At 54.1% G+C, this 44,064-nt stretch carries 34 protein-coding genes; 23 read left to right on the forward strand and 11 right to left on the reverse strand.

What is annotated here, in order from left to right; all coding sequences use genetic code 11:
• Nucleotides 1–377, reverse strand: a 377-nt coding sequence (locus ON072_RS18290; RefSeq protein ID WP_274626133.1) for a hypothetical protein, incomplete at its 3' end; no start/stop codon positions are given.
• A 1,082-nt stretch (nt 378–1,459) separates the two neighbouring features.
• On the opposite strand from ON072_RS18290, the gene ON072_RS18295 reads away from it, so the two are divergent.
• The 4 genes from ON072_RS18295 (at nt 1,460) to ON072_RS18310 (ending at nt 4,909) form a co-directional block, all read left to right on the forward strand.
• Nucleotides 1,460–2,146 (forward strand): cold-shock protein, encoded by a 687-nt coding sequence (locus ON072_RS18295; RefSeq protein WP_208191012.1) that lies wholly within the window; start codon nt 1,460–1,462, stop codon nt 2,144–2,146.
• Between the two features lie 208 nt (nt 2,147–2,354).
• On the forward strand, nt 2,355–2,591 hold the full coding sequence (locus ON072_RS18300; protein ID WP_093982108.1) for a helix-turn-helix domain-containing protein: 237 nt from the start codon (nt 2,355–2,357) through the stop codon (nt 2,589–2,591).
• Nucleotides 2,592–2,593: 2 nt separating this feature from the next.
• Nucleotides 2,594–3,895 (forward strand): HipA domain-containing protein, encoded by a 1,302-nt coding sequence (locus tag ON072_RS18305; RefSeq protein WP_144380005.1) that lies wholly within the window; start codon nt 2,594–2,596, stop codon nt 3,893–3,895.
• 60 nt (nt 3,896–3,955) lie between these two features.
• Nucleotides 3,956–4,909 (forward strand): tetratricopeptide repeat protein, encoded by a 954-nt coding sequence (locus tag ON072_RS18310; RefSeq protein ID WP_261753290.1) that lies wholly within the window; start codon nt 3,956–3,958, stop codon nt 4,907–4,909.
• A gap of 105 nt (nt 4,910–5,014) precedes the next feature.
• Here ON072_RS18310 and prfH read toward each other — a convergent pair whose 3' ends face one another.
• The 6 genes from prfH to ON072_RS18340 form a co-directional block, all read right to left on the reverse strand.
• Nucleotides 5,015–5,650 (reverse strand): peptide chain release factor H, encoded by a 636-nt coding sequence (gene prfH, locus ON072_RS18315; RefSeq protein ID WP_261753289.1) that lies wholly within the window; start codon nt 5,648–5,650, stop codon nt 5,015–5,017.
• Nucleotides 5,650–6,813 carry an RNA ligase RtcB family protein gene (locus ON072_RS18320; protein ID WP_167716864.1) on the reverse strand — a complete coding sequence of 388 codons (1,164 nt, stop codon included), beginning with the start codon at nt 6,811–6,813 and terminating at the stop codon, nt 5,650–5,652. The genes prfH and ON072_RS18320 overlap by 1 nt, the downstream gene beginning before the upstream one ends.
• Nucleotides 6,814–7,214: 401 nt before the next feature.
• Nucleotides 7,215–7,562: a hypothetical protein gene (locus ON072_RS18325; protein WP_025011793.1), complete on the reverse strand. Its 348-nt coding sequence runs from the start codon at nt 7,560–7,562 to the stop codon at nt 7,215–7,217.
• Nucleotides 7,563–7,900: 338 nt separating this feature from the next.
• Nucleotides 7,901–8,335 carry an HNH endonuclease gene (locus ON072_RS18330; RefSeq protein WP_020442396.1) on the reverse strand — a complete coding sequence of 145 codons (435 nt, stop codon included), beginning with the start codon at nt 8,333–8,335 and terminating at the stop codon, nt 7,901–7,903.
• Nucleotides 8,336–8,384: 49 nt separating this feature from the next.
• Nucleotides 8,385–8,660, reverse strand: coding sequence for a hypothetical protein (locus ON072_RS18335; RefSeq protein WP_045283442.1), 276 nt, complete (start codon nt 8,658–8,660; stop codon nt 8,385–8,387).
• Nucleotides 8,661–8,811: 151 nt separating this feature from the next.
• Nucleotides 8,812–9,468, reverse strand: coding sequence for a quinolone resistance pentapeptide repeat protein QnrA3 (locus ON072_RS18340; RefSeq protein ID WP_024266192.1), 657 nt, complete (start codon nt 9,466–9,468; stop codon nt 8,812–8,814).
• Between the two features lie 422 nt (nt 9,469–9,890).
• Between ON072_RS18340 and ON072_RS18345 the strand changes: the two genes are divergently transcribed.
• From ON072_RS18345 to ON072_RS18395, 11 genes are all read left to right on the forward strand, one after another.
• Nucleotides 9,891–10,649 carry a substrate-binding periplasmic protein gene (locus tag ON072_RS18345; RefSeq protein WP_274626134.1) on the forward strand — a complete coding sequence of 253 codons (759 nt, stop codon included), beginning with the start codon at nt 9,891–9,893 and terminating at the stop codon, nt 10,647–10,649.
• 181 nt (nt 10,650–10,830) lie between these two features.
• Nucleotides 10,831–11,310, forward strand: a complete 480-nt coding sequence (tsaA, locus tag ON072_RS18350; RefSeq protein WP_093982668.1) for a tRNA (N6-threonylcarbamoyladenosine(37)-N6)-methyltransferase TrmO — start codon at nt 10,831–10,833, stop codon at nt 11,308–11,310.
• A 190-nt stretch (nt 11,311–11,500) separates the two neighbouring features.
• Complete coding sequence (locus ON072_RS18355; RefSeq protein WP_144380009.1) at nt 11,501–14,428, forward strand: hypothetical protein; 2,928 nt, start codon at nt 11,501–11,503, stop codon at nt 14,426–14,428.
• 652 nt (nt 14,429–15,080) lie between these two features.
• Nucleotides 15,081–16,826: a hypothetical protein gene (locus tag ON072_RS18360; protein ID WP_261753288.1), complete on the forward strand. Its 1,746-nt coding sequence runs from the start codon at nt 15,081–15,083 to the stop codon at nt 16,824–16,826.
• Nucleotides 16,827–16,849: 23 nt separating this feature from the next.
• Complete coding sequence (locus ON072_RS18365) at nt 16,850–18,790, forward strand: hypothetical protein (protein WP_261753287.1); 1,941 nt, start codon at nt 16,850–16,852, stop codon at nt 18,788–18,790.
• Between the two features lie 30 nt (nt 18,791–18,820).
• Nucleotides 18,821–20,668, forward strand: coding sequence for a hypothetical protein (locus ON072_RS18370; protein WP_144380011.1), 1,848 nt, complete (start codon nt 18,821–18,823; stop codon nt 20,666–20,668).
• Between the two features lie 92 nt (nt 20,669–20,760).
• A complete protein-coding gene (locus ON072_RS18375; RefSeq protein ID WP_261753286.1) occupies nt 20,761–22,638 on the forward strand; it encodes a hypothetical protein in 1,878 nt (625 codons plus the stop codon).
• 49 nt (nt 22,639–22,687) lie between these two features.
• Nucleotides 22,688–24,352 carry a hypothetical protein gene (locus ON072_RS18380; protein WP_261753285.1) on the forward strand — a complete coding sequence of 555 codons (1,665 nt, stop codon included), beginning with the start codon at nt 22,688–22,690 and terminating at the stop codon, nt 24,350–24,352.
• Nucleotides 24,343–25,374: a hypothetical protein gene (locus ON072_RS18385; RefSeq protein ID WP_025888040.1), complete on the forward strand. Its 1,032-nt coding sequence runs from the start codon at nt 24,343–24,345 to the stop codon at nt 25,372–25,374. The genes ON072_RS18380 and ON072_RS18385 overlap by 10 nt, the downstream gene beginning before the upstream one ends.
• A 361-nt stretch (nt 25,375–25,735) precedes the next feature.
• Nucleotides 25,736–27,691 (forward strand): BCCT family transporter, encoded by a 1,956-nt coding sequence (locus ON072_RS18390; protein WP_261753282.1) that lies wholly within the window; start codon nt 25,736–25,738, stop codon nt 27,689–27,691.
• An 81-nt stretch (nt 27,692–27,772) separates the two neighbouring features.
• The gene (locus ON072_RS18395) at nt 27,773–28,174 is read left to right on the forward strand and encodes a hypothetical protein (RefSeq protein ID WP_044735226.1); all 402 of its coding nucleotides are present in this window, start codon (nt 27,773–27,775) and stop codon (nt 28,172–28,174) included.
• 51 nt (nt 28,175–28,225) lie between these two features.
• On the opposite strand, the gene ON072_RS18400 is transcribed toward ON072_RS18395, so the two are convergent.
• On the reverse strand, nt 28,226–30,937 hold the full coding sequence (locus tag ON072_RS18400) for a hypothetical protein (protein ID WP_261753281.1): 2,712 nt from the start codon (nt 30,935–30,937) through the stop codon (nt 28,226–28,228).
• A 187-nt stretch (nt 30,938–31,124) separates the two neighbouring features.
• Nucleotides 31,125–33,836: a hypothetical protein gene (locus tag ON072_RS18405; RefSeq protein ID WP_221051746.1), complete on the reverse strand. Its 2,712-nt coding sequence runs from the start codon at nt 33,834–33,836 to the stop codon at nt 31,125–31,127.
• Nucleotides 33,837–34,114: 278 nt separating this feature from the next.
• Here ON072_RS18405 and ON072_RS18410 point away from each other — a divergent pair, with 278 nt between their 5' ends.
• The 7 genes from ON072_RS18410 (at nt 34,115) to ON072_RS18440 (ending at nt 42,336) form a co-directional block, all read left to right on the forward strand.
• Nucleotides 34,115–35,401, forward strand: coding sequence for an acetyl-CoA hydrolase/transferase family protein (locus ON072_RS18410; protein WP_274626135.1), 1,287 nt, complete (start codon nt 34,115–34,117; stop codon nt 35,399–35,401).
• Between the two features lie 95 nt (nt 35,402–35,496).
• Nucleotides 35,497–38,751 carry an nSTAND1 domain-containing NTPase gene (locus ON072_RS18415; protein WP_261753280.1) on the forward strand — a complete coding sequence of 1,085 codons (3,255 nt, stop codon included), beginning with the start codon at nt 35,497–35,499 and terminating at the stop codon, nt 38,749–38,751.
• 20 nt (nt 38,752–38,771) lie between these two features.
• The gene (locus tag ON072_RS18420) at nt 38,772–39,125 is read left to right on the forward strand and encodes a DP-EP family protein (RefSeq protein ID WP_261753279.1); all 354 of its coding nucleotides are present in this window, start codon (nt 38,772–38,774) and stop codon (nt 39,123–39,125) included.
• 129 nt (nt 39,126–39,254) lie between these two features.
• On the forward strand, nt 39,255–39,995 hold the full coding sequence (locus ON072_RS18425) for a DP-EP family protein (protein WP_261753278.1): 741 nt from the start codon (nt 39,255–39,257) through the stop codon (nt 39,993–39,995).
• 134 nt (nt 39,996–40,129) lie between these two features.
• Nucleotides 40,130–40,870, forward strand: a complete 741-nt coding sequence (locus ON072_RS18430; RefSeq protein ID WP_261753277.1) for a DP-EP family protein — start codon at nt 40,130–40,132, stop codon at nt 40,868–40,870.
• Between the two features lie 238 nt (nt 40,871–41,108).
• Nucleotides 41,109–42,041, forward strand: coding sequence for a sensor domain-containing diguanylate cyclase (locus ON072_RS18435; protein WP_025011740.1), 933 nt, complete (start codon nt 41,109–41,111; stop codon nt 42,039–42,041).
• Nucleotides 42,042–42,051: 10 nt separating this feature from the next.
• A complete protein-coding gene (locus tag ON072_RS18440) occupies nt 42,052–42,336 on the forward strand; it encodes a hypothetical protein (protein WP_045283464.1) in 285 nt (94 codons plus the stop codon).
• On the opposite strand, the gene ON072_RS18445 is transcribed toward ON072_RS18440, so the two are convergent.
• On the reverse strand, nt 42,306–42,914 hold the full coding sequence (locus tag ON072_RS18445; protein ID WP_261753276.1) for a histidine phosphatase family protein: 609 nt from the start codon (nt 42,912–42,914) through the stop codon (nt 42,306–42,308). The genes ON072_RS18440 and ON072_RS18445 overlap by 31 nt on opposite strands.
• A gap of 73 nt (nt 42,915–42,987) precedes the next feature.
• On the opposite strand from ON072_RS18445, the gene ON072_RS18450 reads away from it, so the two are divergent.
• Nucleotides 42,988–43,113, forward strand: coding sequence for a hypothetical protein (locus tag ON072_RS18450; RefSeq protein WP_260847678.1), 126 nt, complete (start codon nt 42,988–42,990; stop codon nt 43,111–43,113).
• 264 nt (nt 43,114–43,377) lie between these two features.
• On the opposite strand, the gene ON072_RS18455 is transcribed toward ON072_RS18450, so the two are convergent.
• The gene (locus ON072_RS18455) at nt 43,378–43,551 is read right to left on the reverse strand and encodes a hypothetical protein (protein ID WP_181317273.1); all 174 of its coding nucleotides are present in this window, start codon (nt 43,549–43,551) and stop codon (nt 43,378–43,380) included.
• Nucleotides 43,552–44,064 lie beyond the last annotated feature (513 nt).

The following is a 44,064-nucleotide window of genomic DNA, read 5'->3' on the forward strand; positions in this document are numbered from 1 at the left end:
TATGAAGAAGCCTGCTTTATTGTATCAGTAAGTAAATGCTTAAATGCTTGTTTGAAATACGAAACGGTATATTCATGATGAGTTGGCTTTCTACTAGAAGGTGTGCAAAATGTTAAACCTATTTTTTTTGCTTCTACTACTAACTTTGGGGTGCTATTGTGTTTGAGTAAGTAATCTATATATCCGTTAGTGGATGTGTGTGTCTCAGGATTAAATTCTTCAGAATTCCAGCCTAATATTCTTAATATTTCATCAATGATAATTAGCCTGGTTGTTGCCTCATTTGCTGAATGAATTATGTTTTCTTTGTTGCCAAACTTATTGGCCGCTTCCTTTAATTTTTGAAGAGCAATTTCTTTTTGAGATAAATTTATCAAATTAGCTCCTTTGTCAAAATACTATTCTTAATTAAAAATAAAAAATAATTAATGGTTGTACCATTTTCTTTAAGAGTTTTTAGTTTTTCATGATTCTTATTAGGAGAGTTTGAGAACGTAGGCAAAATAGTGTCACGCGACATGGGGGCCGAAGTAGCACCAGTTGAATCAGGGACGAGCGTCTGGCGCGTTGGCTAATTTTCATCATAAGCGCGATGGGGCTTTCCGCTTCGAGGGGGATCGATAAGGGCTATTGCTCGTAGAGCGATAATGAGCGCGAACCATGGATGGTGAGCTGGCTCTTTTGCATGGACGCAATTGTTTGTCGAAAAGCCCCTTTCCCGGTGTGGTGTGGAACACCACGATTCTAGCCAAGCGCAGCTTGGCGCATGGTTGCAATTGGATGGGGATGGCTACCGCAGTGAATTCTAGCTATCCCAGAGCGTACTAAACCGAGTTAAATTTCAATAAAAACAACACTAAAGCTATCAATTTGTTGCCGGTGAAACCTTAGTCTGGGTCACAAATTGCACAGCGGTTAAAGTGGCTTGAGTCAGGGAGATAGAATGAGGTGAGGTGTTGAAAGCTTATCCTTGCCTTTTGCTTGCTCGGGTGAGAGCGGCAGCCATCCCTGATTATTGTTCGCACTTTAGCTGGCGCTTAAGTATTGCTTTTCGTTGGTTTTTTGTTAAAAGCCTAGCCAATCCTACAATATTGCTGCGGTGAAAAACAAGCTTTACCGCATGGGGTTTTGTTGTGCGGTTTGGCTGAAGTAACTTGTTTGAGTGACTTGTTTGAGTTGCCCGTTTAAGTTGCTTGCTTGAGTTGCCTGCTTGAGCTAGCGGCTTCAGTGGATGGTTTTGCTGGCCTGTTAACGGGCAAAAGTGGCTGGCGGGGGAGTAGCAATAATTTTTATGGAAAAGTGAACGGTTTTAACCGGATTTTGAGGATGTTGCAGCAGTTGCTGCTGGGTTGAGATGTTAGTATCGGTTGCTTGAATCTGTTCTGTTGCTGCAGCGGTTTTTGTGGCTGTTGTTGTATAGGGCTTTGGAAGTCGTAGAGAAAGTTATCGGGATTGTGTAGTGAAAGGAAAAGTCGTTTCGTATGTCTCATCTAAAAAATTTGGCTTTATCAATGGGGATGATGGTGAAAGCTATTTTCTGCATGTTTCGGCACTGGTGAACAGGAGTGATGAGGCTAAGCTGGTTAAGAATGTGTTGGTCGAGTTTGACCCTACGCCAACTCCCAAGGGATTGTCTGCCAAGCAGATCCGTATTCCTGAGGTCTATATAAGAGAACGACTGCTGAATTTCTTCACCTCCAAGGGTAGCAATCCCAAGCATGGTGACGCCGCGTTGCGCTTGCCTATTTCGACCCGTTTTTTCAAGGACCCGGCCAAGGGGCGCCAATATATAGAGCAACTGGCTAAGCAGTGTGGCTGTAATGCCGTGCTCGGGCTCGAGTTTGAAAAGAAGACCTTCTCCGAAGGCAACTATCGCTTTACCGGGCATGCTTTCAAGGGGGAGTTGGCCCTGGTCACTGAAAAGCAGCCCTGTGACACCAAAGAGATGGCCCTTGCTGCCGAGCGGCAGTTGCAGCAAAGAATACAGGCGGCTGAGCAGGCCTTTGGGCCGATACAAGAGGCTGAGCTTAAGGCTAGACAGAGCCAGCTTTCCGGCTGCCTCGGCAGCGCCGTCGCCGTGCTGGCTGTGGTGGCAATCCTGCCAGCGGCGATTATCGCCGGTATAGCCGGTCTGTTCCCACAGTAGCTAACAAGGCTATTTCAGCGCCTTAAAAGTGTAACAAACTACACTTTTAAGGCATTTTCGGCTTGAATGGATAAAAAAGTGTATTTAAGTACACTTTTTTATTGTGTCGAGTCTCCAAGAGTATAAAAGTGTATGTTGATACACTTTTATATTGAGTCAGCCCTAAAACACGGCTAAAGTGTAGCAAAGTACACTTTGAGTCTATCTTATGGCCTCCCCATTAACTCCACATTCATTGGGCGCTTTAATTAAGGCCCGTAGAAAAGAAGCTGCACTCACTCTGGATGTGGCGGCAATGCTTTGTGGTGTCACCAAGAAAACCTTCATCCGGGTCGAGAAGGGTGAAGATGTCTACATCTCTACTGTCTTCAAGATACTCGATGGTTTGGGGATCCGTCTGCTGGCGCAGCCCAAGCCTGATGTTGATTCGACCGGGTGGTACTAGATATGAGTGGAGCAGCAAACCTTGTCTTGGATATGCATCTTGGTGATCGAATCATAGGTGATTTGTCATTCGATCCCGCTACTGAGAGTTTTGCCGTCAGTTACAGCCAAGATTGGCGGCAAAACGGCTTTCCCATATCACCCATGATCCCTTTGGATGGCACAGGAAGCAGCACACAGATCGCCATGTTTCTCGGCAACCTGTTGCCCGAAAACAGGGGCTTGGATTATCTCATCGAATCTCTTGGTGTATCCAGGGGCAATACCTTTGCTCTTATCCGAGCCATAGGCTTGGATACTGCCGGTGCCGTTGCCTTTTCTCCCAAGGGGACTGAACTGCCACAGACGGCATTTCGAGAAATCAGTGATGATGAAATCATTTTGCGCCTGGAAGATCCTGAGCTCTGGCCAATGGAGGTGTGGGATGGCAAGCCCAGGCTGTCGGTAGCCGGGGTACAGTCGAAACTGAATCTATTCTACAACGGTAAGCAATTTGGTTTCGGTGAAGGCGCCTTATCATCGACCCATATCCTGAAGTTCGAAAAGCAGCGGCATTTAGTCATCAACGAGTTTCTCACTATGCGTTTGGCGAAGGCGATAGCCATGAATGTCGCGAATGTTGAGGTCCGCCATTTTGGTCGGCACAAATCATTGTGTGTCGAACGCTTTGATCGTCGTTATTTGCCCGCTGAACAGCGGGTGCTGAGAAGGCATATTATCGATAGCTGCCAAGCCCTTGGCTTTAGTGTGAATAAGAAATACGAACGAAATTTTGGTAATGGCCGTGATGTCAGAGATATTCGCGAAGGTGTTAGCCTGCCCAGGCTGTTTGCTCTTGCGGAGCAATGCACTAATCCGGCGGCGGCCAAACAGGATATGCTGCAGTGGACGCTGTTTAATCTACTGAGTGGCAACGCCGATGCTCATGGTAAAAACTACTCCTTCTTCATGACACCGACAGGTATGGTGCCTACGCCTTGGTATGACTTGGTTTGCGTGGCCCTGTATGAAGAATTTGAGCAAGAGCTGGCGATGGCGATTGATGATGAATTCGACCCAGACAAGATCTACGCCTATCAATTGGCCGCGTTCAGCGAGGATATAGGGTTACCCAGAGCCTTGGTGAGCAACAGCCTAACCAGAATGGCGACCAGAATAAGCCAAGAAATAGACGGTGTTATCGCAATGCTCAATGGATTGGATAACGATGAGCAGGCGTTTGTGGCGAGCTACAAAGCACAGTTATTGACAAGGTGTGAGCGCTATTTGGATATTGCGCCCCAAATCAATGAGATGGAACTTTAGAAATAGCTTCTAAATGGTTTCATCGAAACTGTTTGGCTGATGAAAGTAGGGATACAAAACATGGATCAAGAGCTTGGCCCGATTTTGTTTATGGTGGTGCTGCTGGCGCTGACCCTAGGAGTTATGTGGCTGGTTGAGACGCGGCGTAAGCCGACCATGATGCAGGGCTGGTTGGATAAGCAGGGCAGCGAGCGCTTGTTTACCTACTGGGATGCGCCCAGCGCGGCAATTTATGCAGAAGGCGAACCACGGCACTATCGGCGTTTGCTTGGGGCTTGGCAAGGGTTGACGCCACTCGAGGCCTGGTTTCAACATAACCTCAGCCGTATCGGGGTAACACCTGTGGGATTGACTGTGGGCAGTGCCAAGCGTTGGTGTCTTAGGGCCTGGCAGAAACAGCAGGACCCGGCGGCGGCCTATTATCTGGGGATGATGCAGCTGATGGGGCTGGGAGGTAAACCCGAATACCGCTCGGCGCTTGAGTTGTTTACCGCGGCGGAGCAGGGCGGCATTGCCAACGCCATTACCGCCCGCGGGCTGATGTTGCTGCGAGAACCCGCCAATGGCGAAGATTGGCCGATTGACCTTCCCGAGCAGCAGCGCTTTGCCGAGGCTGTCGCCTGCTTTCGGCAGGGGCTTGAACATGGGGATAAGCTGGCGGCCTTGAATCTGGGCTACTGCTTGGAGCATGGCATAGGCATAGCGGCCGATACCGAGGCCGCCATCGACAGTTATCTGATGGCGGCAAGACAAGGTGAGCCCGCTGCCCAGTATCGTTTGTCCATGCTGTTTGCAGCCAGAGGCGATTTGGCCGAGGCCTATGTCTGGGCCCGTGTTGCCAGCCAGTGCTCCGAATCTGATATTGCCGTGGCGCGCAGCCGCAATATTGAGGCCATGCTGGATCAGAGCCAGCGCCATCCGGCCCGTCAGAAGGCGGCGCTGTTTACCCTTGAAATTGTGGCGCCGCGAATGCAGGCATTGGCCAAGAATATGGATTTGCTCAAGGTGGCGTAACTGATAGATCCAGCTGAGCGGACTCAGCTGAGTGAGCCGCAGTGACAGATAGGAAGCAGGCCCGAGCGCCAATCCCGGCTCCCGGCCTGTTCCTTTACCTAAGCTTTAGTCGAGCGGAATAAACTTTTCGCCTTTAAAGCTTCTTCGCGGATTGCCCCGCTGCAGTTCCCAGTGTTGTTGCCAACGCTGTTGCTCTTCCCGGTTCATCTGCTCTTGCTTCAGCGCCTCCAGCTTTTGAAACAGCAAGGCCGTTGCCAGGCGTTTGTTGGCATGTTGGCTGCGCTCGGTTTCAACCCGCACCGACAGGCCGCTGGCGATATGGGTCGCGCGGATGGCCGAGTCTGTGGTGTTCACGTGCTGCCCTCCGGCGCCCGAGGCTCGGCAGGCCTGAAAGTGGATTTGCTTATCCAGAGCCTTGTCATTGACCTCAAACATCTGGCCGCTGAAGAACCAGTTTTTGCGTTTGTGCCCGGGCCTAAAGCGGCTTTGGCAGCTCCAGAGCATGGCTCCCTGCCAAGCCAGCGCCAAGTGCTTGGCCCGGGCTTCATCATTGGCACTGAGTTGCAGCAAGACCGACTTGAAACAGGCGACGCCGGTTTTAGCGTTTGCCTGAGTCACCTCCAACAACTCGTAGCCTATGCCTTGCGCCTGACACTCCCGCTCTATGGTTTGCACCGCCAGGGCCACAGCGCGGCAGCATTCAATCGGACCGGTTCCGGCCGACAGTTGCAGCAGTATCATCAGCAGCACTCCCCGTTGGTTTTGAAGGTCAGCACAGGGCGCAGCCTGGCAACAACCTCAATCAAACCGGCATCGACCATATCGCCAACCACAGTCGCACATTTTTTGTAGGCCTGGGGCGCTTCGTCATACAGCAGTGTCTTGTTACCGCAGATCACCCGGCTTCCCAGGGCGGTGAGGTAGAGATCTTCACGGCTGAACTTGTGCGCCAGGCGGCCCTGACACTCGCCGCGCTGCCATTTTCTCCCGGCACCATGAGCCAGGGAAAACAGGCTGATGTCGGCGGCATCGCCCGCAGCGGCGCAGGGTTTCACCAGATAGCTGTAGTCGCCGCGGGATCCCGGGATCACCACATAACCCTTATCGCTCGGGGTGGCGCCTTTTCGGTGCAGCCAGCCTTGGGTTCCGTTTATGCACTTGGGGGATACCATATTGTGGTTCACATCCAACACCGAGCTGCCAGAGCTGTTGATCGCTTCCAGGAAGCGACACGCTATCAGCTCGCGGTTCAACTCAGCCCAGCGTAGCGCCTCATCGTGTTTGGCCAGATAGTCGCTGAACTCGCTATCTTCCGGACTCAGGCCTTGGTGGCTGTGGCGGCGGATATGTTCCTGCAAAATTGCCTGCCCCAGGCCTCTGGAGCCTGAATGCACCAGCAGTTGCAGATAGCGGCTGTCCAGCCCCAGCTCTTGCAGCGCCGCCTGGTCATAGACAGTTTCTATCGCCTGAAACTCGGCAAAATGGTTACCGGCGCCTATGGTGCCCAGCGCCTGGTCAAAGCCTGTGATGGCTATGCCTTTTTCCCGCTTGCGCTCGACAATTGTTTGCGCCCAGGTTTCATCCAGAGGCTGTTCTATCAGTTTGAACTTGTTCGCCATCTTATCCAGCTTGACCTTGGATAGCTTCAGCGAGCTCTGCCACAGTGACATGCCGCAGCCAATGTCGTTGCCGACCAAGGCAGGATAGATTCTGTTGACGGCAAAAAACGCCGCACCAATGGGATAGCCTCTGCCGGGGTGCAGATCCGGCATTCCTGCCACGTGCTGCATACAGGCCAATTCAGAGGTTTTTATCAGTTGTTGTATTGCCAGCCCTTCTACCCAGGTTTCTTTGGATGCAATCAGGCTGACGCTTTCAGTAAGTTTTTGGACGGATCTGCCCATAGACCAATTCCTTTAAACAGGATTTAAACGATAAACGTATTGGCAGGCCAGTTGACCGAAGCGATAGCTTTACTTGAAAGCTATGAAATCAGTGGATAGCTTTCTGCTATTTAGCGGACAAGACCTGCAAAGGAGGTTGATGTGTTTTGCATGATGTTTTCTCCTCTACAGTGAATGAATGGTGAGCGATGCGGACGCATGGTAATCAGTTTGCCACCATAAGGCAAATATAAATTCAATCACTTAGCTTTATTTGCCGCCGAGCCCTATGGCAAGTGCGCCAGCTTGGGATTGCGGCCGGGGCAGCCGACCGCAGAAAGAGGTTATTGTTTCAGGCCATGATTTAACGCCATGATTTGAAACCACACCAAGAAGCCGAGATAGAACTTTCACTTGCCGGGTTAAGGCAGCGGTTGGCGGGGCTTGGCTTTATCGCTTTTGCTGTGTGCCAGTTCAAGCACTTGTTCAAAGTCCAGACCATTAATCTTTTGCCCTATCAGGCCGAAGTCCATCTGGCCGTTGCGATCCGAGTGGTTCAGTGCTGCCAATGGGGTGTCGAACTCGGCCAGTTGGATTGCCAACAAGGCCATGACAAATTCCTGTTTGTCATGGGAGTTCAGCTGCGCCATGAGTCTGATGACATCCTGTTGGGTCGACTCTGCACTGCTGCCGTCGAAGACTATGGTGTTGGGGGTAGTACTGCAGGCCATCAGGCCGGTCAAAACGATAGCGATTATTATATTCTTCATGAGCTAACTTCCGTTTTTTCGGTGTTCTACTTCCGTGCTGGCTTGTGATCGCCCTGTGGCATTCTCTCGAAGCGCCGCTGGTCTGGGGTACAGTTCCGGCCAACAGCAGTGTCAAGGGCACAGGCTCGGCAGAAGCGAATAATAAATTAAACCGCGACTCTAACAGTTTGAGATCAAAATTTTTTGAGTCGAGTCAAACAATTGACATATAAAGGAAAGGTTTGATTTTTGTGAGGTGTCCCTGTTGCAACAGCCCTGGCTGCCCCTCTTCCTTGAGTCAATCTTTACAAACAGGTTACAGAATACCTCACCCTAAATAGGGCGACAAGTCATAGTGATCATTTATCCAACTTACCCAGATTGCAATCTTCACAAAGTATTTGCATGTTATTAATGTCCAGTGCTTTGTGCGGGTACTTGCTGCGGGGCAAAATATGGTCAACATGCAGCACTATATTGTGTTCGGCTTTAGTGCGATTGCACTCTACACATTTGTGCTCGTGAGTTTGCAGCACCTGATATCTGAGTGCCAGCCAGGCTCTGGATTGATAAAAGTTATCTATGGTTTTGGGCTCGAACTCGCTGAGCTGCTCCGGATGCTCAAAGGCGCGGTGGCCGAGTTCGGGGGAAAAGAAGCTGGCCTGAATATCGGCCTTGTCCTGATGCTTGCTGAGCCATTTCCAAATGCCGCGCAGGGCACCTTGCTCACTCTTGTAACGCCGGGTTCTTATGCTGTCTCCAGTGCGAAAAGTGACTTGGATTTCCAGTTCCATGGGCTTTTCTCCTGAGGGCAGGCTCTTGGTGGCCTGCCGGTATTGAGGCTTAGTTGAGTTCGTCCAACTGTTTGAGGATCTGCGTTTGTTTTTTGGAGAGCTTGATGACCTTCAACGCCTCCCAGAGGGCGATGGCCGAGCCTATGGCGATCAGCAGATAGCAGTTGATGGGGTTATTGAGCGCCGGGGCGAAGGCATCACCTTCGGCGACAACCAGGCCATAGAGTGCCAGGCCTATAAGCAACATACCGGGGGCCCCAAGCAGTTGAGTGATTACCAAAGAGCGCTTGACCTGAGCCAGTTCAGCTTGCAGTTGAGTCTTCATAATGCCTCCTTTGAAGGGAAGGTATAACGCCGGCTGCGACAGCAGAGAAACGGCATTTCGGCGGTTATGCTCTGCTATAGCTGAATCTGCCCTGTTGCAAGCGGGAACTCAAGTGATATTTGCCCGCTTGTCGCTTGAGTCTGCCTTTGAACTAATCCGGCAGCACTATGACTCCCAAGGGTTCCAGCAGTTGCTCCTGCTGCCAGGCACAGATCTTGACGCCTTCGAGGTTGACCCGTCTGGGATCGAGCCCATCCAGATCGGCAAAGGTCAGGTCACAGCCTCGCAGGTTTACCTGTTGCCAGCAGTCGCGGGAGAAGGTGCCGCGACTGAGGTCGGAGCCCATCAAGGAAGCGCCGCTGAGGTTGGCATTGCTCCAGTTGTTTTCAAACAGCTCGCACTTTTCCAGGCATTGGCCGCTCAAATTGGCATAGGCCAGGTTACAGCCTGAGATATAAGCCGAGCAGAAGTACATCTTATGGCTGATTTGATTGTAAAAACGGGCCCGGGAAAAATTGGCGCCCTTGAGATCGCACTCCCTGAACTCTATGCCAAAGCAGTTGGCACCGCTGAAATTGGCCAAAGACAGGCGGCAGGCCTTGAAACTGGCATCGCGCAGATCGGCATAGCTGAAGTGGCACCCTTCGACGGCGCCGCTTTCAATGAAACTGCAATCCTCGAAACTGGCATCCCTTAGCTGGCAATGGCTGAAGTCACACTGATAAAAGCGGCAGCGGCGAAAACGGCTGTCGCTCAAATCCTGGCGTGAGAAATCCTCTTGCTGAAAAACTTTATCAATAATATCCATACGGCTTCCTTTAACCAGGGAGGGCGCTAACTCTCTTTGCTAGCGCTGCCTATGCAGACAAGCATGGGTTTTGTTGGCGCCTTCCCAAAAACCTTTGCAGGCTAACATCGGCACTCTGGAATATCACTAAAAATAAAACCTTTAAAATCATGGTCTTGAGAATTGTTTAAATCGCGATTTTAAGGGGGTAAATCGACATTTTGAGAGCCTTTAAGTGTGTTCCATGCTCAAGGCGTCGTGAAAAATAATTCAAGCCCTTTACGGGCTGCTGACGTGGCTTGCTGAATGCCAGGACTCTCCTTTCGAACGGTTTTGTTAAAAAACATATGAATACAACAACTTACTAAACATTAAAACCCGGGTTTGTATATTGAGCCGCCTTTGACAACACTTAATAGATACTGTTGTCTCGGGGGATAGTTATGCGCTTGCTGCTTCCGCTATTGCTCTATTGTTGCAGCGTTCAGGCTGCCGTGGGGCTTGGTCAACTCAGATATCTCACGGAAGAGTATCCACCCTATAACTTCAGCCTGGATAATGGGGAAGTATCCGGATTTGCCACCGATGTGCTGCGGGCCGTTTGGCGGCGGACAGGTACAGAGCCCCAGACCATAGAACTTCTGCCCTGGGCCCGTGGTTACTATATGTTGGGGAGTCGCGATAACGTGGTGCTGTTTTCCACAACCCGTACTCAGGTGAGGGAACCGCTGTTTCAATGGGCCTGCAGCCTTGGCACCCTGGAGCTGAATCTCTATGCGCTCAAACGCTCAGCGCCTGCGCTGACCAAGTTGGAGGATGCCAAGCATTTGCTGGTGGCAACCGTCAGGGAAGATGTCGGCGAGCAGTTGCTGCTGAGCCAGGGTTTCGATCCGGCTTTTTTGGTACGTACCAGTAGCCTGGAGCAGGCAGTCAAGGTGCTCAACAGCGGCCAGGCCAGCTTGTTGTCCAGCAATAGGTTAACCTTACTCAGCACTCTGAGACGCGGGGGCTACGACCCCGAGATAATGCAGCCCTTGGTTAAGGTGAGTCACAGGCCCTTGTGCTTTGCCTTCAGTGCCAAGGTGCCGCCTGAACTGGTAATGCGCTTTCAAGCTAATTTGGATCAGGTGTTGAACTCTGAAGAGGGCAAAAGTCTCAGAAAACAGTACTTTCACGGCGAGACCTTACTGAGCTTGCCCTAAGGAAGGTGCAAACAAATACCATGTGTGCTCTGCGTCGGTTTATAAGTCTGGATGCAAGGCTGTAAGCCGCAAATGGCCTTAGTCCTTTGCAAGAAGCACTTCCCTAAGAATGTGAGTTGCTTTGAAGACCCCTTTGCCAAGCTGAGGTAGACTGCAATTCTGTATTTGCAACGGAGTTGTTATGCAAGTTGTCAGCTTTACCGCCATAGGCCATGCCGAAACCCAGTACACAGAACTGGCCAATATGCCGATTCAGGGCAGCAAGGTCGCCGATAATCAAGGAGTTTTGGTGATCCATCCCGACTATGTCGAAGGGCTGGCGGACCTCGATGGTTTTTCTCATGTTTATGTGCTGTTTCATCTGCATCAATGCAAGCAGGGCGCGCTCAAGGTTAAACCTTTTCTCGATAACCAACTGCGCGGTGTATTTGCTACCCGTTCGCCCAAGCGCCCCAACCCCATAGGCCTGTCGATACTGGAAATCGACCGGCTGGAGGGCAACCGCATTCATGTTAAGGGAATCGATATGCTCAACGGCACCCCTATCATAGATATCAAGCCTTATATTCAGGCATTTGATTGCGTGCAAAATACCCGTGATGGTTGGTACGAGCAGGGCAAAGATCCGCTGCAAACCCTCTCTGACGACAGATTTGCCTGAAGTTATTAGAGCGCACGCTTTTATCGTTCGGCATACTTAATAATGGCTGTGGTTAACATAAAAAACACTTAATCGTCTCGCCTTTATTTCATTTGTAACCAAATGATCTCGGTTGTGGCAAAAATTGTTGTTTTTTATTGAAGTGGTAGTTTGTTGACTATATATTGCCCCCGCTTTTTATGGGGGTTATATGAAACAAACAGTGGTAATTTTGCTGCTTACGGCAGCTTTGTCCGCCTGTGGTGGCGGTGGCGGCGATGATTTGCCTGCTCAGAAGACCAACGACAAGACAATTCACCAAGGGCTCAAGGTGCAGAATCTGCAGCTGAGCTACAGTGCCAATCAAAGGTTGCAAGTCAGTGTGCAGGGTAAGGTGGGGCAGCTCAGCTATCAGTTGAACGAGCCGAATACTGATATCCTGCTGTTGCAGGACAACCAACTCTATATTCAAAATGCCGGTGAAACCGGTGTCACAGTCAAAGACAGTGGCAACGCCACCACGCTGGGTACCGAAAGCCAATTTATGGTGAAAGTACTGCCGGCTGCCCGCGGCCCTTTGCTGGTCAACGATCTGCTGCTGAAACCCGGAGAGGCAGGCAAGCTGAGCATCAGTGGCGTCAAAGGAACCTTGAACTACCAACTGCCTGAATCCCAGTCCAATGTTTCCTTGAATGCCGGTAACGGTGAAGTGAAAGCCTTTGTGCCGGGTGAAGTGACTCTGCAGGTCAGTGATGATGGTGGTCGTAATTATCAGGCCGCCGAGGCGCAACTGAAGATTATTGTTTCCCAGCCCGATGGCGAATTTGCCAAGGTATTACCGCTGGCGCCCAAGCCCTTCGTTGAGGGAGCGCAGCTACAACCTATGCTGCAAGGCGAGCCCTTACCCGAAAGCTGGTTCCGCGTTGCCGATGGTGCGGCGCAGGATGTGGTGCAGTTGAACCCCCGCACCGGGGCCATGGCTGTTATGCATGCCGGCAAGACACGTATCGAACTGATACAGCCGGGTCGTTATAGCGGAGAGGCCGCCAATGTGCAGGGCTTTGATGTGACCATCAACCAGGCACAAAATACGGAATTGGCGCTGGAGCAGCAAGAGTGGGCTTATGCGCCTTATGCCGAAGTGTCTTTGCTGGCGCGCGGTAACAAGGGCCAGGTCAGTTACCAGCTGTTGGCCGGTGATGATGTTGTTACACTGGAGTCGGCCAATGGTGATTTGAAACTCTTGGGTGCCGGTAGCGCCAGTATCCGCGTGCAAGACAGTGGCGATCGTGACTATGGTGCAGCAGAGATCACTTTGCCTTTGACCATACTCAAGGGGACTAGTCAGCAATTGTCTGTGGCCGATATCTATCACAGCTTTTCCAATGACAGACTGTGCCTGCAAGTTCAGCAGGCCAGAGGTAAGCTCGAATATGCCCTGTCTCCTGGGGCTGCCACCGATGTCATCAGTCTGCAGCAAGATGGTTGCTTCGATATGCTCAAGGCCGGTGAGGTGAGTGTAACCGTGACTGACTCGGGCGATGATAATTATCATCCTGCCAAAACGCAGGCCAATATTCAGATAAGCAAGGCATTGAATACCGAGTTGAAGGCGCAGGCGCTGAATTTTGCCAAGGCTGAGGATCAGTTGTTGGCTCCATTGGTTACAGGTGCCAAAGGCCCGTTGAGCTACAGTTTTGACGCTGGGGTTACTGCATTGAAGCAGGAGGCCGATGGCAGTATCCGCGTGGTGGGTTCCGGTTATGCCGTGGTTAAGGTACACGATGCCGGGAATGACCAATACCAGGCTGCAGAAACCAGTTTCACCGTCAATGTCGGTGCTATGGATGGCACTCTCAGAGTTGAGCCGGTCACGACTGTGTTTGCGCCAGGTAAGTTGGTACCAGTCAATTTCAGTGGCGTGCTGGGGCAGCTTAGCGGTGGTTTGAGCGCTGGTTCCGCCAATGATGTGGCCGAGTTGAATCTCGCCACCGGGCAGATAAAGGTGCTCAATGCGGGGATTACCTATTTCACTGTGACCGACAGCGGCGATACAACACATAGAGATCGCAGTGTCAGTCTGCGGGTCACTGTCACTAAGGCTCCGGCGAAAATGCTCAGCTTCAGCCAGTCGCAGTTGTTGACCGAATATGGTCAGGCGCAGCTCTTGCCTCCGACTCTTGATGGTGTAGTGTCCGGCAGTAGCATCAAGTATTTGCCGGAGCCCTACGGCCAGGATGTGGTTGACCTGAATTCGGTATCGGGCAGTATGCAGGTGAAAAACGCCGGTTCACTCAAGGTCACGGCCACCGCTTCACATCGCAACTATGAAGATGCCATCGCCAGTTTTGATGTGAAGGTGAGTCCTGCCCCCTATCCCGGTGATTATCCCCAAGTGGAGAAGGATGAACAACCGGCCTTCTTCCCGGGTATTAGTGTTGAAAGTGGTCGGGTTAAAGCGCCGTATGGCAAGGTGACCCATGAGATCACTCAGGTCTACAATCCCAAAGAGATGGCGATAACGGCAGATGATAAGTTGCTCTTGGTGGCCCTGCCTGAGTCACATCCTATCTCTATGTCGGTGACAGATGATGGTGGCCGTAACTATCTGCCGGGCACCCTGACTTACAGTGTATTTTTGCAAAATCCACAACCGGGTTCAGGTGAGGAGCAGCAACTGAGTTTCAATGGCGCCGAATTGAGTGTCAGCTCTCCGGCAACAGTTGCCAATGGTGATGAAGACAAGAGTTATTTCCTGCTGCAGGAATTCAATAAACGCGCCAAAGCCGTGGAAGGCAAAGACTATAGCCTGTTGTCAGTTCGGGTGAAAAACGACAAAGGTCAGGTAGGTTTGGCTACTCTGAGAGCCAGTCGCAGTGGCAAGTGTGCCGATGGTTCGTTGGCTGGCGGCGCTATCGAAAAACCTTTGCTGAAGTTTGCCAGTTGTCCGGCTCAGGTGACTTTGAGTCTGCACCCGGAAGATGGCTATAACGGCAGTCTGCCGGCGGGCCATTATAGCGCGGCTGAACCTTTGATTTTGGTTCACTATGCACCGGCCTATGAGCCAGGTGCCGTGGTAGCCGCAAACAACAACAGTCCTCGCGCCTGGTGGTTAATCCAAGTGGATCTGACACTCTGATAGTGCCTCATCTGAAGTAAAGAGCAGCGCCCCGGCGCTGCTCTTTGTTTTTATTGAGATAAGTTCCGAAGGGAAAACCTCAAAGCCGTAGGTTACAAACTTGTATCAGTGCTGAGAACCAAGGTCGCTCTACCCAGAGAAACCTGTCATTGTCGGCTTCGCTTTGCCTGTTGGTTTTTTGGCGAATCATCCATCTTTTGTATTGATTGATAATTGTATAAATTTTGTTTCTTCCCTATTGACTCGCATCACTTTATTGGCATTCAAGCTTGTCATGGGGTGGCATAATCGTCAGAATTCATCTCTCCACCAAGGAAGCCATATGTTCGGCGCCGGTTGTATCCGGTGTGCCAATAGTCACTATGTTTCCTGCCGAATTTATATCAGCGAGCCCTGGATGGGCCCAGGCCTTAAGGCCATCGAAAAGGATTGTTTTGAAAACTGCTATTGTCGTTCAGTTTCCCACTAGGCTCCTGGTTAATCTAGGCCAAGCGTTACCTTCCCCTTTATTTGCTCTGCATACGCACCTGGCAAGCCCCATTAGCCATGCCAAGTTGGTTTTATGTTTGATGGCTGCCTTTGGGCTATCTCATTATGCCGTTTCGATTTACGGGCTCGGCTATCTCTTTACTGTTAACAACAGGAGTCTCAAATGACAGCTGCCAAATTGATTTTACATTCCCCGAAGCAAGTCGGTGCCCCGCAGTTGCAGCTGTTGACGCCGCTGGCTGACGGCCGTCAGCAATTGCTTTGGCAGTATGAGTTGCCCCAGGCCGAGAATAAAGTGGTGCTGAGCGCCTTCTACAGCGACAGTGAATTTGTGGTCGCCACCCGCTCCGGGCAGATCTATGCCGGTGATATCGAAACCGGGCCTCGGCTGATGGTCAATCTGCCAAATGTTGGCATCTATGGTCATGGTTGGCTGGATAAAGACAGAGGCGAGTTCTGGTATGTGGCCGAGCAGCCAAGAGGGGATGATGAATATCCCTGTCTTCTGGGCTGGTCGCTGGCCGACTGGCGGCCTATTAAGGATATCTGGTTGCCTGAATATCTGGATGATCGCCGCCTTGGCAGCACCATGGTGCTGCGCCGAGACGGTTGTTTTTTATTCTATGAGCGTGAATGCGACTCTCTGGCGCAGCGAGAGCATGGCTTCTGGTGCACCAATGTGGTCGATGGCCAGAGCCAATTTCACCGGATTGAGGGCAAACCGCTGCTTAAAGCTCGCCGTTACCCGAGCATACACCTTTGCCCTGAGCGGCAGTTGGCGTTATTGCCGGTTTCTGAGTGTCTGTTGGATGAGAGCGGTGACAGTCCACGCATTGGGTTGCAGTTGCAACTGGTGGCACTCGAATCCCTTGACGTGCTTTGGCAACAGCCGGTGTTTTGGTTTGACAGCCATGATGGCTTGTTGGATCCGGATGATTTTTCCACTTTGCTTGAATCACTCAGGAGCGGTGAAGATGCCTGTGATGAAGAAGAGCTGACTGACGCGCTCGAAAGCCTGTCTGACGGGCTGAGCGGTATCCGCCTTTGCCGGGATGAAGCCGCTTTTTGGCTGAGGTTGCGTAGTGGCGAGCTGATTAAGGGCTATCTGGCGCCAGAGGAACACTTCCGCCTCAAGGCGTTGTCGCCTCGCTATCGCGCCAACGAATGCCCACTCCCCGGCGACGAAGCCAATCCCTTTGCCCTGGTTGCCTTTGACCACTATGACTATCAATTGACCTCACCCACGGCTAATCGTTTGTTGCTGGTGGGGTTCGAGATATATGCACTGGATACCAGTACTGTCACGCCCATGCTGCCAGGGGACGCCGATTGCCAGAGTTTGCCCTGTTACTTCTGGCCTAAACCTGAGTTGGTGATGAGTGAGCAGCAGAGCCTGGCCCATGGTGAGGCGGGGCTCAATATTGTTGAGGCCGATTATCTGGAACTGGGGGAGTGTTTGCTGGCCAGCGCCAAAGAGATGGTCAGCCGTCTGGCCGACTTACCAAACAGCGCCAAGGGTGAGCGCCTGGAGTGGCGCTTTAATGACAGAAATGGCAGTGAATGGACCGAGGCGCAGTTTGTGGCCGCGCTGATAGTTGTGCCGGGCGGCGCCGAGCTGTTGGCCGAAGCCGTTGAGAAGCTGCTGGCCTATCCCGATGCGGCAAGTCTGCGCAGCGGCGCCGATAAGCCGGCCTTGTCGGACACAGTGCTGGCGCTGGCCGGTGATGACATAGCTTATCTGCCTTTGTTGGCCCGTTACTTCAATATGCTAGCTGATGGTCCAGGCGCCGCTTTCCATCAACAGCACTCAGTGCCGCTTATTCAACGGCGTCACGGCCAGGGGCTGCTCAAGAGCCGCCAATATCGCCGTTTTGTCCAGGATTTGCCCTGGCCGATTTCCCCCGCCTGATTGCAAATCACAGGAATAACTCAATGAATGCCAATGTAAGAACCAATATCCGCCTGCAACAGGCCAAGCTGTTTTTTATCGGCCCTGAGCTTATTCAGGTTATCCAGAGCGCTGATGAGGCCGACACCCTGTTGTGGCAATGTGAGTTGCCGGGAACCGAGGATGGCGAGCTGGCCTTGTTGCAATGGCTGGATGACACTCGCTTCCTGGCCTTGGGCCAAAATGGACTGCTTTTTGTCTGCGATTATCAGGCGCGCAGTTGTGAGCGGGTGCTGGATTTACAAATCACCGGAAGCCCAGGGGCTTGGCTCGATAGCCACAAACAGACCCTGTGGGTGGTCGGGCGGGTGGGCATCGCTGCGCGCCGCGGCCACAGCTTGCTCAAGGTCGATCTCGCGGCCATGGAGCCGGTGCAGCATTGGCCTGTGAGTGCCGAAATCGAGCCTGAGTCACTGATTCTGACCCGGGATGGACGCGTGGCCTTTTATGGTCGCAATGAGCATGGCGGTTATCGCTTCCGCTTTCAGCAACTGGTGTATTTTGACCCGTCAAACGAAACCTGGTCCGAACAGCCTCTGCCGGGGAAACCGGCTCCAGTGCAGGTTTCAACGCAGGATTATTGGTTCCAGAACCGTGCCAACGGCCTTATCACTACCCTGGCCGCCGATGGCGTGAGCCGTCATCAGACCGAGGGCGAGCCTGTGCGTTACGAAGCCAGGTTGCAGCTGATAGATATGAATCTCGGCCGTCAAATCGATGCCGGGGTGCGTTTGCCGGCCATGGCCGATATTTGTGATGAATATGATGCCGAAGCGGTTCAGGAAGCGCTGGAGCGGATTGCCGCCGGTGAGATATCCCACCAGGATAACGACGAGTGGCAGCAACTGATCAACAGCCTGACTTGCAGCTATTTTTGCGAGCAGGAGCTCGTCTTCTGGCTGGGCTGGAAAGGGGGTGTGATGCAAAAGGTGTCGCCGAAGGGCGAGAGGCTTTCCCCTCTGTACCAACTGGGCAGCCAAGATGCGGCGGGGCATTGGCGCCCCTTGAGCCACTATGGTGGTGATCTGGTCATGATTAAGGGGGTTAACCAAGGGCGGCTCTGGTTGGCATTCGGTGATCTCGATGAGCCCAGTCACTACTCGGTCGACATCGGCTCCCAAGCTGCTGTGCCCCAGAGCCTGCTGGCCGCCGAACAGCAAAAGTGCCCGCTCAATTGCTGCAGCTATCAACCCAAGCCGCTGCAAATTCCCAGCCAACTACAGGCCGAGCCTTGCCCCAGTGGCAGGGTGACTCTCTATTGTGACGATCTGACATCAAATCAAGGCAGGCTGCAACTCTTGCAGCAGCTACTGGCGGTGCTCCCCAAATTGGAGCAGAGCCTGGGGGAGGCGTGCGGAGCGCCCTTAGCCTCAGTAACAGCCAGAGCCCCAGTAGCAACTAGAGTCCCAGTAGCAACCAGAGCCGGCTGGCTTGGCCGCTTGAAGCAGAAAATAACTCATAGTGCAGTTACTGAGCCTGGCAGGCTTTGGTTTGCTTTTGTCGATGGTTTGGGGAACCGGCACAGCGAGTACGACTTCTTCCACTATGCCGTGCGTCTGGAGCAGGGGCCTGAGTTGATTGTGGCCATCTTGGCGGCATACTGCCGTCTGCCCCAGGCCAGGTGTTTGCTGGGAGCCGAGGGGCAGCCAGTGCTGGCCGAGGCTGCCTTGGCGCTCAGCCAGCACAGGCAGGCACTGCCGCAACTCGCGGACTATTTCAATGTTCTCAGCGCCTTGCCCGTGCATCCATTTCATATCAATCGCACCTTGAAAGTGATCTTTGCCGAACATCAGGGCTCGCAAGAGCTGGCGGCTTTCCTGGCGGCGGTCCCAAGCCCCTATAACGACCCGGAGTTTAAGCTGGCCGAGAAAGGCGACTATGACGACGATGACGAATTTGACGACGATGATGATGACTATAAGTAACTGTCATTTATGAGAAAAGGATAAGGAAGTATGTCATTCACAAGTTCGCCGGTTGGCGACGGTAAACTCATCTATATTGACCCGGACAATGGCTGCCCCTGCCTGTATCTCTATGAAGCGACAGATACGGGCTCGGGTTATCGGCTCGTCTGGAGCACAGACTTTCCCAAGGCCGAGGGCACTATGCAGGTCAGCGGCTGTTTTCATGGAGTACCCGGGCGTGAGCAGAGCTGCGTTATCTGGGATCAGCAAGGCTGCCTCTATTTGGTGGACCTGGCGCAACGGCAGCAGCAACTACTCGCCGAAACTGGGATAGCAAACCTCAAAGTCGTGGTATTGAGTGATGGCCGAACCCTGGCATTATTGGGTGAAAATAAGTCTAGTTATTGCTACGAAGTCTGTCTCTGGCATTGGCGGGATGGCAATGCTCCCGTGCCCTCGGCCGTTCAGTGTATCAACCATGAGGTGGATAATCAGGGCGGCCCTTGGGCCGAGGTCGACGAGACCGGACTGCCGGACAGAGTGGGGCTGAGTTTTACCGATCGCCTCTTTGCCGGGCCGGATAACAGTTTGATCTTGCACTGTCACCGCAGTGAGCGCGATGAGGCGGAGGCTTGGCAATTCCTGCTGCGGCTGGATCCCATGGCTGTTGTGGGCAGTGATCTTAGCCAAGTTCAATGGCAGGGAAGTTATCCCGAACTCTTGCAATTATCGGCCATGCCACTGCCCAATCCGCCAGGAAACGAGGCACTCTGGGAGTGTGCCCTGGCGCTGGACAGTGAGCGCGGCGAGCTTATCCTGCCGGCAATGACGTTAAGCCGGGCGCAGGATACTGAAACCGAGGCGCTGGCGTATCAGTTGCAGCGTATCGACTTGCGCTTTGGCCGCGAGATAGGGCGTTTTTGTGTGCGTCATTATACCCACGAGCAACTGGCCGGCGATGCCGACATGCTGTTGGGCCCGGCCGATTTAGACAATTTGGCCTGGCAAAAGGCGCAGGGGCGTTTCTGGCTACAGCTGGATGATATTGCCTACTGCAATGACGAAGCAGCGCTTTGGCTTTGCTGGCATGGCGGCGCGACCCGTAAGGTTTCTCTGGACGGGCAGTGGCGCTCGCCCCTTTATCTCCCCGATGGCAAGCGTGATTTATACCATGCCGATGAAATGAATCTGCTCGGCAGTGGCGCTTTGCTGACCGACTGGGAGTATCTGTGGAGTTTCAACCCCAATCCAGCCTTGGATGCGGCCAGCCAGCTAGATACTGAACCGGCTGCCATGGAAGCGAGCTGCGACATTGCTACAAGCAGCGAATACTGGCGCAGCTTAAATAGTGCAACTGCAGAACCGCAGGAGATCCCCCCTCTACTTGGATATAAACGGATTGAGGTCAACAATCTGCAATCCGAGAGTGCCAGACTCGAGGCTCTGACGACCTTGATGAGCGAGGCCTTGCGTGGTTATGAATCTCTCAAATCAGGCCAAGACCTGCGCTTTGGATTTTATGATGCCGATGAGAGCTGGGATGAAGCGCAATTCTTTAAAGCCGTCGTGACTCAGGAGCCGGCCTGGAATCTGATGTTGCAGTTGCTGCTCTCATTCATACGCGACAAATCATGCCACAACTGCTTTAGTGACCCGGCACTGGGTAAGCCGGCGCTGGCAGATTGTGCGTTGCAACTGGGTTTGAGTCACAGTCGATTTTTGCCTATGGTGGCGCGCTACCTTAAGTGTATCGATCTGGATCATGAGTTGTTTTTCCAGCAGGACGGCCATTTGCAGGACTTGCTGGAGAAGTATGCCGATACCCTGGAGGGTAAGCAGTTTTACGACCTCTTACCTGCCGAGCTTCGCCTCGAGGATGGGGCTTATCTGGACTGAGGTCAATGCAACAACACGCTTTGTGTGGCTCTGCCTCAAGTGTGTTGCCCCAGCTTAAAGCCAGAGCCCTATGATCTGAAGAACGAGGAAATATGTCATTCACATGCTCGCCGGTTGGCGACGGGAAACTCATCTATATCGATGCGGACAATGGCTGCCCTTGCCTGTATCTCTATGAAGCGGCAGATACAGGCTCGGGTTATCGGCTCGTCTGGAGCACAGACTTTCCTATGGCCGAGGGCACTATGCAGGTCAGTGGCTGTTTCCATGGAGTGCCGGGGCGTGAGCAGAGCTGCGTTATCTGGGATCAGCAGGGCTGTATCTACTTGGTGGATCTGGCGCGTCGGCAGCAGGAGTTTTTGGCTCATACCGGGATGGAATATCTCAAAGTCGCGGTATTGAGTGATGGCCGAACCCTGGCATCACTGGGCGAAAATGACCGGCGCTGCTGTTACGATTTAATGCTCTGGCACTGGCTGGAGGACAGGGATCTCTCGCCCTCGGCTGCCATGCAGCTGAATGATGAGGTGGATAATCAGGGCAGCCCTTGGGCCGAGGTCGATGAGACCGGACTGCCGGATAGCATGGGGCTGAGTTTTACCGATCGCCTCTATGCAGGACCGGATAACAGCTTGATCCTGCATTGCCACCGCAGTAGGCGTCGTCGGTCCCAGGCCTGGCAGTTTTTGCTGCGGCTGGACCCTATGGCTGTCGTCGGCAGTGACACCGTAGGTAGTGACCCAGTAGGTAGTAGCATTAACCAAGTTCAATGGCAGGGCCGTTATTCCGAGCCCTTGCAGGTGGTGGCCATGCCTCTGCCCAATCCGCCGGGGAATGAAGCGCTCTGGGAGTGTGCCCTGGCGCTGGACAGTGAGCGTGGTGAGCTTATCCTGCCGGCCATGGAGTTGAGCCGGGTAGCTGATGCTGAAACCGAGGCACTGGCGTATCAGTTGCAGCGCATCGACTTGCGCCTTGGCCGCGAGATAGGCCGTTTTTGCGTGCGTCAATTTACCCGTGAGCAACTGGCCGATGACGCCGACATGCTGTTGGCTCCGGCCGATGTCGACAATCTCGACTGGCAAGAGGCCCTGGGGCGTTTCTGGCTACAGCTGGATGATATTGCCTACTGCAATGACGAAGCGGCGCTTTGGCTTGGCTGGCATGGCGGTGCGACCCGCAAGGTTTCTCTGGACGGGCAGTGGCGCTCACCCCTGTATCTTCCGGATGGCGAAGATGACTTATACGACGAGGAGGGCATGAAGCTCCTCGGCAAGGGAGCTTTGCTGACCGACTGGCATTATCTGTGGCGCGTCAATCCCAACCCCACTTTGGATCTGGCCAGCCAGATGAACCAAGCGCCCGCCGCCATGGACGCGAGCTTTGCTGTGCAATTACAGCAGACAGAATGGAGCAGCTTCCATGCCCTGGCCCAGGTACAGGATACAGTTCCCCCTTTGCTCGGTTTTTCGCGAATCGAAGTCAGGGATCTGCAGTCAGCGAGTGCGAGGCTTGAGGCCTTGGACAAGCTGGTGCTGCGGGCATTGACAGATTTTGAATCGCTCAAGTCGGGTAAAGACTTGCGCCTCGGTTTTTATGATGCCGACGAAAGCTGGGATGAGGCGCGCTTCTTTGAGGCTGTGGCCCTCCAATTGGAAGGCCGGAACTATATGGCGCGTCTGCTGGGGCTATTCATTGCCAATGAGCGGCTCCATTACTGTTACAGCGATCCACACATCAGCAAGCCGGCGCTGGCCGACTGTGCGTTGCAATTGGGATTGGCCGGCAGCCAATATCTGTCGCTGGTGGCCCAATACCTCAACTGTATCGATGTCGATCATGAGCTGTTTTTCCAACAGGATGGCAATCTGGATACCTTGCTCGGCAAGTATGCCGATACCCCTGATGGCGAGGACTTTAACCGCCGCTTGCCATATGAAATGAGCCGTCAGGATGAAGACGATTATCAATGAAATGATGATTAAACAAAGGTAATTATCATAAATAACAAAGGGTTGTTTTGTGATTGAGATTTTGGATTTTGCCCCGTATCCAGAGAGATACGCCCGGGCCAGCGAATTGGGCCCCAGGTTGCTGAAAGTAAAGTCTGATATAGGTGGCCCGGTTCTCCATCTATTGCAGATGCGTCCGTTTGATGAAGGTGGCACCGAACTGCTTTGGGCTGCCGAGTTGAGTTCATCCAAGGGATTGGTGACCCTGAAAGGGCAAACCCGGGATGGCGCCTGTGTTTTTGGCAACCAATTTGGCGCTTTCTATCTGTACGATCCCGCGCAGCAGCAATGCCGTTTACTGCATGATTATCAAAGCAAATTTGGTAGTGTCCAGGGTGTTGTCAACAGTGATGGTGATGCCTTGCTGGTGTTGTTTTATGAGATGGACAAGGATACGGACTTAACTTTGCAACGCCTGCCTCTTATTCCTGAAGTTGGCACTGTCAGCGAGATTTCAGCCCAGCTGTATGATGAAGATTGTTTTGGCGGTGGTTATGACTATCTGGATGAGGATGGGCCTTACTTTTGTTTGAATAACACTAATCTCAATCAACGTCTTTATGCCGGGCCGGACAACAGCCTGCTTATGCATGTCATAGATGAAGACGAAGAACTGCACTACATGGTTCGCATTGATATCCAGGGAGAAGGGGTGAAGTTCAAGGTATTTCCCCTGGACGATTCAGTGCTTGAATGGGACCCTGAACCTGGGGCGATTGCTGTTTGTCCGCAACGAGCCCTGGCGGCCATCCCCGTGATTCGAGAGACAGATGCGGGTGTTGTCATTGGAGTTGAATGGCTCAATCTCGACAATGGTGAGCGCTCGGAGGCCGGAGTTGTGCGGCTTTGTGAAGACGAAGAGGATGCGCTTTTCCATCTCGAACAGTTGGATACTTCTATCTGGCAGGCCGATGGGCTGTGGCTGAGTTGGTCTGATGGTTTGGTGGTCAGGTTGGCATTGGATCCGCAAACGCCGCCTTTGACCCTCTTGGCAAAGGGGCAACTGCTGCATGTAGGTACAGAGTTGATCTTCTCGGATCGTGAAGAACTGCTGCGCTGCCCTTTCCCTGAGCCTGCACAGTGGCAAGGCAGCCCTATCCCGTTATCCCTGGAGTCCTGTCACTGGCAGCATAACTGGAGGCTGAGTGAGGCGCAGCGCCAGGCGCTGCAATGCTTTGGACATACGTTGATAAAGGTTGCCGATCTCGAAAGTACCGAAGGCCAACTCGACGCGCTGCGCCAACTGCAGTCACTGACTCAGGATTGCAGCAAGCTGTTGCACGGCAAGACCTTGGCCTTTAGGTTTACCGATGGTAAACAGCAATGGGATGAGGCCCGTTTTTTCCAACGTTCAGCCTGTCATGCCGAAGCCTTGCCGCTGATGGCGCAAATTCTGCAGCAGTTTTGCCGCGGTTTTGACGGCAGTGATCAATGTGATGGCGCCAACTGGGGGACGCCGCTGGCCAGTTGTGCCTTGCAGTTGGGATTACAGGATGTGCAGTACCTGCCTCTTATTACCGAATACGGCAATGCACTGGATGTTGACCATGAAAACTTCTTTGGTGGTGAAGGCGATGCCTTGTATCAATTGAGTCTGCGCCATGGCGACCGCCCTGAATGGCAAGCATTTTTGAGCTTGCACTCTGATACCGAGGAGGATGAGGTATGGGATTGAGACAATCGGCCAACAGCATGGCGAGGGTGATTAGCGATCTCTTTGTTCAGCCAGAGTTTGGCGGGGCGGAAAAAGCCCGCGACCGGAGTCGCTATTTTATTGCGCTGCTGCCCATACTGGCTATCCATTATCAGTGGCAACTGGTGTACATGTTCTCACCTTCACTGCTGCTGGCAATCCAAGAGGTCGACTTCTTTATTTCACTGTTGGCTATCTTGGCAACAGGGCTACAACTCAGCATAGGTGCGGGGTTGCTGGCAGCGCATATTGCTATTGGTCGACGGGCGTTCGGGTATTTGGGCGGTGTGCCTCTGGCATTGGTGAACATCCTGTTCGGCTTCTCTTATCCAACGCTACTGAGCATGATCCAGTTTGACAAGACTATGCCTTGGCTTGGCTTGATGTTTGCCTTGGGCTGCGCTGTTGTTTGGCTGGTGGCGCAGTTATTGATTTACCTGTTTCGTCCTCCCTTGGTAAAAGTTGAACCGGAACACCCTTTACTGGCTCATCGTAAGGGGTGCGATCCCGATCGTCAGACGCCGGCGTTGGCTTTCTTTCGCAGCAGCATGATACTGGGGATCTGCAACGGATTGTTTCTCGGATGTCTAATCTTTATGGTGCAAACTTCCGGTTCCCCTTCTTTTGCGTTGCGCTCTCTGCTGCGGCTTGAAGGGCAGGGGACAGGGACGCTCATCATGTTTTGGTTACTGCCCAGCCTCTATTTCGGCTACAGGATTATCAGTCGCAGGGCTCGTAATCTGGGGTGGTCAGTCGCCAAGACGGTATGTTTGATGCTGTTTATTACTCTGCTGTTATTACCCGGGAGTGGTGTGGTGATCAGTCTGGCCCTGTCCTTTATGGACTCCTACGCCAGTTACATCCTTATCACACTCTCTCTCATGCTGCTTTGGGGAGCTATGCTCTCGACTTCACTGCTGAATATGATGCTGCTTTGGCTGGTGCCAAAGGACCCAAGAAGCAGTCGTGAAACCCAGGCCGCCTGGATGAAGCTGAAGCAGTAGCGAAGCGGCAGACTGACAGCCAGATTCTGCCGGTTGTTGGTACTTTGTCTGTATGGGGCCCCTGTGACTGTGGGCCCCTTTGCTTTTATGAATGACACCTCCCAGATTGGCCAAACTTGCAATCAAGAGCATAAATCCTTATGGTCTTAGGCGCTTTAATCAGCAACGACTGAGCGATTCAGCAATTCATACAAGCTGGACACAAACATCTCATCATGTAACATCCTATTGATTTACGTCACTTTTCGTACGTTTTCCGGATAAAGATAATCGACTGAATGGCCACTTGCGCCTATTTTATCCGGCATGGGTCCAGCAGCGGCCCCAGCTCCCGAACGGGGACGAACAGAAGAGCAAAAATATGAAAAAACACTTTGAACTCATAGATAAAACCACTTTCTTTGGCGCCCTTGGCTTGCTGCTTGCGGTGGTGATCCCGCTGGCTCTATTTCCTGCAGAAGGCGCCGAATGGATAGCCGTTGCCAAGGCGTTTATGACGGATAAGTTGGGTTTTGCTTACCTGTCGCTCGGCTTGGCGGCATTCTTCTTTATGATTTATATCATCTTCTCGGATATCGGCCAGATTAAGCTCGGCGATGCCGATGAAAAACCTGAGTTTGCCACAGCTTCCTGGGCGGCAATGCTGTTTTGCGGTGGTATAGGCGCCAGCATCCTCTATTGGGGGACTATTGAGTGGGCCTATTACTATCAACACCCGCCGTTCCAGCTTCAAGCCGGCAGTGAAGAAGCCGTGCGCTGGGCCGCCACTTACGGCATATTCCACTGGGGGCCCATCGCCTGGAGCATCTATTTGATCCCGGCCATCCCCATCGCTTACTTCTTTTATGTTCGCAGGCAACCAGTGCTCAAGGTGTCGGCGGCCTTAATGCCTGTCATAGGTGAAGGCCGCAGTCACGGTAAGCTCGGCAAGTTTATCGATGTATTGTTTATCTTCGGTCTGCTCGGTGGGGCGGCTACCACTCTGGGTTTGGCGGCGCCACTGATCAACGAAGGCCTGAGTTACCTGTTTGATCTGCCATCGACCACAGGCAGTCAGATAGCCGTATTACTTTTGTGTACAGCGCTGTTTGCCTATTCCTCCTACAAAGGGATGGATGAAGGCATTAAAGTACTGAGTAATATCAACTTCTGGGGTGCGCTGGCGCTGCTGGCATTTATTCTGTTTGCCGGTCCAACCATCTTTATGCTGGAAACCGGCCTGGACTCTCTGGGGCGGATGCTGAGCAACTTCTTTATCATGGCGACCTGGGCCGAGCCTTTCGGTGGTTTGGGCACCTTTGAGAACACCCACTTCCCTCAGGACTGGACCATCTTCTATTGGGCCTGGTGGTTGGTGTTTGCCCCCAGCATGGGACTGTTTGTGGCGCGGATCTCCCGTGGCCGAACCATCAAACAGATGGTGGCCGGCTCGATTTTCTTCGGCTCTCTGGGCTGTGCCATGTACTTTATGATCTTGGGTAACTTCGGCTTATCGTTGCAATTATCCGGTGAGCTGGATGTGGTGGCGATCCTCAATGATCAAGGGGCGACCAGGGCGATATTCGCCGTATTGGAGCAGTTGCCGATCAGCTATCTGGTGATCGCTGTTTTCACCCTCCTGTGTATCATCTTTACCGCCACCACCTTTGATTCCATCTCTTATATTTTGGCGTCTGTGGTGCAAAACAATGTCACCGAGGAACCACTGCGCTGGAACCGCTTGTTCTGGGCCTTTACTCTGTCTTTTATGCCTTCGGTACTGATGTTTATGGGTGGGCTCGCTACCTTGCAGACAGCGGCTATCGTTGGTGGTTTGCCACTCTTGGTGATAGCCGTGATGCTGATGATGTCCGGGGTCAAGGCGGCCATGTTGGACCTGAGTCATCAGGATGGTTACGAGGATCCCGTGATTAATATTTCGGATCTGCCTGAGGTCGATCCCTGGAGCCGTGAAGGCCAGGCGCTGGCCAAGTTTGAGCAATTGCGGGACAGCGCCATTGAAGCCGCCGACGCCGAGCGTGAAGCCCTGGATGCCATCTGGGAGCTGAAAAAGCAGCTGCGCCGTGAAGCCTTGAGCCGCAGTGAGTCGCACCTGGAGTTGGGGGATGCGCCCGATGAGTCACTTGCCGAGTTGCAGCGCCTCACAGATGAAGCCATGGCGGCGAAGGAACGTAAGCTGCAAGCCTCGGAGCAAGCTCAGGCTGCCCGTATTACCTTCAATGATTTGATGCGGCAGAAACAGGAAGAGGAAGCGCAGCAGGCGCAGGAAGAAGCCAAGGCGCAGATTATTGAACGCCTCAACGGCCGCGACTCGTAACCTTATGGCCCGGTTTGCCGCCCGGGCCTAAAACGGCTAGAATTTTCGCCGCATAAATCAATTGAATATAGGATGTTTTACATGAATGGAGCGGGAGGGAGTTCCGGCGGTGTCGGTCAATTTTTTATTGGCCTTATCATGATGTGTGGTGGTGGTTACATGCTGCTCAACGCCATTAGGGTATCCAGCAGTTTTGGTCTGGGCACCCGCTTGTATGGTGTCCCCGCATTTGGCAGCCAGTGGGGGATCACAGGTGGTATGATCCTGGTGCCCTTTATTCTGGGGGTTGGGATGATTTTCTATAACGGCAAGAATATTCTTGGCTGGTTATTGGCGATTGGCTCTATCACAGCAATGATCTTCGGGGTGATCTCTACCATTCACTTTAGCCTGCGCAGCATGAGCAGTTTTGATCTCTTGGTGATCCTGGTATTGCTGACAGGTGGCATAGGTTTGTTCCTGCGTTCACTCAAAGGTAACTGAAACTATCTTAAAGAGGCGTTGCCGCGCTGACCGGCAACGCCTCTGTTAGCCTTAAAACAACTTGCCCAGCACACGCTTGACGACGCTCGACTCGTCTTGCTTGAATGGCTCTGCGTTTTCTTCGGTCAGACAATCAAACTTGGCGATGATTTCCAGCAGGCGTTTGCGCTCATCAGCGGTCAACAGCCTGGACATATCCGGCAGCCGCTGCTGGCTGGCCAAGTGAATAATGAAAGACTCAGGTTGCCGCCCTTCGTGCATGGCAAAATACACAGTGGCCTGTGGCGTCACACCTATCCTATCCAACCAGAGTAGCGCCCAGAACTCCTTGTCGGCTTCAAGCTGCAGGCTCACATCGACATCGCCGATGCTTGAGTGCCCAAGCGCTTCATCCTGCCAACGCTCGGCCATATTCAGATGGCCTTCGGCAACCAAATGGTTGACATAGGCTTCCCTGACACTGGGACAGCCCAACCAGTGCAGCCCTCGTTTCCCAAGACCGCTGAGAAACAGTGCCAGTCGCTCTCCCATCTCGGTAGGCAACAGCCAGACAAAGTCTGCCACGCCAACCTTGCCGCGATAATCGCTGTAGGGATCCCAACCTTGTAGAACCGGCAGTTTCAAGGCTTGTGGTGTCAGGTTTTCCAAGCCTTCGCCGCTTTGCAAATAGGCCTGTAACTTGTCATAGACAGACTTCGCCGCTGCCGGTTTGAGTCTTTGCTCCAGGCCACGTTGCAGGCTGAGGTTAAATAGCTCAAAGGCTTGCTGCGGTAATGGGCGCTCCGGGAAACAGGCCTTGAGATCGGCAATAAACCCCAGCATGGCCGTTTCATCGCAATAGCCGAGGGCATCCAACAGCTTTTGTTGAGCCAGCCAATGGCTGCGGCCTATCATGCTGTTATCTTCGGGATCGCCTTCGGCAAAGCTTGCCAATCGCTCGAGGTAACGTTGCCAGAAGCGCTCGTTGGCCGGCGCATAGCGCGCGATACGCCTGTCTTGCAGCAAAGTATGGGCATCCAGCTGCGCCTCGCTGACTCCCAGTGCCAGCAGCTTTTGATGCAGGCTCTGCTCTGTCTGCGGATCATCTATGGCGGCATATCCTTCATAGTTTGCGTAAAACTGACTGATGCGGCTGATAAGCACCATAGGCGCCAGTTTCAAAAGCAGTTGCCAGTGGCGTTTGGCCAGGATCTGCAGTTCGGTGTGAGCCTGTGGCATTTGGCTATTTAATAGGAAAAACAGGCTGAGCAGGCCGCACTGGAAACCATCGTCCGGGAAAAACAACCAGTAGGCCGCTTGATGCTGGCTTATCTGGCTTCCGCGGGTTCCGCCATCCTTGTCCAGTAGCGAATCGGCAACGGCGGCCATAGTGCCTGCATCCTGCTGCTCCTTGGCCTCAGTGAGCCAGGCCTTGAGTGTCAAATGCTGCGGATTATCGCTATTGAAACTGCCACCATGCCGATTGAAGACACGCATATAGGCAGTGAGGAAATGCTGTTCCAGCCAACCAAGCAGAGCCTGGGTTTCTGCCGCTGTGCACTCGGGGCGGGCGAGCCGGTAGGCGGCATAGGCGACGCCTCCCAAGTGGGTCGGCAACTTGTCCAGTGCCGCCGACAGACGATCGGCAATGGCTGCATCCAACTGTGCGAAGTCACTTTGCTTGCAGGTATGGCTAAGCAGGAAAAAAGGCAGCTCTTCCAAGCTGGGTAGTTGGCTGTCGCCTTGAGTTTGCCCGGAGCTCTTGCCACTTTCCTGCTCTGCCTGGGCGTTGCCGGTATCGGTTTTATCCTGCTGCCAGGGGGCGAGTCTGTCGTCCATCAGCCAGGCTTCGGCAACCTGTGCCTTGGGCTCAACGCCGAGCGCATCCTGCAGCGCCAGCGCCTCATCTTCCACCCTGTGCCCCAAGATCAATTGCTTCTTGACCTGATCCCGCCACAGCTCTGTGTCTTCAAGTTCCGCTTCTACCGGCCAGTCGTCCAGGCTGTAGAAGAATTCCAGTATTGGCTGGGTTTCTTCCAGCGTTTGTTCATCGGCATAGGCCAGCAGCGGGGTTTGCTTTAGACGTTTGAGCAGCTGCGCCTTAAACCAGGCGTAATCGTCAGCATGCTCGGTAAAGTGTTCCAGCAGGCTGGGGTTGACTGGATCACCCTCGGCGGTTTGGAAAAAACAGCGACGGCTCTGTTCGCCATCACAGTGCAGATAGGCGTGGATCAGTTCGCGGCGCCAGCCGAACTCCTCTACCAGTTTGCCCAGCAGTTCCACGGGTGTGTAGCCGCTGTCCAAATCCCAGTAAGGCACCAGAAAGGCGGCCAGATAATGACTCAATTCGGGATTTTGCCTGGCCAGCATGTAGAGGGCTTCCACCCCGAAGACGTTGTAGTCATCGATAAAGAGATCGCTAAAGTCGTTACGACAGCGGGAGAAGGCCACCATGGCCTCGGCTGTCGCCTTGATCTCGTCCAATAGCTCGGGGAAGTTCAGCGCTGCGGCAAACAGCACGGCTTCAGTGCAATATTTAAAGGTGTGGTGCACTCGAGCGGCGCTGAGTGCATGCACCAGCAAGTTGCGGTTGCCGCCGGCATCGTCATTGCTGAGTGGCTGCTGTTGCTCGTTGACAAACTCGATATTGAACAGCAGGGAGCCTTCAAGACGAAAGGCGCTGCCATCGTGCAGGTGTTGCCGGTATTGCTGCAGCGCCTGGGCGATGCTGGCGGGATCTTGTGGCTTGAGGCTAATGCTGAGGGTTTTGTCGAACTGGGACATATTGCTTCCTTGATATTAAATTAATGCTTTTGCCGGTCGTTGCCTGTAAGGCACTTCCTGTTAAACAACCGGCGACCGCGCCATGAGTCAGGGCGCGGCAGTTATCCTGTTATTACTCGTTTATTGGGGTGTTCCCAACTGCTTTTTATCAATGCCTTCCTTAAGAGCCTGCTATCTAAGAGCTCTTCTAAGAGCCTTGCGCCAAATCTTTGGCCAGTTGCCGGACCGCGGCAGACTCGTCTTGCAGGAAGGAGCTGAAAAGCTCGGCGTCAACCCCGGCTTGTGCCAGCAACTTCAGCAGGCGTACACGTCCGTCTATGGTCAAGAGCTGCGAGGTCTCCGGCAGTCGCCCCTCATCGGCCAAATGTTTGAGGAAGGGCGCCGGGGCGCGGCCTTGGCTTACGGCGAAATAGACAGTGCTTTGCGGCGCTACGCCTATGCCGTCCAGCCAGCAGAGAGCCCAGTTTTCCTTGGCACTCTGAAAGGCTAACCCTGTGTCATAGTCGCTGTGACGCTTGTGTCCTACGCTTTGATCTTCCCAGCGCTGCGCCATCGAGAGACCACCCTCGGCAATGAGGTGGTTGACATAGGCCGTCTCCACACTCGGCCGGTGAAGCCAATACAGGCTTTGGGTTCCAAGGCCTGCGAGAAACAGGGCCAAACCTCGCCCTTGCGCTTCGGGCAATAGCCAGACAAAGTCGCTAAGCTCAGCCGCATCGGCGGGGTCGTCCGAGCGGCAAGGCACCCAGTCCTGTAACTCGGCCGTGGCTTGGGGCGTCAAGGGTTCAAGCCCTTCGCCCGATGTCAGATAAGCCTTGAGCTGGCGGCAGAGGCTTTGCGCCTGCTCTTCGGTAAATGATTTGCTGAAGCTTTGCCGCAGGCAAAGATCAAACAGTTCGAAAAACGCCTGCGGCAGAGGCGTCTCGGGGAAGTTGGCCTTGAGATGGCCAAAAAAGCTCAGCCTCGGCAGCTCGCGGCTAGAATCCAGCGCTTGCAACAACTGCTGCTGTTGCTGCCAGAGGCGGCGGCCTATCATGCTGTCATCCTCTGGGTCGGCTTCGGCAAACCGGCTAAGCCTGGTGATATAACCTTGCCAGAAGCGTTTATCGGCCGGGCGATAGGCAGCCACCTGTTGTGCTGTCAGCAGGGTATGAGCATCAAGCTGCGCCTCGCTGACACCCAGCTTGAGCAGGTTTTGCCGCAATTCGGCCTCGAGATGCTCATCGTCAATGGCGGGATAGAAGGCGTAGTCAGCCCAGCAATAATAAATTTTTTCAATCAGTTGCAGCGGATCCAGCGTCAGCCATAGCTGCCAATGCCTTTGTGCCAGGGTTTTCAATGTCTGCCACTGCGGCGCTTCGAGCTCCGGGGCGCAGAGCAGGAAATACAGCGCCAACAAGCCGTTTTGGAATCCTTTATTGCCATTGGACCACAAGAGTGCAATACGCTTTCCGTCCTTACTGGTATAGAGTATCTCAGAGGCAATTTGAGCCATCTTGGCAACATCGCCCTCTGTGTCTATATCCGTGAGCCAGCTCTTGAGAAGGCGATGTTCACGCCTTTTCTTTTGGTACTCTCCGCTCTCATAGAAGATATGATGCTGAAACTGTAACGGCAGCTGCTGCGCCAGCCAGTGAAGCAGCGCCGCGGCCTCGTCGGCTTCCGGGCTTAAGCTGTGGGGCGAGTTCAGGCGGCTCAGGCGATAGGCGGCATAGGCGCAGGCGCCAAGGCTCTTGGGCAGTTCGGCCAGCGCGCTTAGCATAGCCTCTCCTACTTCGGCATCCAGCTCTTCCAGCTCACCAATCCTGAGATAGTCTTCCGGCTCTTCCAGGTCATAAAATAGCTCGGCATAGTCAGAGTCCGGCTCGTTATCATACTGATCCCAGTCATCGTCCTCTGCCAGAGCCTGCTCTTCCCCGGTTTGCCATAGAGTATGGCGGTCGTCTTCCCGCCAGGCCTCTGCCACTATTACCAGAGGTTGGCTCTGCTCGCTCAGCTGCGCCAGCAAGGAAAGTGCTTCATCCTCTACCCGGCGACCCAAGATCAATTGCTGCTTGACCCGATCCCGCCACAGTTCTGTGTCGTCAATGTCAGCCTCTACCGGCCAGTCGCCCAGACTGTAGAAGAACTCCAGTACCGGCTGGGTTTGTTCAAGCGGTTGTTCATTGGCATAGGCCAGCAGCGGGGTTTGTTCGAGACGCTTGAGCAGCTGCGCCTTAAACCAGGGGTAATCGTCCGGATGCCGGGCAAAATGTTCCAGTAGGCTGAGGTTGACTGAATCACCCTCTGTGGTCTGGAAAAAGCAGCGGCGATTCTGTTCGCCGTCACAGTGCAGATAAGCATGGATCAGTTCGCGGCGCCAGCCGAACTCCTCCACCAGTTTGCCCAGCAGTAACACAGGTTGGTAGAAGCTTTCCAAGTTCCAGTACGGCACCAGAAAGGCGGCCAGATAATGGCTCAGCTCGGGATATTGTCTGGCCAGCATGTAGAGGGCTTCCACCCCGAAGACGTTGTAGTCATCGATAAAGAGATCGCTGGAGTCGTTGCGGCGGCGGGAGAAGGCCACCATGGCCTCGGCTGTGGCCTTGAGCTCGTCCAATAGCTCGGGAAAGTTTAGCGCTGCGGCAAAGAGTACCGGCTCGGTGTAAAAGCTGAGCCTGTGATCCCGGCGGGCAGCATCTAGGGCGTGTTCCAACAAGGGGCGGTTGGCTCCGGCATCGTCACGGTTAAGCGGCCGCAGCTGCTGATTGACGAACTCGATATTGAATAACAAGGAGCCATTGAGTCGAAAGGCGCTGCCGTCGTTCAGGTGTTGCCGGTATTGCAGCAGTGCCTGGGCGATGCTGGCGGGATCCTCTGGATTGAGGCTGACGCTGAGGGTCTTGTCGAACTGAGACATACTACTTCCTTGAAACTTGAGTCCTGCCCGGGCACAGCTAATCAGTGGAACTTGCAGCTGCAGCCTGGGGCCCGGCTAGTCTAACGACTGAGACCTTGAGGGTAAACGCCTTATCCGCCGCAGCGGCATTTTTGTGAAATTGGACGTGGCTTGAGGCCCAGTGTGGCGTAGCGCCCACTTTCCACCGGCAAGGGGCCTTGGCTGGCCGCAAGGGATTGCCCTTCCCAGAGCAACTGGCTAGGGTTAGGAGCAAATCACCGAGCTAATAAGGAAGCAGCATGGCGCCAAGAGTTTGTTCCAGTGCATTGGAAGCGGTATCCCTGATAGGGAATGATGAATATATCTGGACCCACTCTATGGGAGCCACCCCCAGAGTCTTGCTGGAGGCGCTGGCACAGCATGCCATGACGCGGCAGAATCTGACCTTGCTGCAACTGCATACCGAGGAAGCCGAGGCCTTGAGCGTGCCCGAGCTCAAGGGCCATCTGCGTCATCGCTGTTTCTTTGGCGGCGCCCCGACCCGCGCCCTGTTGGCCAGTGGCGAGGCGGATTATGTGCCTGTCTTTTTATCCGAGGTGCCCAAGCTGTTTCGCTCCGGCGAGCAACCCATAGATACGGCGCTGGTACAGGTGTCACCGCCTGACAGCCATGGCAACTGTTCGCTGGGGATCAGTGTCGAAGCCAGCCGCGCCGCTTGTGATGTGGCCGGCCGCATCATAGCCCATATCAACCCGCAAATGCCGCGCACCCATGGCGACAGCTTTGTACCCTATGACCGCTTTGCCGCCGTGTATGAACAGAGTTCGCCTCTGCCTGAACACCCCATGGCCGGAGCCGATGCCATCAGCCAGGCTATCGGCAAGCATGTGGCCTCTCTGGTTGAAGACGGCGATTGCTTGCAGATGGGCATAGGTGCCATTCCGGATGCCGTATTGGGGCAGTTGGCAGACAGGCGAAACTTAGGGATCCACACCGAACTGTTTTCCGATGGCATTCTGGCGCTTTATCGCTCCGGGGCGATTAACAACAGCCGCAAGAAGGTGCATCCGGGGAAGTTGGTCACAGGTTTTGCGCTTGGCAGTCGTGCCCTCTATGACTTTGTCGATGACAACCCCGAAGTACTGTTTCTGGATATTGAGCAGGTTAATAACACCTCGGTTATTCGCCGCAACCCGCAGGTGATGGCCATCAACTCGGCGCTGCAAGTGGATATTTCCGGCCAGGTGTGCGCCGACTCCATAGGTACCCGAATCTATTCCGGGGTAGGCGGGCAGATGGACTTTATTCGCGGCGCCGGTCTCTCTCCCGGCGGGCGCTCGGTTATCGCCCTGCCGAGCACTGCCGCCAATGGCGCGCTTTCCCGTATCGCGCCCGTACTGAGCCCAGGTGCCGGGGTGGTGACTACCCGGGCCCATGTGCACTATATTGCCACCGAATATGGTTGCGCCAACCTCAGGGGCCGCAGTATCCGCGAGCGGGCCAGAGCCTTAATCGACATAGCGCATCCGGATTTTCGCGAATCCCTGTGCCGGGAGACATTCGAGCTCTGGGGTTTGAGTATTTGAGTTAACGCTCATTAGGTAAAATTTAACGCTGTTATCATGGTGTTAACTTTGTATACCGGGTAAGATGCGGTCAATCTCTTATCGCGGTAGGTTCCATGAGCGACAGCAGCTTCTTTTTGGGTGATTGGCAGGTCGATCCCGGCAGCAATAGTTTGCGGCTGGGAAAGCGCCTGCGGCAGTTGGAACCCAAAGCCATGGATGTGCTGCTGTACCTGTGTCGTCGCAGCGGTGAGGTAGTCAGCAGTGATGAGCTGCTGGATGCCTGTTGGCCCGGCAGCGACACGGGTGATAACCCGCTGCACAAGACCATCAATCAGCTGCGCCGGGCGCTGGACGACAAGGCCGGCGATCCTTCTTTCATCGAAACTATCCGCAAACGCGGCTATCGAATTGTAGCCGATGTCCGTTTCCCCATCGGCCACGAAGCCAGTTTGCCGTCGCTGGCCTGGAGCCAGGGCTCACCATTTCCCGGGTTAAAACCCTTCAGCGCCGATTATGCCGGGGTGTTTTTCGGCCGCAGCGAACAGATCAACGCCTTATTGGAACGCATAGCCAGGCAGATTAAACATGGCCGCGGGTTTTGCTTGCTGCTTGGCCCCAGCGGCAGCGGTAAGTCATCACTGATCAACGCAGGCATTTTGCCCAATCTGGCTTCGCCTCAGGGCTTTCACGGCATAGGCCTGGCCTGCTATTCGATACTGGATCTGGCCGATGTCGCCGAAGATCAACTGCTGCTGGAGTTGGCCGCCGCCATGCTCGACTGGGAGCTGGACGATGCGCCGGTATTGGCAGGCTACAGCGCCGAAACGCTGGCGCATGCACTGGAACAGGATATCGACAGCCTCTGCGCCCAACTCTGCCGGGCGCTGCCATCCCAAAGTTGGCAGAAGCCCAGGTTCGGCCTGTTTGTCGACCGCCTGGAAGTGCTGCTGTCATCGCCGCGCTTCTCGGCCGCCGCCCGTGAGCAGGGGCTGGCGCTGCTCGACACCCTGGCGCGTTCCGGAGCCGTATTGCTGCTCAGCGCCTGTCGCAATGAATTCTACCCTCAGGTGGTTGCCAGCCCCAGCTTGATGGCGGGCAAGGGCAATGGCGCCCATTTCGATCTCTTGCCACCCAGCCGTCAGGAACTGTTGCAGATGATACGCTTGCCGGCTGCAGCCGCAGGCTTGAGTTGGGAATTTGACCCTGAATCGGCACTGGGCTTGGATGAGCTGCTGTGCCGTGAGGCCGCCAGTAACCCTGATGCCCTGCCCATGTTGCAGTATATGCTGCAGGCCCTGTATCTGCAGCGCAGTGACGACAACCAGTTGCAACTGGCGGTTTATCACCGCCTGGGTGGGCTGGCCGGAGCCATAGGCCAGGCCGCCGAAGATGCCATCGCCTCCTTGTCGAGCTCGCAAAGGGCGGCCCTGCCGCGGGTGCTGTCGCTGCTGGTGACCCTCAGGGAAGATGAGCAGTCGGTCACCAGTCGCAGCGCCAGATATTCCGAATTGGCCACGGATGCCGAGCGCGCCTTGGTTCAGGCCTTGGTCGACAGTCGGCTGTTTGTCTCCCATCTGGAGGACAGCGAACCCGGTTTCAGCATAGCCCATGAAGCCTTGCTCAGACGTTGGTCCAGGGCCAGAGACTGGATAGATAGCCACAGGGAAGGGCTGGCGGCCAAGGCCAGGCTATTCCATCAGGCCAGGCGCTGGCAGCAACAGCAGTGCAGTCGCGATTTTCTGCTGCCCCAGGGCAAGCCACTGACCGAAGCGCTGGCGCTGAAAAACGATCCCCTACTGGAGCTGGATCCAGTCAGCGAAAGCTATGTTGCCGCCTCCAGCGCCAGAGGACAGCGCCAGCGGCGCCTCAAGGGCGCGACCTTCATGCTTTTATGCCTCTTGACCCTCATCTCGGTATTCATGAGTTATCGCAGCGTTGAAGCCGAGCAGCAGGCGCAGGCCAAGCGCCTGGCGGCAGAAGACTTGCTGGGCTTTATGGTGGGTGACTTTGCCGACAAGCTGCGCAGCATAGGCCGGATGGATCTGCTCGATGGTGTCAGCAACAAGGCGCTGGATTATTTTCGCGAGGCCGACAGCAGCCTGAGTGAGGCGGCGCTGTTTCGCCATGGCCAGACACTGGAAGCCATGGGTGAGGTGGCCTATTCCCGTGGCCGGGTGGATGAAGCGGAAAAGGCGCTGCTGGCCGCCAGAGACAAACTCTTGCCGCTGCTGTCCGGCAGTACAGATCAGCTGGAGCTGTTAAAGACCCTTGGCGCCAATGCCTTTTGGCTTGGGCAACTCAAGTATGACCAGAGCGATTGGCAGGGCACCCGCCCCTGGTTCGAGTCTTATTTGCAACACAGCCAGGCCATGTACCGACTGGCGCCGGACAACAGCGAAGCGCTGATGGAACTTTCCTACGCCCATAACTCTCTGGGGTCCTTATCGATGGAGCTGCAGGACTTCAACAAGGCGCGCCAGGGCTTTGAAGAGTCGTTGCGGCTCAAGCTGATCGCATTGGCCGAGTCGCCGGATGAGCCTCAGCTCTTGGCCGATGTCGCCGATACCCGCTCCTGGCTCGCCAGTGCTGCCAGCGCAGATGGGGATATTCAAGCAGCCATCGCCATTCATAGACAGATAGCCGAAGAGTTAAAGCGGCATGCTCAGGGAGAACCCTATCAACTATATAGATTATCCGGGAATCTGGAGATCTTGGCTCAGTTGTACAGAGCGGTGCAGCAAACCGAATTGGCCAGAGAGAGCGCAATGGAAGCCAGTCGGGCTATTGCTGCCGCGCTTGAGGCCGACCCGGAAAATGAGCGCTGGCGAATGCAGCAATCTTTTGTTGAGGTGTTACTGGTTAGCTTGCTACCGGCATCAACAGAAAAAACCGCCATGCTTAATGCCCTCAGAGGGCATCTGGCCAGTAAGCCGTCAAGCGAAACCTCGACTAAGCAGCTTAAATTGGAGGCTCGTTTTTGGTTGGCTGCTGCCAAGGCGCGGCTCGAACAAGATGATTATCAGCAAGCGCAGAAACTTGCTTTGTTGGCAGAAGCGTTTTTTACAGCATTAGGGCAGAAGACGGTTTTGGGCACTGTGGATATGGGAGCCCTGGCCGAGGCTGGGCTTGTAACCGCCTATAGTGTGTCCATGTTAAATAACGATATAAGCTTTGCCTATACTCACTGCCAGAAAGTCAGCCAAATGCTGCAACCATGGGTCACAGTGAATCGTGATGCCCGTATACTCGCGCCTTATGCTATGGCTCTGGATTGCATTGATGACCAACAAGAACTATTGAAAACTAAGGCTAAATTTGAGCCGCTTGGTTATCGTTTTCGTCAATTTAAATACCCCCTCAAAAACTAACCTAAAACAAGGATGAAGCTATGTCTGTACCCGTAAAAAATATCATTGTCACTATTACGCTGGATGACAACCGCGTACCTCAGTTTGCCTATGAGCCGGACGGCCCAGTAGTGGTAGATAAGCCCAATACTCATATTATTTATAAGCTGCAGGACAAGACTGATATGGATCTGGCCTTTGTCGGCGCTTCTTTCGATACCCCCTTCGACGGCATTATCGATGCGGTCAAGACCGAGGCCCCGGATATGTTGATACTAATGGATACCAACTCTGTGGTGGGCAAGACAGGCTTTAGACTGATCCTCAGTAACAGCAGCAACACTCTGCTGGTTTCCAGCCAGGATCCTCAAGTTGTGAATACCGGCAATAACTGAGTTAGTTTTATGGCCGAGTACTTAAATCTGGCTTGATTGCATTCATCTGGGTGGCTTCAGTCCTGAAACCACCCAATTAGTTTTTCATCTCCACATAAGGCATGTGGATCTAATTGACATGGAGTCGTTATGCGTATTGCTTTGATGGTCAGCGCGCTGCTGGCAAGCTTTCCCCTGGCACTGAGTGCCGCTACTCAGGCCGAGATCGATCTGGCGATGGCACCGGTAAAGAGTGACGCCGAGTTGCAACTCTTGCTGGCCGAGCCTTCGCCGTTGGAGCCCTTGGGGCAGTCTTTACCCGCCTTTATCAATAGCTTGGTGTTTGACAAGCAGGGGTTGGTGAAGCTGGATCGCCGGCTGTTGCAACAACCACTGAGTGCTTCGGAAGTCTATCGGATCCTAGCACTGTTTGGCTGGCAGTCACGGATGGCCGAGTTTGACCAGGCGGCGCAGCTGAGCCAAACCGACAGCCTATTGTTGAGGCCGCGTTTACCTTACTGTGATGTCAGTGAGCCCGTGGTGCTGAGTGTTACTCTGGATAGCGCCCGGCAGGCGGGCTTTCACTATTCGCAGCAGGGCGTGGAGTGCAGTGGTGATGTGGTGGTCAGTGAACCTGCGGTGATCACCTACCAACTGTTGAACCTGGAAGATTCTCCGGCCGGGCTGAAGTTTGTCGGTGCCGCCTTCACCAATCCCTTCGATGGTCATATCGATCGGGTCGAGGTCAGCGCCGATGGCCTGACGCTGCAGCTGCATGACTCTATGCGCAATACAGGCACAGGCAAGTATCAATTCCTGTTCAGCAGTGAGGAATCGCTACTCTTGCTGGCCAGCCCGGATCCTGAAGTCGTGAATACCGGAAACGACTGAGCAAGTTTGTGTTGCTGAAAGGGTGTTCAACCCAAGCTTAATTACATTAACCTGGGTGGCTTCAGTCCTGAAACCACCCAATCAGTTTTTCATCTCCACATAAGGCATGTGGAGCGAATTGACATGGAGTCGTTATGCGTATTGCTTTGATGGCCAGCGCGCTGCTGGCAAGCTTTCCCCTGGCACTGAGTGCCGCTACTCAGGCCGAGATCGATCTGGCGATGGCACCGGTAAAGAGTGACGCCGAGTTGCAACTCTTGCTGGCCGAGCCTTCGCCGTTGGAGCCCTTGGGGCAGTCTTTACCCGCGTTTATCAATAGCTTGGTGTTTGGCGAACAGGGGTTGGTGAAGCTGGATCGCCGGCTGTTGCAACAACCACTGAGTGCTTCGGAAGTCTATCGGATCCTGGCGCTGTTTGGTTGGCAGTCACGGATGGCCGAGTTTGACCAGGCGGCGCAGCTGAGCCAAACCGACAGCCTATTGTTGAGGCCGCGTTTACCTTACTGTGATGTCAGTGAGCCCGTGGTGCTGAGTGTTACTCTGGATAGCGCCCGGCAGGCGAGCTTTCACTATTCACAGCAGGGCGTGGAGTGCAGTGGTGATGTGATGGTCAGTGAACCTGCGGTGATCACCTACCAACTGTTGAACCTGGAAGATTCTCCGGCCGGGCTGAAATTTGTCGGTGCCGCCTTCACCAATCCCTTCGATGGTCATATCGATCGGGTCGAGGTCAGCGCCGATGGTCTGACACTGCAGCTGCATGACTCTATGCGCAATACAGGCACAGGCAAGTATCAATTCCTGTTCAGCAGTGAGGAATCGCCGCTCCTGTTGGCCAGCCCGGATCCACAAGTTATCAATAAAGATATAAAGTAGTTATTCCCCCCGATTTGCCGAACGGGGGATTCTTTCCCGCCCGAAAAGCTCCTATGGTTGCCAATCATTGCCGTATTTCTGTGGTTGGACGCCTTTCCTGCCTACAGGAGGTTGGAATTATTAACAATATTTTTCAATAAATTACATCGTAAGCTTATCAGAAGGTTAGCCTTGTCCGTACGCGCTAGAGTTATCCCTGTCGAAATTGAACAACCCGCAGGTCGGGAGGGAGAACAGCATGGCAAGCCCCTACAGCAATGAAGCTGGTTTTAGTCAGTGTGAGTGTGACAGCGAGGCTCTGGCGACCCTGATTGAGTGCATGCAGCAACCTATGGTGCTGGCCGATGGTGAGGGAAAAGTGTTGGCGGTGAACTCTCCGGCGGCCGAGCTGCTGGGCGATCAGAGTGAAACCTTTGCCGGTGAATTCTGGCATACCTGGTTGGCGGCGCCTTACCGTAGCCGCTACGCCAGCATGTTCAGCAGCCAATACGGTCGCCAGGTACCACTGCAACATGGTCCCTGGGAGGTATTGCTCAGACGTGTCGATGGGGTGGAGCTGCCGGTGAATCTGTCGCTTTCCTTTATTCAGGGCTTGCTGCCGCTGTTTGTGATTGGTTTGCATGATCTCAGCGGTCACAGGGATGAGATTAAACGCCTGTCCACCCTGGCGGCGACCGACTATTTGACCGGACTGGCCAATCGCCGCACCTTTACCGAGACACTGGAACGCCAGTGGCAGCAGTGCGTCGATAAGCACAAGCCCATCAGCACCTTGATCATAGATGCCGACCATTTCAAACAGTTCAACGATCAGCATGGTCACCTGATGGGGGACGAATGCCTAAAATTGATGGCCAAGACCATAGCCGCGGCGTTGCCTTCGCCCCAGTGTCTGGCGGCGCGTTTTGGCGGTGAGGAGTTCGCCCTGGTGTTGCCCGGATTCAACAGCGCCATGGCCTGGGTGGTGGCCGAGCAGATAGCCGAGGCCATTCGTAGCCTGGACTTCGTCAAATTGGGGCTGAGCCGTGAGGTTTGTGTCAGTGTCAGCCAGGGGATTGCCACTGAGATCAATGGCCAGTACCGCACGGCCGAGGCCATGCTCAGCGCGGCGGACACAGCCCTGTACCGGGCCAAGAGCGATGGCCGCGACAGGATCAAGTTATCCGCCTGAGGAGGAGAGGATGAACTGGTATGTGATGACGCTGATGCCCAGTGCCAGGGAGCGGGCCGACTGGTTTGTCGATATTCAGCTGCGGCGCTACTGCCATTCGCCGAAAAAAGCCGCCCTAAGACTGTGGAAGGGCTACTGCACCGAGCCTTTGGTAAGGCAACTGCTGAGCGACTTACAACAGATAGCCGCGGCTGAGGGGCAACTCCCGGCGGAAGAGCAGCGCTATTTGCAGGCCTTGCTGGCCCACTTCGACTGGTTGGCGAGTCAGCAACAGATGCGTTTGAGCCTCTCCTGAGCCTCACAGTGAAAGTGATAGAGGGCATCCTGAGGCTTGTCCTGACGCCAAAGTGCCTTGTCATCCAGGCCCAGCAACAGGGCGCGCAGGATAATCCCTGTCAGGCCGTGCGACACAAGGATCACCCGCTCCGGGGTTGCCGGATCGGTCAGCCAATGCGCCAGCCGCTGTTGCACCTGGGGGAGTGTTTCTGCGCCCGGGCCCTGCAGATACCAGTCATTGCGCCCGGCAAGCTCGGGTCTGGCGGCGTGGATATCGGCGACCCGGGTCTGCTCCCATTCACCTAAACCGCATTCAATCACCCTGGGCTCGGTAATAATGGCGCCGGGATCCCGGCAAAGCACCTCTGCCACCAGAGTCGCCGTTTCCATAGCTCTTCCCAGCGGGCTGGAAACCAACTGAAATTCTTGTTCAGGATTTCCTGCCGATTGCCGCAGCTGTTGTTGCAGGACAACACCATAAGCTATTGCCTGCGCCCTGCCGAGTTCGGTCAGCGGCGAGTTACAGTGTCCCTGCAGCTTACCGGCGGCATTAAACTCAGTCTGGCCGTGGCGTAGTATAAATATTTCCTTTGGCATGGCGGTCAATTCCCGATACTGCTTAAACGGTTGGCTGCGAAAGAGGGTACTCCCCAGCTGGGGAAGGAGCAAGTTGGAGCTGAATACTAGCGGCCCACTTGCCATGGGCTTCCTGTCCATCTGCACCGCAGGTGATGGGCAGCAGCTTAGCCAGCAGCTAAAACCAAGTTCATTGGTGAGTTTTTGCCTGAAGCAGTGATAGCCGCTGTACCAGCGGCCTAAAGTCGTGGTGTAAGTGCATCCATGCACAAAGGCCAGTTCGCCATCCCTAGCTCTCGCTCGTTGCCACGTTATTTGCACCAACGACTTTCGGCGACACCGAGGGGGAGAGGAGGTGTAATTCTTTCAACACAGAGTTGTTTTAAGCTGCAGACAGACGCCTATTTTCCAAGCACAGGTGGAACTGTGACCTTCCGAGCCAGGGATGGCGAGGCAGAGCTTACACGGACGTACTCGCAGCGAGTCACAGGATCGCCTGTGCATAAGCCTGCGGCAGGCAATGAGCAACATCCGTCGCCGGAAGCTCGGGCAATATTAGCTTAGATACTTTTAGCTGGAAGCCATGATCGCCGCTGTGCCAGCGGCCTAAAGTCGTGGTGTTCCACACCACACCGGGCAAGGGGCTTTGCTTGTCCAAAGCCCCTTGCATCCCCAAGGACACCCCGACGTAGCCGAAATCCCTGCTGGCTTATGAAGCAAATTGGCTACACTCAGGACTCGCCAAATGCATCCATGCATAACGGCCAGCTCGCCTTCCTTGGCTCGCGCTCATAAACTTGTTGCCTAGCAACATTCGCCCTGCTCGACCTTCGAGCCTCAACATCCCTGTCTCGGCTACGCCAATTTGCAACAACGCCAGCGGCGGCTCCGGAGGGGGAATTGGTGCAATTCTGCAATCATAGCGTTGCTTGAAATTGCTTATATACCCACAGACATACGCCTAATTCTAGGCACAGGTGGAACTGTGACAGTCGAAAACAGGGACGTTTTCGTCGAGGCTACAGGGACGTATTCACGCCGTGTCACAGGATTGCCTGTGCGAGAGCGCACCGCAGGTGATGGGCTGCAACTTAGTTGGCAGCTAAGACCAAGTTCATTGGTGAGTTTTGGCTTAAAGCCATGATAGCCGCTGTGCCAGCGGCCTAAAGTC

The sequence above is a fragment of the Shewanella sp. K8 genome (genome assembly GCF_028823715.1).
Classification (GTDB): domain Bacteria; phylum Pseudomonadota; class Gammaproteobacteria; order Enterobacterales; family Shewanellaceae; genus Shewanella; species Shewanella algae.

Coding starts and splice junctions, on each gene's coding strand:
- ON072_RS18445 (WP_261753276.1), bottom strand. CDS start 42,914: ATGCCAAAGGAAATATTTATACTACGCCACGGCCAGACTGAGTTTAAT.
- tsaA (WP_093982668.1), top strand. CDS start 10,831: ATGCAAGTTGTCAGCTTTACCGCCATAGGCCATGCCGAAACCCAGTAC.
- ON072_RS18340 (WP_024266192.1), bottom strand. CDS start 9,468: ATGGATATTATTGATAAAGTTTTTCAGCAAGAGGATTTCTCACGCCAG.
- ON072_RS18400 (WP_261753281.1), bottom strand. CDS start 30,937: ATGTCCCAGTTCGACAAAACCCTCAGCATTAGCCTCAAGCCACAAGAT.
- ON072_RS18330 (WP_020442396.1), bottom strand. CDS start 8,335: ATGGAACTGGAAATCCAAGTCACTTTTCGCACTGGAGACAGCATAAGA.
- ON072_RS18410 (WP_274626135.1), top strand. CDS start 34,115: ATGGCGCCAAGAGTTTGTTCCAGTGCATTGGAAGCGGTATCCCTGATA.
- ON072_RS18440 (WP_045283464.1), top strand. CDS start 42,052: ATGAACTGGTATGTGATGACGCTGATGCCCAGTGCCAGGGAGCGGGCC.
- ON072_RS18355 (WP_144380009.1), top strand. CDS start 11,501: ATGAAACAAACAGTGGTAATTTTGCTGCTTACGGCAGCTTTGTCCGCC.
- prfH (WP_261753289.1), bottom strand. CDS start 5,650: ATGATACTGCTGCAACTGTCGGCCGGAACCGGTCCGATTGAATGCTGC.
- ON072_RS18405 (WP_221051746.1), bottom strand. CDS start 33,836: ATGTCTCAGTTCGACAAGACCCTCAGCGTCAGCCTCAATCCAGAGGAT.
- ON072_RS18360 (WP_261753288.1), top strand. CDS start 15,081: ATGACAGCTGCCAAATTGATTTTACATTCCCCGAAGCAAGTCGGTGCC.
- ON072_RS18395 (WP_044735226.1), top strand. CDS start 27,773: ATGAATGGAGCGGGAGGGAGTTCCGGCGGTGTCGGTCAATTTTTTATT.
- ON072_RS18320 (WP_167716864.1), bottom strand. CDS start 6,813: ATGGGCAGATCCGTCCAAAAACTTACTGAAAGCGTCAGCCTGATTGCA.
- ON072_RS18435 (WP_025011740.1), top strand. CDS start 41,109: ATGGCAAGCCCCTACAGCAATGAAGCTGGTTTTAGTCAGTGTGAGTGT.
- ON072_RS18430 (WP_261753277.1), top strand. CDS start 40,130: ATGCGTATTGCTTTGATGGCCAGCGCGCTGCTGGCAAGCTTTCCCCTG.
- ON072_RS18415 (WP_261753280.1), top strand. CDS start 35,497: ATGAGCGACAGCAGCTTCTTTTTGGGTGATTGGCAGGTCGATCCCGGC.
- ON072_RS18425 (WP_261753278.1), top strand. CDS start 39,255: ATGCGTATTGCTTTGATGGTCAGCGCGCTGCTGGCAAGCTTTCCCCTG.
- ON072_RS18300 (WP_093982108.1), top strand. CDS start 2,355: ATGGCCTCCCCATTAACTCCACATTCATTGGGCGCTTTAATTAAGGCC.
- ON072_RS18370 (WP_144380011.1), top strand. CDS start 18,821: ATGTCATTCACAAGTTCGCCGGTTGGCGACGGTAAACTCATCTATATT.
- ON072_RS18375 (WP_261753286.1), top strand. CDS start 20,761: ATGTCATTCACATGCTCGCCGGTTGGCGACGGGAAACTCATCTATATC.
- ON072_RS18305 (WP_144380005.1), top strand. CDS start 2,594: ATGAGTGGAGCAGCAAACCTTGTCTTGGATATGCATCTTGGTGATCGA.
- ON072_RS18385 (WP_025888040.1), top strand. CDS start 24,343: ATGGGATTGAGACAATCGGCCAACAGCATGGCGAGGGTGATTAGCGAT.
- ON072_RS18310 (WP_261753290.1), top strand. CDS start 3,956: ATGGATCAAGAGCTTGGCCCGATTTTGTTTATGGTGGTGCTGCTGGCG.
- ON072_RS18390 (WP_261753282.1), top strand. CDS start 25,736: ATGAAAAAACACTTTGAACTCATAGATAAAACCACTTTCTTTGGCGCC.
- ON072_RS18325 (WP_025011793.1), bottom strand. CDS start 7,562: ATGAAGAATATAATAATCGCTATCGTTTTGACCGGCCTGATGGCCTGC.
- ON072_RS18365 (WP_261753287.1), top strand. CDS start 16,850: ATGAATGCCAATGTAAGAACCAATATCCGCCTGCAACAGGCCAAGCTG.
- ON072_RS18345 (WP_274626134.1), top strand. CDS start 9,891: ATGCGCTTGCTGCTTCCGCTATTGCTCTATTGTTGCAGCGTTCAGGCT.
- ON072_RS18420 (WP_261753279.1), top strand. CDS start 38,772: ATGTCTGTACCCGTAAAAAATATCATTGTCACTATTACGCTGGATGAC.
- ON072_RS18335 (WP_045283442.1), bottom strand. CDS start 8,660: ATGAAGACTCAACTGCAAGCTGAACTGGCTCAGGTCAAGCGCTCTTTG.